The following is a 53,259-nucleotide window of genomic DNA, read 5'->3' as shown; positions in this document are numbered from 1 at the left end:
TGGTGATTAGGACTAAGTCGTAACAAGGTAGCCGTACCGGAAGGTGCGGCTGGATCACCTCCTTTCTAAGGAGCACTCGACAGCACTGCTGTCGCAGAATGACTCGACCAACGACAAACGTTCGTTGCGAGTCGCTCATGGGTGGAACATATAACAAGCAAGCTTGTTTGCTCGCCTGCGCTAGTACGCATGGTCTTCTTCGTGGAGATGATGTTGGAACGTGGGGGTGTGTGAGCGGGGTTGCGGCAGGTGCATACTATTGGGTCCTGGAAGACCAGCCGATTCGCCTCCTTTTGGGGGTGGGTGGACTGGGTTTCTTCTGGCCCGCGGTCATGGAACGTGTTGTCCATGATGGTGGGATCGGCCGTACGTTGAGAACTACACAGTGGACGCGAGCATCTAGCCAACGTCAAATCATGATTCTGTTTCCTTTGTGGGGCGGGTTGTGGGTTGGGGTTGGTTGATACTTTAATTTCATTGGTCGCACACCGGCCATGGGCTTTCGGGTTTGTGGTGGGTGTGTGTTTCGATAAATGCTTATGTGATTTCAAGTTTCTAAGAGCAAACGGTGGATGCCTTGGCATCTGGAGCCGAAGAAGGACGTAGTAATCTGCGATAAGCCTCGGGGAGCCGATAAACGGGCTGTGATTCGAGGATTTCCGAATGGGGAAACCCCGCCAGGGCGCGTGCGTACCTGGTGACTCCCGCCTGAATATATAGGGCGGGTAGAGGGAACGTGGGGAAGTGAAACATCTCAGTACCCACAGGAAGAGAAAACAACATGTGATTCCGGTAGTAGTGGCGAGCGAACCCGGATGAGGCTAAACCGGTCGTGTGTGATACCTGGCAGGGGTTGCACGATCGGGGTTGCGGGACATACCTCGAGACGCTGCTGAGTCTCGGACGTGAATGTGTAGCTATAGGAGAACCGCTTGGAACGGCGGGCCGGAGTGGGTGAGAGCCCCGTATCCGAAATGGTGGCACTGCGTGGTGTGTATCCCAAGTAGCACGGGGCCCGAGAAATCCCGTGTGAATCTGTCAGGACCACCTGATAAGCCTAAATACTCCCAGATGACCGATAGCGGACTAGTACCGTGAGGGAAAGGTGAAAAGTACCCCGGGAGGGGAGTGAAAAAGTACCTGAAACCGTTTGCTTACAATCCGTCGGAGCACCCTTGTAGGTGTGACGGCGTGCCTTTTGAAGAATGAGCCTGCGAGTTAGCGATATGTGGCGAGGTTAACCCGTGTGGGGTAGCCGTAGCGAAAGCGAGTCTGAATAGGGCGATTCAGTCGCGTGTCCTAGACCCGAAGCGAAGTGATCTATCCATGGCCAGGCTGAAGCGCGTGTAAGAGCGCGTGGAGGGCCGAACCCACTTAGGTTGAAAACTGAGGGGATGAGCTGTGGATAGGGGTGAAAGGCCAATCAAACTTCGTGATAGCTGGTTCTCTCCGAAATGCATTTAGGTGCAGCGTTGCGTGTTTCTTGCCGGAGGTAGAGCTACTGGATGGCCGATGGGCCCTACAAGGTTACTGACGTCAGCTAAACTCCGAATGCCGGTAAGTGAGAGCGCAGCAGTGAGACTGTGGGGGATAAGCTTCATAGTCGAGAGGGAAACAACCCAGATCGCCAACTAAGGTCCCAAAGCGTGTGCTAAGTGGAAAAGGATGTGGAGTTGCTGTGACAACCAGGAGGTTGGCTTAGAAGCAGCCACCCTTGAAAGAGTGCGTAATAGCTCACTGGTCAAGTGATTCCGCGCCGACAATGTAACGGGGCTCAAGCACACCACCGAAGTTGCGGCATTCAGCGTATAGACAAGCCTTCGTGGTTCAGTTCGTTGGATGGGTAGGAGAGCGTCGTGTGGCGAGTGAAGCGGCGGAGTGATCCAGTCGTGGATGCCACACGAGTGAGAATGCAGGCATGAGTAGCGAAAGACGGGTGAGAAACCCGTCCTCCGGAAGACCAAGGGTTCCAGGGTCAAGCTAATCTTCCCTGGGTAAGTCGGGACCTAAGGCGAGGCCGACAGGCGTAGTCGATGGACAACGGGTTGATATTCCCGTACCGGCGGTAAACCGTCAAAGACCTAACCAGTAGTGCTAAACAAACCAAAGCCTTGATGGATCCTTCGGGTGATGTCGGGGTGGCGGCTGTGAACCCGAACTGGGGTGGTGAGCGTGAGGTGTGACGCAGGAAGGTAGCCAGTGCCGGGCGATGGTTGTCCCGGTGTAAGCGTGTAGCCCGAATCGGTTTAAGAGATCGGTTCTTTGGGTGAGACGTGATGCGGACCCGTATGGGGAAGCTGGTGATCCTATGCTGCCAAGAAAAGCATCGACGCGAGGTTTGCTGTTGCCCGTACCCCAAACCGACTCAGGTGGTCAGGTAGAGAATACTCAGGAGATCGAGATAATCATGGTGAAGGAACTCGGCAAAATGCCCCCGTAACTTCGGGAGAAGGGGGGCCATCCACTTATACCAACTTGCTTGGGAAAGGGTGTGGTGGCCGCAGAGACCAGTGGGAAGCGACTGTTTACTAAAAACACAGGTCCGTGCCAACACGCAAGTGGACGTATACGGACTGACGCCTGCCCGGTGCTGGAAGGTTAAGAGGAGAGGTTAGGGTTCGCCCGAAGCTTTGAATTTAAGCCCCAGTAAACGGCGGTGGTAACTATAACCATCCTAAGGTAGCGAAATTCCTTGTCGGGTAAGTTCCGACCTGCACGAATGGCGTAACGACTTCCCAGCTGTCTCCACCGTGAACTCGGCGAAATTGCAGTACGAGTAAAGATGCTCGTTACGCGCAGAAGGACGGAAAGACCCCGTGACCTTTACTACAGCTTGGTATTGGTGTTCGGTGTGGCTTGTGTAGGATAGGTGGGAGACTGTGAAGCGGTGACGCTAGTTATCGTGGAGTCGTTGTTGAAATACCACTCTGGTCATATTGGATATCTAACTACGGACCCTGATCGGGTTCTGGGACAGTGCCTGGTGGGTAGTTTAACTGGGGCGGTTGCCTCCCAAAAAGTAACGGAGGCGCCCAAAGGTTCCCTCAACCTGGTTGGCAATCAGGTGGCGAGTGTAAGTGCACAAGGGAGCTTGACTGTGAGACTGACAGGTCGAGCAGGGACGAAAGTCGGGACTAGTGATCCGGCAGTGGCTTGTGGAAGCGCTGTCGCTCAACGGATAAAAGGTACCTCGGGGATAACAGGCTGATCTTGCCCAAGAGTCCATATCGACGGCATGGTTTGGCACCTCGATGTCGGCTCGTCGCATCCTGGGGCTGGAGTTGGTCCCAAGGGTTGGGCTGTTCGCCCATTAAAGCGGTACGCGAGCTGGGTTTAGAACGTCGTGAGACAGTTCGGTCCCTATCCTCTGCGCGCGTTGGAGATTTGAGAGGATCTGACCCTAGTACGAGAGGACCGGGTTGGACGGACCTCTGGTGTGCCAGTTGTTCTGCCAAGGGCATGGCTGGTTGGCTACGTTCGGGATGGATAACCGCTGAAAGCATCTAAGCGGGAAGCCGGCCTCAAGATGAGATCTCCATGAACTTCGGTTCGAGAGGCTCCCAGTAGATGACTGGGTTGATAGGCCAGATGTGGAAGCACGGCAACGTGTGGAGCTGACTGGTACTAATAAGCCGACGACTTGATAACACCCCACAACACCACCCCCTGGGTTGGTGTGGGTGGAAGTAAGCAATTAACGTAACGATGTATCGCGTCCACTTTGTGGTTCCCAACAGACGGCCCACAACCCACCCCCTTGCGGGATGGTTTGTGTCGACATGTTGATAGAGTTACGGCGGCCATAGCGTCAGGGAAACGCCCGGTCACATTCCGAACCCGGAAGCTAAGACTGACAGCGCCGATGGTACTGCGAGGGGGACCTCGTGGGAGAGTAGGACACCGCCGGACACCCTTTACAGAGGGTCGTACAGTGAACGCCAATGCTGGCGCTCACTGTGCGGCCCTCTTCTCATTTGTAGACTTGTAATTCGATAGCGCACTTTCGGGAGGCCTCCATGAACGAACGACCCCAGCGGGACGAATCCGCGGATCGCGGCCCCCGAAAGCGCAACGACGACCAGCGTCGCGACTACGGTCAGCGCCGCGACGGTGGTGCCCGCTCGGGCGACGACCGCGGCTCGCGGTACTCGAACGGTGACCGCCCGCGTCGCGATGATCGCGGCCAGCGCCGCGACTTCGGCGATCGTGATGACCGCCGACCTCGCCGGGATGGCGACTTCCGCGACGACCGCCGCCCGCAGCGCGACGGCGGCGGCTTCCGGGGCGACCGCCGCGACGATCGCGTCGGTGACCGTGGGGGCGAGCGTCGTCCGTACCGTGGTGGCGAAGGCGGTCAGGAGCGCCGGCCTCGTCGTGAGGGCGACTTCCGTGACGACCGGCGTCCGCGTCGTGATGGCGATGACCGTCGTGGTGGCGAGCGCGGCGGGTATCAGGGCGGCGGAGAGCGTCGCCCTTCCCGTGGTGGCGAGCGCGACTTCCGGGGCGACGACCGGCGTCCGCGTCGCGACGGCGACGATCGCGCGCCCCGCCGCGACGGCGACTTCCGCCGTGACGGCGATTCCCGTGGCGACCGCGGCGATCGCCGAGACGGCGGCTTCCGCGGCGACCGCACGCAGGGCGGTCGCCAGGAGAGCTACGGTCGAGGCGGCACCCGCGGGGGCGGGCGCAGCGATCGCGGCGGCCGAGAGCGCGAATACACGGAGGCCGAGCGCCTGCAGCACGAGCTTCGACCCGTGCGCGCGGAGCACCAGGATCCGGTGATCCCGGACGACATCCGACCCAACGATTTGCACCCGGCGGCTCGCAACGAGCTGAAGACGCTGCAGGTCGACGTGCAGGAGCGAGTCGCCCGCCATCTCGCGATGGTGGCGCTGCTCATCGACGACGATCCCGCGCTCGCGCACCAGCACGCCCTCTCGGCGAGCCGGCGCGCGGGTCGCATCCCCGTGGCGCGCGAAACTCTCGCGATCACCGCATACCGCACCGGCGACTTCGCCCTGGCGCTGCGCGAGCTGCGCACCTACCGCCGCCTGAGCGGGCTCGACGGCCATCTCGCGCTGATGGTCGACAGCGAGCGCGGCCTCGGCCGCCCCGAGAAGGCGCTCGAGACCGGCCTCGAAGCCGACACCTCGAAGCTCGACACCGAGCAGCGCGTTCACCTCGCCATCGCGATGTCCGGTGCCCGTCTCGACCTCGGTCAGACGCAGCAGGCGCTCTTCGAGCTCGAGATCCCCGAGCTCAACCCCCAGCGCGCCTTCTCCTGGAGCCCGGAGCTCTTCGGCGCCTACGCCGCCGTCCTCGAGGACCTCGGCCGCGACGACGAGGCGCGCGAGTGGTACGGTCACGCCGATCGCGCCGCCGGCGCCCTGCAGGACCACCTGGGCTCGCTCGACGAGCTCGAGGTCTTCGAGATCCACGAGTCCCACGAGGAGATCGACGCCGCGGAGGATGCCGACGCTGCGGACGATATCGACAACGCAGATGACGCGAGCGATGACGCTGCGGCAGCTCAGCCCGCCTCAGCGGGCTCCGCTCCCGAGCAGCAGGATACCGAGCACACCGATGCGGACGCTGAGCGCAGCGGTGTCGAGTCTGGCGCCGATGCCGAGTCGGTCGCCGATGCCGTGTCGCCCGCCGAGGGCCGCGAGCAGAGCGCTTCGGCCGCCGAGGACGAGATCGCGGCTGAGGTCGCCGAACTGCTCGCAGAGGCGGGCATCGGCGAAGTCAGTCAGCCGGAGAACACCGAGGACCGGTCGTAGTGGCGCTGTTCGGGAAGAAGCGCACCCCCATGGGGGCCGCGCCGATCGAGGGGCGAGAGCTGCTGCTCTCCGACCTCGACGGCGTCGTGTACCGCGGACCCGGGGCGATCCCGGGCGCCGTGGAGCAGCTGAATCTCGCCGCGGAGCGCACGCGCCTCGCCTACATCACGAACAACGCCGCCCGCACCGACGTCTCGGTGGCCGAGCATTTGCAGAGCCTCGGCCTGCGGGCTCGCCCCGAAGACGTGGTGACGTCGCCCCAGGCCGCGACCGCGCTGCTCGCCGAGACGGTGCCCGCCGGCTCGCGCGTGCTGGTGGTAGGCGGCGAGGGCCTCGTCGACGAGCTGCGCAAGGCCGGCTTCGAAGTGACGCGCAGCGCCGACGACGAACCCGCCGCAGTGGTGCAGGGCTTCGCCCCCGATGTGGGGTGGACGCACCTCGCAGAAGCGGCGTTCGCCCTCGCGGATCAGCCGGGTCGCGATCCGCTGCCCTGGATCGCGACGAACACCGACTGGACCATCCCCGTCGCCCGCGGGCTCGCACCGGGCAACGGCACCCTGGTCTCGGCGGTGCACACGGCCGTGCAGCGGCTGCCGGTGTTCGCGGGCAAGCCCGAAACCCCGATCTTCGAGGCTGCGTTCGACCGCTTCGGCACGCGCAACGCCCTCATGCTGGGCGACCGGCTCGACACCGACATCAAGGGCGCGCGTGCGGCCGGGATTCCGTCGCTGCAGGTGCTCACCGGCGTCGACCGGCCGAAGCAGCTCATCGCCGCGTCGCGCGACATGCAGCCCGACTACATCGTGGCCACCCTCGCCGAGCTGCACGAGCCGTACCCCACCGCCGAGCAGTTGAAGGACGGCACGATGCAGGTGGGTTCCGCGAAAGTGCGCATGGACGGGCACGTCGCGCGGGTCGTCGCGGAGGGCGATTCGGCGATCGATCTGCTGCGCGCCGGATGCGCCGCGGTGTGGGGATCCGGTCTCGCGATCTACGGCCTGCAGGTGCCCGAGATCCTGTACGAGGATCACTGGCGCTGAGCCGCTTCCGAGGCTGAGCTTCCCGAGGAGCTCGGCCGAGGCATGTCCCGTGCGTGAGCGTGTCGGCGGCCGCGGCTAGGCTGGACGCATGAACAGGGAGCCCCACAGCGAAGACGGACTGCTCGGGCGCATCGACGTGATCGAGGCGCAGCCGCTGGAGCAGCGCGCGTCGGGGTTCGAGCAGCTGCACGACGAGCTCCTCGCCGAGCTGCAGCGGGGCGACCATGGCGGTTCCTGACGAGAGCGCCGCGAGCGCCGCGAGTGCTGCGCACCCTGCGACGACCGAGGCGGCCTGGCGGGGAGACGCGCAACGGCTGGACCGGGCGCTGCCGCTGCTGGGCCTCGCCCGCTCCCGCAGCCAGGCGGCCGAGCTCATCGCTTCCGGCTGCGTGCTCGTCGACGGCGCCGCCGTCACGAAGGCCGGCACCCGAGTGGGCGAGGGAACACGGATCGCGGTCGCCGGCGCCGACCACTATGTCAGCCGCGCCGCCCACAAACTGCTGGCCGCCCTCGACGCATTCGGCGTCGACCCTGCCGACCGCGTCGCGCTCGACCTCGGTGCGTCCACCGGCGGCTTCACCCAGGTGATGCTCGAACGCGATGCACGGACGGTGCTGGCCATCGACGTGGGGCATGATCAGCTGGTGCCCGATCTGCGCGACGACCCCCGGGTGCGTCTCGTCGAGGGGCGCAATGCCCGCGAGCTCACCCCGGAGAACCTGGCTGCCGACACCGGCGTGGCCGAGGCCCCGACGCTCGTGGTCGCCGACCTCTCCTTCATCTCGCTCACCCTGATCCTGCCCGCCATCGCCCGCTGCGCGGCCCCCGGCGCCGACCTCGTGCTGCTCATCAAGCCCCAGTTCGAGGTGGGTCGCGTGCGCGACGGCGTGGTCGCCGATCCGGCGCTCTGGGCCGAAGCGATCCGCACGGTGCTGCGCACCGCGCACGAGCACGGTCTTGCGGCCCGCGGCCTGGCACCGTCGCCGATCTCCGGCGGCTCCGGCAACCGCGAGTTCCTGGTGCATTTCGCAGGCGCGGGCGACGCGCATCCGACAGAATGGGAGGGGCGGATCGCGGAGCTCTGCGACGGCGCTGGACGCGAAGCGCCGGCCCGATCCCGTCCCCGCAACCGAGCGAACGGAGAGCCATGAGCACTGCGCATGCAGCGGGTACGAGGCGCTTCCTCGTCGTCTCCCACACCCACCGCGACGAGGCCGTAGCGGCCACCGTGGCCGCCGTTTCGGCGCTGCGCGCCGCCGACGCCGAACCCGTGTTCGACGAGCACGACAGGCAGGAGTTCGCACCGCATCTCAACGTCGAGAGCATCCCCGAGCTCGGCCGCGACGTGAGCATCCACGAACTGGAGGCCGCCATCGTGCTCGGCGGCGACGGCACCATCCTGCGCGCAGCCGAGCTGCTGCGCGGATCCGAGTGCCCGATCGTGGGCGTCAACCTGGGGCACGTCGGCTTCCTCGCGGAGATGGAGAACTACGACCTCGCCGAGACGATCGACCGCGTGCTGCGCCGCGACTACGAGGTCGAGGAGCGCATGACCGTCGACGTGCAGGCCACCTGCGACGGCGAAGTGATCGCCGAGACGTGGGCGCTCAACGAGGCCTCGGTCGAGAAGCGGCGGCGGATGCTCGAAGTCGAGATCGGCGTCGACGGGTTGCCCGTGTCGAACTTCGCCTGCGACGGCGTGGTGCTGGCCACCCCGACCGGCTCGACGGCCTACGCGTTCTCGGCGGGCGGGCCCGTGGTCTGGCCCACCGTGCAGGCCATGCTGATGGTGCCGATCGCCGCGCACGCGCTCTTCGACCGCCCTCTCGTGACGGGCGTCGACTCCGAGCTGAGCGTGCGCATCCTGCCCGAGAACATCGGCCCCGGCGTCATGTGGTGCGACGGCCGCCGCCGCACCGAGCTGCCGGCGGGCTCCGTCGTGCGCGTGCGCCGATCCACGCACTCGGTGCGGCTGGCCCGGCTCAACGAGGCCGTGTTCTCGGACCGCCTGGTGCGCAAGTTCCACCTCCCCGTCTCGGGCTGGCGCGGCTCGCGCCGCGAGAACGGAGGCGCCGCGTGATCGAAGAGCTGCACATCCGGGATCTCGGAGTGATCGCCGACGCGACACTGCCGCTCGGGCCCGGATTCACCGCGATCACGGGCGAGACGGGTGCTGGCAAGACCATGGTCGTGAGCGCCCTCGGGCTGCTGATGGGCGAACGCAGCGATGCCGGGGCGGTGCGCTGCGGTGCATCGCAGGCCCGCGTGGGCGGCATCGTGCGCACCTCCGACACCGCGGTGGCCGAGATCGTCGACGACCTGGGCGGCGATCTCGAAGACGGAGAGCTCGTGCTCAGCCGCACCGTGAACGCCGAGGGTCGCAGCCGTGCGAGCGTGGGCGGCACGAGCGCCCCGGTCGGCAGCCTGTCGCGGCTGGCCGAGCGCCTGTTCGCGGTGCACGGGCAGTCCGAGCAACTGCGCCTGCGGTCGGCGTCGGCGCAGCGCGACACCCTCGATCGCTTCGGAGGCGACTCGCTCGCCGAGACGCTGCGCGAGTACCGCTCGGCGCACCGCGAGCGCCAGGCGCTGAGCGCCCGCGTCTCCGAACTCACAGCGGCCAGAGACGAACGCGCCGCCGAGGCCGTGCGCTTGCGCGCGGAGCTGGAGGAGATCGCCGCGGTCGACCCGCAGGCCGGCGAGGAGCAGGAGCTGGTGCAGCGCATCGACCTGCTGAGCAACGTCGAAGCGCTGCGAGCGGCCACATCGACCGCGCACGAGGCGCTCGCGACCGACTCCGACGACCCGATGAGCCGAGACGCGAGCACGCTCGTCGACGAGGCCGTGCGGGAGGTCGAGCGCGTCGCCGGTCACGACCATCGCCTCGAAGCGGTGCTCGAGACGCTGCGCAGTGCGAGCTTCCAACTGGCCGACGCCGCCCGCGAGCTCGCCGCCTACGCCGCCGATCTCGACCAGGAAGGGCCGGGGGAGCTGGCGCAGGCGAACGACAGGCTCGCCGCCCTGAACGGGCTGTTCCGCGCGTACGGCGCCGACTCGGCCGCGGTCGTGGCGTACGCGGCCGACGCCGCGAGCCGCCTCACCGAACTCGACGGCGACGACGAGCGCATCGACGAGCTCTCCGCGCGCCTCGCGCAGCTCGACGAGCAGGAGCGCTCGCTTGCCGCCCGGCTCACCGAGCTGCGCACCGACGCCGCTGGGAGGCTCGCCGAACTCGTCACCGTCGAGCTGCGGCAGCTGGCGCTGCCCGACGCCGAGTTCGTGGTGCGCGTCGCCCCACTCGACGCGCTCGGGAGCGCCGGCGGCGACGAGGTGCAGCTGCTGCTCGCGCCGCACCCGGGCGCACAGCCGCGACCCATCGCGAAGTCGGCTTCCGGGGGCGAGCTCTCGCGCGTGATGCTCGCGCTCGAAGTGGTCGTCGCGGGCGTCGACCCGGTGCCCACCTTCGTGTTCGACGAGGTCGACGCCGGCGTGGGCGGTGCCGCCGCCATCGAGATCGGCCGCCGCCTCGCCCGCCTCGCCCGATCCTCGCAGGTGATCGTGGTCACGCACCTCGCCCAGGTCGCCGCCTTCGCGGGCAACCACCTCCAGGTCGTGAAGGACTCCTCCGGCGGCTTCACCGAGAGCAGCTGCCGCCGCCTCGACGGCGAAGCGCGCCTCGCCGAGATGGCCCGGCTGCTGTCCGGACTCAGCGATTCCGAGAGCGCTCTCGAGCACGCCGCAGAACTGCTCGCGCTGCGCGAGCCGTGACGGCGGCAGGTGCTACGCTCCAGGCATGGTGAAGTTCTTCGGCCGCCGCTCGTCGGACGGCGCTACGAAACCGACGCTCAACGACGACGAAGCGGCGAAGGCCGAGTACCTCGACACGCACCCGGATGTCGTGCACGCCGACCTCGAGCAGCTCGACGCCGAGACCCGCGAGATGTACCGCGACGCGCGCGAAGCCGCGGTCGACGCCCGGGAGGAGCGCGCGAAGGCGCACACGCGCGCCTTCGTGGTGCGCAGCCCGTTCCAGCTCGGCTTCACCGTGACGCTCGGCGTGCTCGTCGCGCTGCTGTTCGGGTCGATGGTGGGGCAGCTCAGCACCATCATCATGTACGTGGCCGCCGCGCTCTTCATCGCCCTCGGCCTCGACCCCGTGGTGCGCCGTCTGGAGCGCCGCGGCATCAAACGACCGCTCGGCATCGGCATCGTGTTCGGCAGCTTCGTGCTGGTGATCGGCGTGCTGCTGGGCATCATCATCCCGATGATCGCGAACCAGGTCACCCTGCTCGTGCGCAGCGCCCCGGCCCTGGTGCGAGACCTGAACAACCAGCCCTGGTTCATCGATATCAACAGCCGATTCGGCGAGTTCATCGACTTCGATGGACTGCTGAAGATGGGCCAGAACTTCATCGGCGACCCCGAGAACCTGGCGCAGATGGCGGGCGGCGTGTGGCAGGCCGGCATCGGCATCGCCAACGGCCTCACCGCGGGGCTGATCGTGCTGATCCTCACCCTCTACCTGCTCGCCTCGCTGCGCAGCGTGAAGCGCGCGTTCTACTCGCTCGTGCCCCGCTCGGGCCGCGCGAAGGTCATCGACATCACCGAGCAGGTGACCAAGTCCGTGGGCGGATACGTCAGCGGCATGGTGGTGCTCGCGTTCACGAACGCGGTGCTCGGCTTCGTCATGATGACCATCGTGGGCGTGCCCTTCGCGGGCCTCGTCGCCGTCGGGGTGTTCTTCCTCGCGCTCATCCCGCTCATCGGCTCGGTGCTGGCCACCGTGCTCGTGTCGGCCGTGGCGCTCTTCGACTCGCCCATGACCGCGATCATCGCCGCCGCCTACTACCTCATCTACATGCAGATCGAGTCGTACCTGCTGACGCCGCGCATCATGAACCGCGTGGTGTCGGTGCCGGGCTCGCTCGTGGTGATCGGCGCGCTCGCCGGCGGCACGCTGCTCGGCCTGCTGGGCGCCCTCATCTCGATCCCCGTCACCGCCATGGTGCTCATGATCATCAAACAGGTGTGGATGCCCCGGCAGGAGCTGCGCTAGCCGTCTTCAACGTGCCCGTTCGCATGACCGCATTCAACTGATAGGATCGAAGCCCGTGGGAACAGAGCAGCGCGCGGACCAGACCGGCATCACCAAGCACATCTTCGTGACCGGGGGTGTCGTCTCCTCGCTCGGCAAGGGGCTGACCGCCGCCAGTCTCGGCAATCTCCTCACCGCGCGCGGGCTGCACGTGGTCATGCAGAAGCTGGATCCGTACCTCAACGTCGATCCCGGCACCATGAACCCGTTCCAGCACGGCGAGGTGTTCGTCACCGACGACGGCGCCGAGACCGACCTCGACATCGGGCACTACGAGCGCTTCCTCGGCATCAACCTGTCGCAGGCCGCGAACGTCACCACCGGCCAGATCTACTCGACCGTGATCGCCAAGGAGCGCCGCGGCGAGTACCTCGGCGACACCGTGCAGGTGATCCCGCACATCACCAACGAGATCAAGCGCCGCATGCGGCTGCAGGCCGAAGAGGATCCCCGCCCCGACGTGATCATCACCGAGGTCGGCGGCACGGTCGGCGACATCGAGTCGCAGCCGTTCCTCGAGTCGGCGCGCCAGGTGCGCCACGAGCTCGGCCGCAACAACGTGTTCTTCGTGCACGTCTCCCTCGTGCCGTTCATGGGCGCCTCGGGCGAGCAGAAGACGAAGCCCACCCAGCACTCCGTCGCGGCGCTGCGCTCCATCGGCATCCAGCCCGACGCGCTCGTGCTGCGCAGCGACCGCCCCGTCACCGACGACAACCTGCGCAAGATCGCCCTCATGTGCGACGTCGACGAGGACGCGGTGGTCAACGCCATCGACGTGCCCAGCATCTACGACCTGCCCCGCCTGCTCAACGAGCAGGGCCTCGACCAGACCATCGTCGAGCATCTCGGCCTCACCGACCGCGCCGGCGACGTCGACTGGACCGGGTGGCAGCCCGTGCTGGATGCCGTGCACCACCCGAAGGGCGAGGTCACGCTCGCCCTCGTGGGCAAGTACATCGACCTGCCCGACGCCTACCTCTCGGTGACCGAGGCGCTGCGGGCCGGCGGCTTCGCGCACTCCACGAAGGTCAAGCTGAAGTGGGTGCCCTCCGACGACTGCGAGACCCCCGAGGGTGCGCGCGAGGCGCTCGGCGACGTCGACGGCATCTGCGTGCCCGGCGGCTTCGGCATCCGCGGCATCGAGGGCAAGCTCGGCGCGCTGCGTTTCGCCCGCGAGAACGGCATCCCCACGCTCGGCCTGTGCCTCGGCCTGCAGTGCATGGTGATCGAGTACGCCCGCAACGTGACCGGCCTCGAGGGCGCCTCCTCGACCGAGTTCGACCCCGAGACCTCCGTGCCCGTCATCGCGACGATGGCCGAGCAGGTCGACATCATCGACGGCGGAGACCTCGGCGGCACGATGCGCCTCGGCCTCTACGAAGCCGCGCTCGCCGACGGCTCGCTCGCGGCCGAGCTCTACGGTGCGCCGAGTGCGAGCGAGCGCCACCGCCACCGCTACGAGGTGAGCAACCGCTACCGCGACCAGATCGCTCAGTCTGGTCTCTCGTTCTCGGGCACCAGCCCCGACGGCGCGCTCGTCGAGTACGTCGAGCTGCCCCGCGAGGTGCACCCGTTCTACATCGCGACGCAGGCGCACCCCGAGCTGAAGTCGCGCCCCGGCACCCCGCACCCGCTGTTCGCGGGCCTGGTGGGCGCCGCGATCGAGCGCCGCGACGCCGCGCAGCTGTTCGAGGTCGAAGAGACCGAGTAGTCATCGTGGCCGGCGAGGAGGTCGCGGCGGCGCGGGCCGCCCGGTACGAGGGCGGATCCGCACCCCTCGCCGACGAACCCGCAGCGGTGCCCGTGCTCGATAGCGAACTGCTCGTGCGCGGGCGGGTGTGGGACGTGCGCCGCGACCGCTTCGAGTTCGGCGGCGAGGTGCTCACCCGCGACTACCTGGACCACACCGGCGCCGTCGCGGTCGTCGCGCTCGACGCCGACGACCGGATGCTGCTGATCCAGCAGTACCGGCACGCGATCGCGCACCGCGACTGGGAGATCCCCGCCGGCCTCATGGACGCCCCTGGTGAACCCGGGCTGCGCGCCGCGCAGCGCGAACTCGCCGAAGAAGCCGACCTGCAGGCCGCCCGCTGGGACCTGCTGCTCGACGAGTACCTCTCTCCCGGCGGCACGAGCGAGGCCATGCGCATCTTCCTCGCCCGAGACCTCGCACCCGTCGAGCACGACTACGTGCGCGGCGAAGAAGAAGCCGAACTCGTGCCCCGCTGGGCGCCGCTCGATGAGGTCGTCGAGGCCGCACTCGCGGGACGGGTGCAGAACGCCGTCACGGTGAGCGCCGCGCTCGCCGCCTGGGCCTCCCGGGCGCGCGGCTGGGCGACGCTGCGCGACCCCGACCTGCCGTGGACCGCCCGCGAGGCCGCGCGAGGCGCGCGCTCCAGCTGATGGGCGTCACCGCGCAGCAGGGCGCCGAACGGTTCCTGCGCCACGTCACCCTCGAACGCGGGCTCTCGGCGAACAGCCTCGCCGCGTATCGGCGCGACCTCGCCGCCTACGCCGCCTGGCTCGAGAAGCACGGCATCGACGACCTGGCGCAGGTCACCCCGGACACGCTGTCGGCCTACGTGACCGAACTCAACGGGGGCGCCGCGGCCGGGCCTGGCGGGGCAGGCGCGGCCGGGCCGGTGGGCGCTGCCGGCGGTGCGGCTGCGGCGGGTACGGGATCCGGATCCGGATCCGCCATCGAAGCCGCGGCCGCGACCCGCGCGCCGGCCCCCCTCGCCCCGGCCTCGATCACCCGGCGGCTCTCCACGGTGCGCGGCATGCACCGCTTCCTGTTCGAAGAAGGGCTGCTCGAGAGCCACGCCGGCAGCGGTGTGCGCACCCCGAAACGCACCCTGCGCCTGCCCAAAGCGCTGCCCGTGGCCGACGTCGAAGCCCTGCTCGCCGCGGCCGGCGGCGGGGATGGCACCGCCGCGGACCAGCCCGTCGCGCTACGGGATCGCGCGCTGCTCGAACTGCTCTACGCGAGCGGTGCGCGGGTGAGCGAGATCACCGCGCTCGACATCGACGACCTGCTCGCCGCCCCCGGCGCCGGCGACGCGTGGGGCGATCCCGAGCGCGCGCTCGGCGAAGGCGGGTTCCTGCGCGTCACGGGCAAAGGATCGAAGCAGCGCATCGTGCCCTACGGCAGCTATGCCGGCTGGGCGCTCGCCGCCTACCTCGTGCGCGCCCGACCCGCGATGGCCGCGCGCGGCGACGGCACCCCCGCGCTCTTCGTCGGACCGCGCGGCGGGCGGCTCTCACGGCAGAGCGCCTGGCTCGTGATCCGCGCCGCCGCCGAACGCGCCGGCATCACCGCCGAGGTCTCGCCGCACACCCTGCGGCACTCCTTCGCGACGCACCTGCTCGCGGGCGGCGCCGACGTGCGCACGGTGCAGGAACTGCTCGGGCACGCCTCGGTGAGCACCACGCAGATCTACACGCAGGTGACGGCGGACACGCTGCGCGAGCACTACCTGATGTCGCACCCGCGGGCGCGGTGAGTCGCTGAGCGCGCACGGCGAGCCGCCTCCGCAGCGTTGCACCCGCGGGCACGGCGAGCCGCATCCGATCGCGCGATAGGATGGAGCGTTAGCGAGCATGAGAGAGGGGCCGGGCATGGCGAACACGCTGTTTGAGCTGGGACCGACCGGCCGCCCCGAGCGCGTCATCCCCCCGCCCCCGAAGCTCGACAGGCACGGCCCCGCGCGCATCATCGCGATGTGCAACCAGAAGGGCGGCGTCGGCAAGACCACCAGCACGATCAACCTCGCCGCCGCGCTCGCGCGCTACGGCCGCCGCGTGCTCGCCGTCGACTTCGACCCCCAGGGGGCCCTGTCGGCCGGCCTCGGCGTGCCCGCGCACGACGTGCCCACGATCTACGACCTGATGCTCGGCAAGGAGAAGGATCCGCGGCAGGCCATCCAGCGCACCGACACCGCCGGCCTCGACGTGATCCCCGCCAACATCGATCTCTCGGCCGCCGAGGTGCACCTCGTCACCGAGGTGGCCCGCGAGCAGATCCTCGCCGGCGTGCTGCGCAAGGTCGCCGACGACTACGACGTCATCCTCATCGACTGCCAGCCCTCGCTGGGCCTGCTCACCGTCAACGCGCTCACCGCCAGCCACGGCGTGCTGATCCCGCTCGCCTGCGAGTACTTCGCGCTGCGCGGCGTCGCGCTGCTCGTCGAGACCGTCGACAAGGTGAAGGACCGCCTCAACCCGGCGCTCGAACTCGACGGCATCCTCGCGACCATGTACGACGCCCGCACGCTGCACGCGCGCGAGGTGCTGGAGCGCGTGGTCGACACCTTCGGCGACAAGGTCTTCGACACCGTCATCGGACGCACCGTGAAGCTGCCCGATGCGCAGATCGCGGCGAAGCCCATCCTTGATTACGCGCCCGCCAACTCCGCCTCCGAGGCCTACCTCAAACTCGCCCGCGAGCTCGTGCAGCGGGGCGTCGTCGCCTGAGCGCCGCCATGACCGCGTCTGCAGGCGAGCACCGGGAACGCGAAGCCATGGGCGGTTCGGCCGCCGCCGCCCCGGCATCGCCGGCGAGCCCGTCGGATGCCGCGAGCCCGTCGGATGCCGCGAGCCCTGCCGCCACCGGTGAAGACGGGGGCGGCTTCCGGGTCAGTCTCGAAGTGTTCGACGGCCCCTTCGATCTGCTGCTCAACCTGATCGGCAAGCACGAGCTCGACATCACCGAGGTGTCGCTCAGCCTCGTCACCGACGAGTTCATCGCCTACCTGGCATCGCTCGAAGGGCAGGGGATCGTCGAACTCGACCGCGCCTCGGAGTTCCTCGTGGTCGCAGCGACACTGCTCGACCTGAAGATCGCGAGCCTGCTGCCCCAGGGCGAAGCCGTCGACGCCGAGGACATCGCGCTGCTCGAAGCGCGCGACCTGCTCTTCGCCCGCCTGCTGCAGTATCGGGCCTTCAAGCAGGCGAGCGCCTGGTTCCAGGCGCGCCTCGACGCCGAGAGCGCGCGGCATCCGCGCCTCGTGCCGCTCGACGCCAAATACCGCGAGCGCACGCCCGAACTCGCGTGGGCGCTCTCGGCCGCCGACTTCGCCGCGATCGCGACGCTCGCCTTCGCGCCGCGCGAGATCCCGACCGTCGGGCTCGACCACCTGCACGCCCCGCTCGTGTCGATCCGCGAGCAGGCCGCCGTGGTGGTCGCGATGCTGCGACCCGCGGCGGGGAGGGGCGGAGCGAGATCGTTCCGCGAACTCGTCGCCGGAGTCGACGCGGTGGGGGAGCGCGGCGTGATCGTGGCCCGATTCCTCGCGATCCTCGAACTGTACCGGCGGGCCGCCGTGACCTTCGAGCAGGCCGAGCCGCTGGGCGAGCTGTACGTGCAGTGGACCGGTGAGCACTGGTCGGACGACGAACTGGCTACCCTGGGGAGCGACTATGACTGAGCAGGTGGAGACGATGCACGGGCCGGCGGCGACCCCGGAGCCGGGCGACGGGAGCGGAGCGGGACCCGGCGCGGACGCGGCCGAGACCGAGCTCGCGCGCGCCCGCGAGGCCCATACCCTCGCGCAGCAGCTCGAAGCTCTGCTGATCGTGGCCGACGAACCGCTGAGCGTCGTCGCGCTCGCGACGGCGACCGACCGGCCGCTGCGCGAGGTGAAGGCCGCGCTCGCGGGCCTCATCGCCGACTACGACGGCGCGCTCGTTCGCCCGGGCGCTTCCGGCGGTGCTTCCGGTGACGCGGGCGCTTCCGGCGACGCCGCTGCCGGAGCGGGGTCGCCCCGCGGTTTCGAACTGCGCGAGGTCGCCGGCGGCTACCGCTTCTACGTGCGCGAGAGCCTCGACCCGGTGGTCGCCGACTTCGTGCAGCAGCAGACGCCCGCGAAGCTGTCGCAGGCCGCGCTCGAAACGCTCGCCGTGGTGGCCTACCGCCAGCCGATCTCGCGCGGCGCCATCGCCTCGATCCGCGCCGTCAACGTCGACTCGGTCGTGCGCACGCTGCTCGCGCGCGGGCTCATCACCGAGGTGGGGCAGGACCCCGAGACCACCGCCACGCTCTACGGCACATCCGAGGCGCTGCTGCGGCACCTCGGCATCGACGACATCTCCGAGCTGCCGCCCATCGCGCCGCTGCTCGACGACCCCGCGGAAGGATTCGAGCATGAGTCGCTCTGACAAGGAGCCCGGCGGGCCCGGTGGACAGTTCGAGGTCGACGGCCAGTCCGTCGAGATCGACATGGCCGAGTGGGGGTGGGACCGGCCGGTCTCGGATTCGCCCGCCGAGCCGCAGCCCGAGGACGACGGCCGGGTGCGCCTGCAGAAGGCGCTCGCGCACGCGGGCGTCGCATCGCGGCGAGCCTGCGAGACGCTCATCACGAGCGGTCGCGTGACGGTGAACGGCGAGGTGCAGCGCGAGCTGGGCAGCCGCATCGACCCCGACGCCGACGACGTGCGCGTCGACGGCGTGGTGGTGCAGCTCGACGTCTCGAAGCGCTACTTCGTGCTCAACAAGCCGCGTGGGGTGGTCTCCACGATGCGCGACGAGAGCGGCCGGCCGGATCTGCGCGAGTTCGCCGAGCAGATCGACGACCGCCTCTACAACGTGGGCCGCCTCGACACCGACACGAGCGGACTGCTGATCCTCACGAACGACGGCGAGCTCGCGCATCGCCTCGCACACCCGAGCTTCGGCGTGCAGAAGACCTACATCGCCAAGGTGCGCGGGCGGGTGACGGCGGCCGTGATCCAGCGTCTGAAGGACGGTGTGCAGCTCGCCGACGGTCCCATCCACGCTGACCGAGCGAAGCTGCTGCCCGACGGCTCGACCCGCTCGCACTCGCTCGTCGAGGTGACGCTGCACTCGGGCCGCAACCGCATCGTGCGCCGCATGCTCGCCGAGGTGGGCCACCCCGTCGAGGAGCTCGTGCGGCGGCAGTTCGGCCCGCTGCACCTCGGCACGCTGCGCGCGGGCGAGATGCGGGAACTCTCGGCGGCCGAGCGCGGGGCGCTGCTGTCGGCGGTCGAGGACGGCGGAACCGGCGGTGAAGCAGACCGCGGGGACGATGGCGGATCGCGCAGCGGCGGATCGCGGAGCGGCGACCGCCGTGCGCGAGGCGCGGCGACGGCCGGTCGGCCGGGCGACGGCGCCGGCGCGCGGGGTATGCGCGGCGTCGCGGCCAAGGGCAACCCGCACAATCGCCGCGGCGCGCAGAGCGTGAGCGGGCGCGGCGCGAAGGCCGGTGGCGCTGGGAAGGCCGGCGGCGCTGGAGTCGACGGCGCTGGAGTCGACGGCCGCGGCCAGCGCGGAGGATCCGGAGCCGGCTCGGACAGAAATGTCGGTGGTCGTCCGCAGACTGGGAAACCGCAGCGGGGCGGATCGAGCAAGCCGGGCCGTGGCGGCCCGCGGCAGCAGGGGCCGCGCGGCGGCGGAAAGGGAGGCACGCGGTGAACGAGTTGCAGGCGCGCACGCGAGGAACCGTGCACATCATCGGGGCCGGGCTGCTCGGGGCGAGCGTCGGTCTCGGCCTGCGCGAGCACGGCGTCGACGTGACCCTCGAAGACCTGTCGCCCACCACGGTCGCGCTCGCCGCCGACTACGGGGCCGGGCGCGTGCGCACCGCCGATGATCCGGCACCCGCGCTCGTCGTCGTGGCGACACCGCCCGACGTCACCGCCGACGTGGTCGAGCGCGCGCTCGCCCAGTACCCCGACGCCGTCGTCACCGATGTGGCGAGCGTCAAGCTGGCGCCCTTCCTCGAACTCACCCGTCGCGGCATCGACCTCACCAACTACGTCGGCTCGCACCCCATGGCCGGGCGTGAGCGCGGCGGCGCGATCATGGCGCGCGCCGACCTCTTCACCGCCCGCCCCTGGGTCGTCTGCCGAGACCACGAGACCCCGGCCGAAGCGCTCGCGCTCGTCGAAGCGGTCGCGCTCGACCTCGGGGCCGTGCTCATCGAGATGACCCCCGAGGAGCACGACCGCTCGGTGGGGCTCGTCTCGCATCTGCCGCAGGTGATGTCGAGCCTGCTGGCCGCGCGCCTCGTACCGGCGACCGAGCAGGCGATCGGGCTGGCCGGCGCCGGGCTGCGAGACACCACCCGCATCGCGTCGAGCGACCCCGAGCTGTGGGTGCAGATCCTCGGCGCGAACCGCGAGCCGGTGGTCGAACTGCTCGACGCGCTCGCCGCAGACATCTCCGCTTTCACCGAGGCGCTGCGCGATCCCTCGCAGGCGGGCGCGAAGCGGCGCATCGCCGACTTGCTCTCAGCGGGCAATCGCGGCGTCGAGCGCATCCCCGGCAAGCACGGATCCTCCGAGCGCTTCACCACGCTCACCGTGCTCGTCGACGACCGGCCGGGGCAGATCGCGCGCCTGCTCACCGAACTCGGAGAACTGGGCATTAACATGGAAGACTTGCGCCTTGAGCACTCGCCGGGCGCGCAGATCGGGTTCGCGGAGATCGCGGTGCTGCCGGAGGTGGCCGAGCGCGCGGTCGAGGGGCTCGCCGAACGCGGATGGAGGACGCTGTGAACAACGCTGCGAAGCACGCTGCCGGTGCGCCTGCCGACGCCGTCGCGCCGCTGCTGGTCGCGATCGACGGACCCGCCGGCAGCGGCAAGTCCAGCGTGTCGCGCGCGGCGGCCGACCGCCTCGCATTCGGCATCCTCGACACCGGTGCCGCCTACCGCTCGCTCGCTTGGGCGGCACTGCGCTCCGGCATCGACCTCGACGACGAGCGAGCGGTGCTCGCGGTGCTCGCCGGCTGGGGCTTCACCATCACCCTGCGGGGCGAGCAGTGGGTCACCGTGGCACTGCCGGCGGCCGAGGGCGGCGCAGCCGGCGAGCCCGTCGACGTCACCGCCGAGATCCGCGACCCCGCAGTGAGCGGGCAGGTGAGCCGCGTCTCGAAGCACCCCGCCGTGCGCGAGCGGCTGAACGAGATGTTCCGGCGCATCGTCGCCGAGTCGGGGCTGCCCGGCGTGGTGATCGAGGGGCGCGACATCACCACCGTCGTCGCACCGGAGGCGCCCGTGCGCATCCTGATGACCGCCTCGCCCGAGGTGCGCGCTCAGCGCCGGGCCGGCGAGCTCCCCGGCATGTCGCACGAGCAGGTGCTCGCCGACATCGTCGCCCGCGACGCGAAGGACGCGCTCGTGGTCGACTTCTTCGCCCCCGCACCGGGGGTGACGCTCGTGGATACGAGCGACCTCAACTTCGAGCAGTCGGTGCAGGCTGTGGTCGATATCGTACGAGCGACGCCGAGCGTCGCAGAAGAGAGCAAGTGATGAACGAGCAGATTCCCGGCGCGGCAGGCGAACCCGGCGAGACCGAGGTGTTCGACGCCTCGGCCGTGGCCGAAGACGAGATCATCGTCGGCGACGACTTCGACGGCGACGTCACCGACGAGGAGCGCCTGCGCGCCATGCGCTCGAACCTCGACGGCTTCGACCTCGAAGACGACGACCTCGCGATCATCGGCGAAGACGGCGAGTTCCTCGGCTTCTCCGAGCCGCTGGCCGAAGCGCTGCCCGTCGTCGCGATCGTGGGCCGCCCGAACGTGGGCAAGTCGGCGCTGGTCAACCGCATCCTCGGCCGCCGCGAGGCCGTGGTCGAAGATGTGCCCGGTGTGACCCGCGACCGCGTCAGCTACGCGGCCGAGTGGCTCGACACCCGATTCACGCTCGTCGACACCGGCGGCTGGGAGCCCGACGCGCGGGGAATCGACGCGTCTGTGGCGCTGCAGGCCGAGGTCGCCATCGAGCTCTGCGACGTCGTCATGTTCGTGGTCGACTCGCGTGTGGGACCCACCGCGACCGACGAGCGTGTGGTGCAGCTGCTGCGCCGCACCAACAAGCCCGTCTTCCTCGTCGCCAACAAGGTCGACGACGCGGTGCTGGAGCCCGAGGTCGCCCAGCTGTGGTCGCTCGGCCTCGGCGAGCCGCACCCCGTCTCCGCCCTGCACGGGCGCGGCGTGGCCGATCTGCTCGACCTCGTGGTCGATGCGCTGCCCGATGAGTCGGCGGTGGCGCAGCCCAAGCTCGCCGGCCCCCGTCGCGTCGCGCTGCTCGGCCGCCCCAACGTGGGCAAGTCGAGCCTGCTGAACAAGGCCGCCGGCGAAGAGCGCGTGGTCGTCAACGAGCTCTCGGGCACCACCCGCGATCCCGTCGACGAGCAGGTGGAGATCGCGGGCCGCGTTTGGACCTTCGTCGACACGGCGGGTATCCGCCGTCGCGTGCACCTGCAGAAGGGCGCCGACTTCTACGCCTCGCTGCGCACCGCGGCCGCGCTCGAGAAGGCCGAGGTCGCGGTCGTGCTCATCGACGTGACGCAGGAGATCAGCGACCAGGATCTGCGCATCATCGACCTCGTGCTCGAGTCGGGCCGCGCGCTCGTGCTCGCGTTCAACAAGTGGGATCTGCTCGACGACGATCGTCGGCGCTATCTGGAGCGTGAGATCGAGCAGGATCTCGCGCACGTCGACTGGGCGCCCCGCGTGAACATCTCGGCGCGCACCGGCCGGCACCTCGAGAAGCTGGTGCCCGCGCTCGAAGCGGCGCTGGAGTCGTGGGACACCCGCATCCCGACCGCCAAGTTCAACGCCTTCGTGGCCGAGCTCGTGCAGGAGCACCCGCACCCGCTGCGCGGCGGTAAGCAGCCGCGCATCCTCTTCGGCACGCAGGTGCAGAACCGTCCGCCCACCTTCGTGCTCTTCACCTCGGGCTTCCTGGATCCCGGCTACCGCCGCTTCATCCAGCGCCGCCTGCGCGAACGCTACGGCTTCGAGGGCACCCCGATCGTGCTCAACATGCGGATCCGCGAGCGCCGACAGCGCCGATAGGGGCATGCAGACGTCGTCCCGAGGGTGCGGCCCGGCCCGCAGTTCAGGTCGTGGATCGCAGCTCAGGCGGAGCGTTTGGCTGAATTCCTCCGACTGAACTGCGATCCACTGCGTGAACTGCGGTGCGCTGCAATCCCAGCAGACGCCGGATCGCTCCCGCTAGCCTCGGATCATGACCGCAGGCCCCAGAGAGTTCACGCCCCTCGAGCTGAAGATCGACCGGGCCGCCCACCGGTGGCTGGCGCGAAAACCGGAAAGCGGGGCGCGCGCCGTCGCAATCGAGTGCGCGGTGTTCCTGCTCAAGCAGGCGTGGGCGTGCGTGTTCGGTGCGCTGCTGCTCGTCGCGATCGTGGCGGCTCGCTTGTGGTATCCCGACGACGCGACGCTGGCGCGCAACGATGCGCTCACGATCGCCGCGGTGCTGATCCAGATCGGCATGCTCGGCTTCAAACTGGAGAGCGGGCGCGAGCTGTGGGTGATCGTGCTGTTCCACGTGGCCGGGACGCTGATGGAGCTCTTCAAGACCGACGTCGGATCCTGGGCCTACGAGGCCGATGGGGTGCTGCGTATCGGCGCTGTGCCCCTCTTCAGCGGTTTCATGTACGCGGCGGTCGGCTCGTACATGGTGCGCGTCACTCGGCTGCACGAGCTGCGTTTCGCGCGGTACCCGCGCGTTTGGCTGACGACCATCGTCGCAGCCGCCATCTACATCAACTTCTTCTCGCACCACTTCGTCACCGATCTGCGGTGGGTGCTGCTCGCCGTCGTGGTGCTGCTCTGGGGGCGCACCGTCATGCACTTCCGGGTGTGGCGGACCACGATGCGCGTGCCGCTGCTGCTGGTGTTCGCCGGAGTGGCGCTCTTCATCTGGATTGCCGAGAATGTCGCGACCTGGGGCGGGGCGTGGCTCTACCCCCATCAGCAGGGCGGCTGGGAGCTTGTGTCGCCGCAGAAGCTCATCGCCTGGTTCTTGCTGATGATCATCTCTGTGGTGATGGTGACGTGGGTGTACCCGCCCCGAACGCCCGATCCGTCGGCCGAAGAGCGGGTGGGGCGGCTGGGGCCGGGGCGCCGGGTGACGCTCTGAACACGACTGCGCGCCCGGTGCGATCTCGAGTGGAGATCGCACCGGGCGCGCAGTCGTCCCAGGCATTGCGGCCGATCGGGCCGCTCACGCGGCTCAGGCGGCCATGAAGGGGATGGTGAGCAGCCCGAAGCCGAGCAGCGTGACGACCACCAGCACGGCGAGCGCGGTGAGCGCCAGCATCGCGGCGTTGAGCCACACGCCCCAGAGCGCCAGGGTGCGCTCGCTCGTGTTGCGGCGCAGCGCGAGCACGCCGAGGATCAGACCGGTGATCGGGGCGATGAAGGTCCAACCGCTCACCACGGAGGCGATGCCGAGCACGAAGCTCGTGATCGCGAAGGCGCGGGAGTTGTCGCCGACCGCCGGCTGGGGCTGCTGAACCTGCTCGGCCTGCTGGGGCTGGGCGGTGAACTCGGTGGTGGTGTCGGGGTGGATGGCGGTGGTGCTCATGGTGCGGATCCTTTCGGGAGAAGCCGGTGTTTCGATGATGCTTCCACGCTACGTCCGCAGCCCCGACCCGCGCGTCCTGCCTAGGTATCGACCCGCTCGTACCCGGGTACCACCCTCGGGGTGGCACCCGGGGTCCGCGCCCGAGCGCGGAACCGCTCAGTGGGACGCGGCCGAGACGTCGGTGCCCTTGGGCGTCATCACGAACACGGCCGCGGCGACCGCGAGCATGATGATCCCGCCGGTGATCCCCGTCGCCTGCAGCGAGTGGGTGAACGCCACACCGGCCTCGTGGGCGAGCGCCGGGATCCCGGCCTCATCGGCGATCGCCACCGCGGCGCCGAGCGATGCCTCGGCCTGCGCGCTCAGCTTCGCGTCGAGCCCCGCGAGGGCGCCGCTCGCGACGAGTTCGGCCCGGTACATGAGCGCGGAGATGCTGCCCAGGATCGCGACGCCGAGCACGGCGCCGAGCTCGTACGAGGTCTCCTCGAGCGCGCCGGCGTTGCCCGCCTTCTCCTCGGGGGAGCCGTGCATGATCATGGCCGATCCGATCGCGAGCGAGCCCGTGCCGGCGCCCACCAGCGTCAGCGCGATCAGCACCGTGAGGGTCGACAGCGTGCCCGGCTGCAGCGCGATGACGAGCATGCCCACGCCGGCCAGGGCGACCCCGCCTGCGAGCACCGCGCGGGCGCCGAAGACGCGGGCGAGCGGGGGAGCCGCGAGTGATGCGATGGCACCGGCGATCGCGATGGGGAACAGGCGCACCCCCGCTTCGACCGGTGTCGCACCGTCGACGAGCTGGATCCATTGCGCGATGAGCAGCAGAGCAGCCGCCATCGCGAACATCGACCCGAGTGCGGCGACGATGCCCGCGGAGAACTCGCGGTTGCGGAAGAGACGCAGTTCGAGCAGCGGCGAGTCGCTGCGCACGCAGCGCACGATGAACCAGGCCAGCAGCGCGGCGCCGGCGGCGAACGCCACGAGCGCCTCGGGCACGAGGAAGCTCGCCTCCTTGCCGAAGGTCTTCACCGCCCACACCACGAGGGTCATGCCCGCGAGCGAGAGCGCGGCCGCGAGAGCGTCCCAGCGGCCGGGGTGCGGCACCCGCGACTCCGGCAGGATCAGGATGCCGGCGATCACGCCCGCGATCATGAGCGGCACGTTGATGAGGAACGCCGCGTGCCACGAGAAGTGCTCGAGCAGCAGTCCGCCCACGAGCGGGCCTACCGCCGCGCCGAGACCCGACACGGCCGCCCAGATGCTGAGCGCTGTCGCTCGCTCCTTCGGATCGGTGAAGATGACGCGGATCAGCGACAGCGTGATCGGCATGATCATGGCGCCGCCGACGCCGAGCAGTGCGCGGATCGCGATGACCGACTCGGCGCTGTTCGCGAGCAGCACGAGCAGCGAGGCGCCGCCGAAGATCGCGTAGCCCGTGAGCAGCATGCGCTTGCGGCCCCAGCGGTCGGCGATCGCCGCGAAGGAGACGAGCAGGCCCGCGAGCACAAGGGAGTAGACGTCGATGATCCACAACTGCTGATCGGAGGTGGGGTGCAGCTCGGCGGCCATCTCGGGCAGTGCGATGTTGAGGATCGTCATGTCCATCGTGATGACGAGCAGGCTCGCGGTGAGCACGGCGACGGCGGCCCAGCGGCGCGAGCGGCTGAGCGGCGACGGTGCGGACGTGACGGGGGCGGGGGTGGACATGGGTTCGCTTTCGTGTTCGTCGGTCGGGTGGTCGGTTCGTGGGGAGGGTGCTCCGAGGCTGCGGCCGGGTGGCGGATCGCGGGCCGCTGCCGATGGTTCGGTGCGTGGGCCGGGCGAAGCGGGGCGGGCCTGGGGCCGGGTGCCGGATCGGGCCGCTAGACGTGCGGCGTGGCGGGTTCCGCCGGATCCGGCATCGCGCACAGCGCGAGGATGATCCGTTCGAGGTGGTCTCGATCGAGCGGCGCGTCGTGGAGAGCGGCGTGGATCGTGGCCCCGTCGAGATAGACGGCGATGGCGGTGGCGCGCTCGCGGCCGATGTGCACCGCGAGCATGTCGATCACCCGGTCGGTCCAGCGCTGCGCGAGGGCGCGCATGCGTGGGTCGGTGGTGCCCGTGCTCATGAGGGCGACGTCGGCGTGCACCGCGCGCGGGTCGCGGAGGAAATCGTGGATCTCCGAGATGGCCGGTGCGGGGTTCTGCGCGAAGCCCGCGAGCAGCGGCTCGAGCTGGGTGAGCGAGGTGTCGATCTCGTCGGCGAGCTGCTGCAGCGCCGTCTCGCGCAGCTCGTCGATGGAGGCGAAGTACTGCGTGGTGGAGCCGAGGGAGACGCCGGCGCGCGTCGCGATGGCGCGGTGGGTGAGTGCGGCCGGGCCCTGTTCGACGACGATCTCGGTGGCCGCAGTGAGAATCGCTCGGCGGCGGCCCGCGGGGTCGCGGCGTCCGGGCACGGGAGACTCCGTGACGGTGTCGCTCATCGGATCCTCCCCTCGCTCATGGACATCTGTACATGTACTTTTGTACAGGAGTTTCGTTCTGTTGCGCAACTTTGCGGAGTTGCGCGCAGCCTCGCCCAAATGTCCGAGGCTGCCGGTAGCGTGGAACGTACGAAGCGACCGCTGGGTCGCGCATCGAAGGGGAGGAGCCGGCATGGCTCAGATCAGCACCGCAGACCTGTACGACGAACGGGGCGACGAACTGCGATCGGTGTCGTTGCAGTTCCAGAACATTGGCGGGCTCAGCGGCTTCACGGGTCCGGTGCGCACCGTGCGCTGCTTCCAGGACAACGCCCGCCTCAAGGCGCTGCTCTCCTCGCCCGGCGACGGCGCAGTGCTCGTGATCGACGGCGGCGGTTCGCTCGAGACCGCGCTCGTGGGCGACGTGATCGGCAGCCTCGCGGTCGACAACGGCTGGGCCGGTCTCATCGTGCACGGTGCGATCCGCGACCGCGTCGCCCTCGGCACCCTGCCGCTCGGTGTGAAGGCCCTCGGCTCGAACCCCGCCAAGTCCACCAAGACCGGTGAGGGCGAGACCGACGTGCCCGTCGAGATCGGCGGGGTCGTGTTCCAGCCCGGTGCGACGGTGTGGTGCGACGAAGACGGGATCCTGGTCGAGGGCTGAGGCCCCGGCCGGGCGCGAGAGGCGCACATGGGATCGCGGATCCGCTTCCTCATTCCATTCCTGCCGTACGCGGCGATCTCCGTCGTGCACGTCGTCGCGCTCTTCGCGGGCAGCTCGTTCGCCCCGCCCAGCAAGCTCGCCCTGATGCCGGCGCTGGCGCTCGCCGTGCTCTGGGCGGCGGCGGTGCCCGCGGGCGCCGGGGCCGCGGCTTCCGCGCCCGGCGGGTCGGGTTCCGGCTCGGGCGCTCCGAGTGCGCCGCGCGGCGCTCCCGGGGCGATCGCGTTGCTGGTGGCCGCGATCCTGTTCTCGTGGCTCGGCGACGGCGCCGCCACTTTCTTCCCGATGTTCGACGACGAGCTGCCCATGATGCTGCTCTGCTTCGGGCTCGCCCACGTGGGCTACCTGCTGCTGATGTGGCGGGCGCGGGGCGTCGCCCGGCACCGTCTGCCCGCGTGGGCTGCGGTGTACGCGCTGGCGTACGCGGTGCTCATCGTGGTGCTCATCCCGCGCACCGGCGCCCTCACCGTGCCCGTGATGGGGTACGGGCTGCTGCTCGCCGGTACGGCGGCGATGGCATCGCGCTTCGGACCGATCGTGGCCTGGGGCGGGGCCTGGTTCCTCGTGTCGGATGCGATCCTCTCGTTCCGCATCTTCATACCCGAGATGATGCCTGACTGGACGAGCGGCGCGGTGATGCTCACCTACACGCTCGGGCAGGGTCTCATCGCGTACGGGATCGTGCGTGCGCTGCGCGTCAGGTCGCCGAAGCGCTCGGATCCGCGGGAAACAGCCTGAGCAGCTTCTTCGCACCGCGCGTCGCCGCGCCCACCGCGTGCGCCCGGGCCTTGAGCTCGGCGTCGCTCGTGACCACCGTCACCGCGTGATCGGAGGCCGCGAGTGCGGCGGCCTCCGCGACGATCGTGTCGTCACCGAGCCCGGGAGCGTCGACCACCCGCACACGAGGGCTGCTCTCGATGCCCTTCGCGACACCCTCGACCACCATCGTCCACTCCGGATAGGCGCGGTCGAGCCCGGGCACGCGGGTGTCGGGGAGATCGAGGAAGCCGCCGCGGATCCCGGCGGCGTCGAGCGCCAGATCCTCGAGCCGGTCGCGCAGGCGCTCCGCGGCGCCCCGACGATCCCGCCACCAGCCATCGGGCACCGACCCGACGACGTTCGCGGCGTCGACCACCACGGCGGGACGCGCCACGAGCAGCGGCCGCAGCAGCTGCCAGCTCGCCGCGAATGCGGGATGCAGCGGCAGCCGTTCGACCTCGCCCACCGGCACCCAGGCGAGCGCGTGGCTCTCGGGGTCGGTGATGCGGGGCGCGAACGGGGTCGCCACGTCGGCGATGAGGGTGGTGTAGGTCCAGCCGCCGCGGTCGAGCACGTGCGTGTAACGGGGCGTCACCGAGTCGTCGGGCACGCCAGCCTCTTCCTGGGACTCGCGGATCGCGCCGTCGATCGCGGACTCGCCTTCGTGGCGCGCGCCCCCTGGGATGCCCCAGGTGTCTCCGTGATCGCTCCACGTGACGCGGTGCTGCAGCAGGATCGCGTCGAGCGAGCGGTCGTGGGCGAGGAGGCCGGCGGCGCCGAAGCGGCCCCAGTAGCGTTCGCCGTCGGTCGCCGTGACCCACGCGTCGCCGGCATTTCGGAGATCGCTCATGGTGTCAGCGTAGCGGGCGGTCCTGGGCGCGTTCGTGGCGGCTCTTCCGTGGCGGCCGCGTCGGGGAGAGAATGAGGTATGAGCGAGAACCGGAGTGCCGTGACCGTGCTGACGGAGGACGAGTGCTGGGAGCGGTTGGCATCGCAGCGCGTGGGCCGGCTCGTCACGAGCGTGGGCGACGTGGTCGACCTCGTGCCGATCAACTTCGTGGTCGACGACGGCACCGTGGTCTTCCGCACTGCACCCGGCAACAAACTCGCCGAACTGACGATCAACCACGCCGTGCTGTTCGAAGTCGACCAGATCGGCGAGGACTCCGGGTGGAGCGTCGTGCTGCGGGGGAACGCGCGGGTGCTGGAGACCGAGGCTGAGACCGCCGAAGCCGAGACGCTGCCGCTGAAGCCCTTCGTGCCGACGCCGAAGCCCACCTTCGTGCGTATCGAGGTGCAGTCGATCGGCGGCCGCGATTACCGCTTCGGGGAGGAGCCGCGCCGCGAGGACCAGCAGGAGGGGTAGCGTCTGGTGCATTTGCGGCCGTGGTCATTTGCGATCCCAAAGTATGGGTAAGATAGAGGGGTTGCTTCGCGAAGGCGCAGTAGCAACGGGCTGTGGCGCAGCTTGGTAGCGCACTTGACTGGGGGTCAAGGGGTTCACCCCCTCCGGTCGGCCCGAACAACTGAAAATTGAAGCCACGGGATGTGGCGCAGCTTGGTAGCGCACCTGACTGGGGGTCAGGGGGTCGCAGGTTCAAATCCTGTCATCCCGACAGAAAAGCCCTGATGAGAAGCCATTTTCATCAGGGCTTTGTCATGTCCGTCGACGGGTTTTTGTTGGTCCCCCTCTGGTCCCCTCGCCACCGCATCGTTGCCGTCCCGCAGACGTCGGAGACCGTATCTGGCTCTCTGGAGGTCGTTGTCTGTGGATAAGGGGACCAAAAGGGGACCAGAGCCTCCGATCGCGGCTCCCGGCTACCTGTCACAGTGACCTCGAGGCCTCGCGCCGGCTCGGTCTGCCGGCCTTGGCGGATCGGGCAAGGAAGGCGTTCGCCTGTTCGGCAGCGGAGGCCAGATGGCGGTCGTCGGGGTGCAGGTATCCGCGTGTGGTCTCGACGGAGGCGTGGCCGAGGATGTCCTGGAGGACGTGCAGCGGGATGCCTGCGTCCGCCATCCATGTCGCCCCGGTGTGCCGGAGGCCGTGCCGGGTAAGGTCGGGCAGGCCGAGATCGCTGACGATCTGGTCCCAGTTCGTCGCGTCCCGCACGGTCGCGGTCGTGAGAGCACCGCCCTTCGGGCCGACCAGCAGCCGATCCTCGGGCTCCTTGCGTTCCGCGAGGCGTTCCAGGATCGGGCGGAGCGGGTCGAGGATCGGGACGCGGCGTTCTCTGCGGCCTTTGGTCTGCTTCGTGATGAGCCCGCCTTTGCCGGGGTAGGTCTGCCGCGCGATCACCACGATGTTCTTGTCGAACCGGACGTCACCGGCCTGAAGGCCCGAGACCTCGGAGGAGCGCGCTGCGAGGAGGGCGGCGAGCATGACGAAGTCGGAGTACGACTGGTGGACCTTCCCGCAGGCTTCAGCGAGCGTCGTCAGCGTTCCCATGTCCGGGATCGCATGGGCGCGTGGGGAAGCATCCTCCGCAGGCTGGAGACGGAAGGCATTGCGGTTCAGGCTGCGCTTGGCACGGTTCTTCGCGGGGTTGATCGGGATGAGCCCGTCGCGCACTGCTTCGTCGAGGACCCGCACGAGAGGTGCGATCGAGTTCTTGATCGTTGACGCCCCATGCCGTTTCTCCCAGGCATCGATGGTGCGGTCGATGATCCCGGCGGTGATCTGCGTGACGGGTAGGTGCCCGAGGGCAGGTAGCACGCGGAGCTTGAGCCCGTACCCGTAGGTCTCCCCGGTGGAGGTGGGGTCGAGGCCGCGCGCCCATCGGTCGCCGATCGTGGTGACGAACTCGGTGAGCGTCATGGACACGTCCATGCCCTTGGCCGATGACTGCCGCAGCGAGTCGAAGAACTCGTGCGCTGCAGCCTCGTCAGCGACGATCTCGGAGCGGATGATGCGGCGTTTGCTGATCGGGTCCGTCCAGCGGGCACGGGCGCGGATGCCGTAGGAGCGACGTTCCAGGTCGGTGGAGATCCTCACGCCGACCGGAGGCACCGGCTTCGGTTGCGCGTGCGGGAGCGGCTCAGCCTTCCGGGGCATGGCTGTGCTCCAGCCCCGCCAGCCAGGCGTCGACCGCGTCGATGCGGTACCGGGCGATCCCGCCCAGCCGCAGGAACGGCGGCCCCTGACCAGCCGAACGCCACCTCGACAAAGTCGACTCGGACACCTTGAGATAGGCGGCGATCTCGCGACTGTCCATGAGAGGGGAGACCACGATCGTGCCGCCGGTATCGCTCATGCGACTTCTCCGGTGTTCGGGTTGAGCCCGGCATAGAAGTCGTCCTCGGCCTGGCGGCGGGCGGCGACATCGTCGAGGACGAACTGCACGAAGTCCTGATCCCGGTGAGCGATGATCGTGTCCTCGACCGGGCCTGCCGGGTCCTCGCCGGGCCAGGTGGTTTGCCGGGTCGGGCGGTCTCGGTCGAGACGGGTTCCGGAAGCGGCGACCCAGTCGCGGAGCCGCTGGCGGGCGTCGGCGAAGTCGCGATGCCAGCCCAGCGGGGCGGAGCCGTTCTGCTCCGGGTCGTAGGCGGACAGCCAATGCAGGTGCAGAGCGCTCAGCTCCCACAACAGCTCCGGGTGGCGGTGCCAGAACGGCGGAACCACCGAAGCAGGCAGCCCGTAGGTGCGGCGCAGCCAGTCGACCCAGCGGTTCAGTTCCAGCCACTCGGCCTCCGCTTCCTCGCTGGTCAGGAGGTTCCAGTTGATCGGGTGCGGAGGCTCCGGGATCAGCGGCCCGTTGAACTCCTCGGACTCCTCGTCCAGGTCCGGCTCGTCGGTCTCGGGGGCGGTGTCGTTCTGGTTCATCGCGGTCACCGCCGTTCAGAGCCCGAGCGCCGGGGCGGTGCCCGAGCTCTCTCGATGAGCTGCGCCGGCCGCCTGTCCCACAGGCTCCTGCGTCGTGGCGGGCTGGCGGCGGGTGCGGTCGACCTCGTAGCTCGTGCGGGCGAGGTCGTGGCCGAGCTTCTTCGCGACGAACTCCTCGGACTTGACCACCTCGCCGTCCGGAGCGGTCCGGTCGTACTCGCGGGTGTAGCCCTCGGCGACGAACTTGTCTCCCTTGGCGAGCCGGTCGTGGGCGCGCTCGGCGGTCTTCTTGAACGCCACGAGGTCGTGGAAGGTCGTCTCGGTCTGCGTGAAAGACCCGTCCGGCTCCTTGCGATAGTGCTCCTGCCCGATCTTGGCGTAGAACCGGGCATCGCCCCGCTCCGTGTAGGTGAGCTGCGGGTCGGAGGCGATGAACCCCGAGACGGATTCCTGCGTGTGGAGAGCCATTGGACTGCCCCTCTTTCTGACATCGGCGGCGACCCCACGATGGGGCCGCTCTGTCAGGCAGGTGCGCCCGGCGGCTCCTCCGAGCGGTGCTGCAGCGTCGCCTCGATGTCGGCCCGGTCGTCGCGCAGCTGTTTCGCGTCGGGCCGGTCGGTCCAGGTCCGCATCCGGGTGACGATGGGTGGTGCGGAGCGCAGCAGCACCAGTGCAGTCCCGAACGGGAGGGTGCGGATCGTGTCGGGCGGCATGATCGGCACGCGGCGGATGGAGCGTTGCGCGGAGCGGGAGCCGTGGTCTCCGACCGTGGTGGAGTCGGTCACCTCGTCGCGCTCGCCGATGAGCGTGGTGAGGTCGTGCAGGTCCTTGGAGTTCGACGCTCCGCCCAGGACGATCTTGACGATGGAGGCGTCCCAGATCGCGCCGGCCGCGTTTTCCGACCACTTCTCCCGCGCCTGCGCGAGGCTTTGGAGGACGGGCATCGTCGTGATCCCGGTTCCGCCGCCCTCAGCCATGAGCGTCGGTAGCGACGGCAGCGGGGCGAGGTTGCCGACCTCATCGAGCGCGAGCAGCAGTGGCGGGTCGAGGCGGGCGCCGGGGCTGGTGGCGGCGAGGCGGCGGGCAGCTTCCACGACGTCTTCCACGAACGCAGCCACCAACGCAGCGGAGTTGTTGGCGCCGGCTCCGGTGGCGAGCAGGTAAAGGGTTCCTCGGTCGCGGAGGAACGCTTCGGGGTCGAAGTCCTCGTCTTCGCGCGGCGATACGGCGTCGAGCACGCGCGGGTCTGCCAGCGCGGCCAGGGCAAGCGAGACGCCTTGCCAGATGGAGTCGCGGGTTCTGGGGTCGGAGTCGATCATCGCCTGCAACGAGTCCGCCCACCCAGTCGCGGCTCGCGGGTTCGCGGTAAGGATCGCGACCGCGTCCGCGGCGGCGGAGGGGTCGAGGGTCCAGCGGAACAGTTCCGAGGGTGGCCGGTGGTCGAGGGCGGCGGCGTGGAGTAGCGCTTGGAGCGCGGTTCTCGTCTTGCCCTCCCAGAACCCGCCGCCCTCGACCCCGCCGGCCGAGAGACCGGTGCCGGCGGCGAGGCCGGTCGCCCGGATCATCGCCGTCAGCGGGTCCTCACACCCGCGGATGGGTGACCACCTGAGCCCGGCGGGCAGGCCTTCGGCGAGGTGCTGCGGGTCGAACACCGCGACCGGGCCGATCTTCTGCCGGGCGCGGAGGGTCGCGGTGAGGTTGTCCGGGCGGGTGCTCGTCGTGACGACTGCGCCAGGGCCGTCCAAGATGGCGTTGATGACGATGTGGGCACCCTTGCCGGAGCGGGGCGGGCCGATCAGCAGGATGCTGTCCTCGACGGACGCCCAGACGCTCGTGCCATGTGAGGCGCCGATCCGGTAGCCGACATCCTCCGGCCGCGGCTGGTGGAGCGAGGGCCGCAGGTGACCGGCCCGGCGCAGCAGCGCCGCCTCTGAGGCGGCCTTGGCGACTTCGCTGCGGGTGGCGATCCCGGCGATGCGGTAAGGGTCCGTCTTCACGCGGCGGCCGTGCTCGCGGAAGAACCGCCACGCCCACCAGCCGGCCACCCCGGCGCCGAGGACCAGCAGACCGGCGGTGATCCAGTACGCGACGACGTTCAGGCCAGGAGCGTCGAGCGCGGCAGCGGGGTCGCCGGAGTGTAGCAGCACACCCAGGCCCGCCTCGATCCCGCCGGTGGGCTGGCCGGTCCCGGTGATCCAGGCGGCGACAGACCCGGCGCCGCGGAGGATGGCGGCGAGGACCGCGGCACCGATGAGGATGCCGATGCCGAGGTTGCTCAGCTCGTCCCCGAGCGCCCCCGCGGGCCGGGGCGTGCTCATTCGGGGTGCCCGATCGTGAAGGTGCCGGAGACCCGGCCGAGCAGGATGACCTCGCGGGTCGGGCTCCCGGCGAGCTGTGCCGCCTCGATGATGCCGCGCATGGTGCCATCCGGGGCGGCGTCGCCGTGGGCGATGACGACGGCGATCGCGACGTCCTCACCCGGCACGAACCCCTCCCCGTGCAGCACGACGAGATCCGTCGCCGGTCGGCGGGCCGGTTCCTCCGATGCCGGCTCTGGATCGGATTCGGTGCGGCGGCGCCTGCTCGGGGTGATGATGTCGGTGAACACGGTTCCTTCCGCTTCGCGCACCTCGACCCGCACCGGGGAGCGGCGCAGGTCGGTGAGCTGGTCGAGGACGCGGGCGAAGTCCTCCCGCCGCCACGGCGGCGCGAACGGCTCTGGCTCGAACGGCGCCCCGTCGACAGTGACGGTCATGCGGCCGTCCTCGGCGATGGCGATGGCGACGAGCGGGAGCACGACCGGCACGGGCTCGACACTCCCGTCTCGAGATGCGGGTTCGCCCCAGGATCGCTTGTAGCGGGGCCGGGGCATCAGGAATCCTGCCGATCGTTCGGGATTCCTGAAGGCACGTCGAGATTCCTGAACTCATGGGAATCGCTCGTCATACGGCCGGTGGTGTCGAACGCGGCGAGCTCGGCGGGGTGGAGCTGATGCTGGACGACGAAGCTGCGGTCCTTGATCCGCCAGAGCCCCTGCCCGGTTCCGAGCCCTGGGAGCAGCTTCTGCTCGGTGCCGGTGAGCCCGAGCGCGAGGGCGGTGGAGCCGAGCTGGTCCGGCTCCTGCCGGTACACGATCCGCGTCTCCGCATTCGCCAGCAACGACGAGGCGAGGGCGCGCATCGCGGTCCCGGCATCGCCGACGTTGTCGAGGTCGGAGAGCTTGTGGAAGATGAGCATGTTCGCGATCCCGAAGTGCCGCGCCAGCCTCCACTGGGCGTCCATGCGGCGAAGCAGCGCCGGGTACTGCATGAGCCGCCACGCCTCGTCGTAGATCACCCATCGCTGTCCGCCTGCCGGGTCGGACAGGGCGGACTCCATCCATGCGGACGAGCAGGTCATCAGCACCGAGATCAGCGTGCTGTTCTCCGCGACCCGCGACAGGTCGAGCGACACCATCGGCAGCGACGGGTCGAACCGCACAGTGCTGGGCCCGTCGAACAGGCCTTGGAGGTCTCCAGCGACGAGCCGACGGAGCGCGTGGCCGACGAGCCGGCCATCTTCCGCGAGCCGGCCGTCCTCGTCGTCGACGCGGCTGGGGCTGAGGATGCGGTCGACGACCATCGGCAGGATCGGGACCTCGGCGCTCCTCACAGCGTCTTGAAGGGCGAGGTCGATCGCGGTGTGCTCCAACGGCGACAGCGCCCGATCCAGCACGGTCTCTGCGAGGGCGCCGATGAGGTCGCGGCGGCGAGAGGCGACCTGCATCGCCCACTCCGCATCCGACACCGCAGACGGCCGGTGGCCCTCATCGAGCGGGTTGAGCCTGTTGCGCAGGCCGTGGCCAAGGATGATCGCCCGCCCGCCGACCGCCTCCGCAACACTCGTATGCTCCCCTTTCGGGTCGCCGGGAACGTAGACCCTGCGTCCGAACGGCAGGCTGCGCGTGTACAGCGACTTCGCCAGGGACGACTTGCCGCTCCCCACGATGCCGGCGAGCACGACGTTCGGCGCCGTGATGAGCCCCCGCTGATAGAGCACCCAGGGGTCGAACACGAACGATCCGCCGCTGTAGAGGTCCTGGCCGACGAAGACGCCCTGGCTGCCGAGGCCGGCTTCGGCCAGGAAGGGGTACTGGCCGGCGAGCGTCGCGGAGGTGTCCTGGTGCTTGGGGAGCCGGAACCGGCCCGGCGTCCGCAACGCCGCAGGTCCCGCCTCGCCGGCGGCGGGCAGGTAGCTCGTGCTGCGGCGTTCAGCCTGCTCCGCCTCCCACTTCGCCCGAGCTTCTAGCTTGCGATGCTGGCGGGCATCGGTCTCGACCTTCGCCGCCGCCTGCCGGCGGGCCTTGCGTGCCCGGCGCCGCTCGCCTTCGGGCCCGACGAGCACAGCGGTGTGCAGGCGGCTGTCGTCCTGCCCGGTCACAGCGCCAGCCCCCGGCCGTGTGCGGAGGCGGTGCCGGGGCGGCGGGTGAACCAGTCGGCCCCGTCTCGCCCCCGACTGACCGCGGCGCCGACTGCACGCGTGGACTTGTGCGCGGCGCGTTCCGCTTCCCGCCCCGACTCCGATGCGGATGCGGAGGCCGGGGCGTCGACGCCGAGGAGTGCCGGATCGCGCATAGTGTCGTGCTCGCGCAGCAGCGAGACGTGCCCGAGGAAGGGGTTGTAGGTGAGCGTGTAGACGTCTCTGGTCGCCACCTTGTCGAGCGCACCTGCCGGGGGCTCGTCGTAGACGTATCCGTTCTCGAGCGCGGCCTGGGTGGTCTCCGCTCCGTAGTCGTGCCCGGCCAGGTGCTCGATCGCTGCATCCGTCCCGTCGCGGTCGATCAGCTCCAGCACCTCGTCGGCCTCGGAGCCTTCCAGGAACACGACGCTGACCCACCGCCTCGCCGGGCCGTCCTCGACGGCAGGTGCTGGGTGCCAGGCGATGCGGCCGGAGTGCTGGGAGGCGGCGTCCAGCCGCCACTCCACGGTGTCCAGCAGGGTGCCGGCCTGGTGCAGCTCGTCGGCAGCCGCGAGAGCCGAGGTTGCGCCAGCGGCTTGATTCCCGGCGTCGTCGTGCGCCCTGGCGCGGGCGTTGATATGGGCGGAGGCGAGCTGGTCGAGCACTTGCCGCAGCGACCTGACGCCGGCGAGCAGCTCTCCGATCACCGGGTAGGTGTCGGCGGGGCTCGCGAACGTCCGGGTCGCGTGGGCCAGGCCCCGCAGCGCGGCGGACGCCTCAGCGGCGTCCGCGAGCGGGTCATCGAAGATCGGCATGATCAAGGCTCCTCACAAGAAGGCGTGACGGTTGGTGAGCAGGTGCGCCGAGTCAGACCGGCCGGCACAACGGCAGCGCGGCAGCGGTGAACGCCTGCGCCTGCTGACCGACGAGCCGCCTGGTCTCGCAGGACGCTTGGATCGCCGCCTGCTCGACCGCCGCCACCGCCGCGTCGAGCTCGTCCACGGTCGGCGCGGACACGGAGACGAGGCCGGAGACGCGCAGGACGCCGTGCCCGGCAGTCAGGTCCGCCTCCTGCTGGAGCACGTCGTCCAGCTCGGCGCTGCTGGCCGCGTCGTCGATCTGCCCTATCTTGCGCCGCTGGGCGGCATCGGAGATGAGCTCGGTCTTCTTCTTCCGCAGGTCCCGCGCTGCTTGGTCGGCGCGAACCGGGGTGTAGTGCAGGGCGAGGGTGCGCAGGATGCCGTTGGACAGCACGAGCGGGGCAAGGAAGCCGGGATACACCTGCGAGCGAGGCCACTCGGTGATCCACAGCACCGCATGGTGCGCGGAGTCCGACCGCAGCCGGTCCCAGGTCTCCGTGACCGCGACCGGGCCGGCCGTCGCCAGGTCACGGCCGAGGTCCCCGTGCCGCTCCAGCGCGGGCGCGGCGGCGGGGTCGTAGGCCGAGCGCAGGACGACGGCGACCTCGCCGGGCGCCAGCCATCCGGTCGACGTGAGCTCCGCCGCGCGCAACGCCGTCGTCAGCGTGCTCATCTCCTGCCGCAGCACCGCGGCCGCACCCCGTATCCCGCCACCGCTGGTCCTGATCTGCCGGGCGGCGGCCTTCATGTCGAGCGCGAGCGAGATGGTCGTCGCGTGGCGTTCTCCGGCGGGGCCGGCGCGGTCGATGAGCTCGGCGTAGGTGGTCGCGGCCCAGGAGCCGTCGTCGGTGCCGTGCGTGCGCCACCACTCCGCCAGGCCCGTCCCGGAATCCGGCAGGGTCCGCTCGGACACCTGGATGCGGGCGATCCGTCCGGAACGGCACGCGGCGGCCAGCACGCGGCCCCAGCCGGAGACCCGGCGCTGCTGCTCACCCGGATCGAGCAAGACGAACGCGGGGTGGGAGACGCCTAGGATCGCGGTGAGGGTCTGTGCGTGCGGGTCGTGGATCATCGCAGCCCCGGTCTCGGGGTCCTCCCACTCCCGCAGCGGCGCCGCATCGCCCGGTAGGGAGAGCGTCCCGGCGGGGCGGGGCTTGATGACGCGGCGCCGGTAGACGAGCTGCCCGAGATAGGTCCGGGCGGCCCAGCGGGCGAGGACCGGCACCCACTCGATCACCTTCCGGCCCCCGGCAGGGATCACCGCGAGCAGGGCGCAGGTGCCCCAGACGGGTGCGGTCCAAGCGAAGCCCATCCCGCCGGCGGCGTAGAGGGAGAAGACGACCGTGAGCACCGCGACGCCCAGGACGATGAGCTGCGGCAGGGACAGGCCGAGCATGATGCCGCGCCTGGCGAGCCGGGAGAACTGCACCGGTGCCAGCGGGTAGTCGCTAGTCGAGTTCGTGACCATCAGGTGTTACTCCTTCCCGGCCGGTGCGGACGATGGCGGAGGCGGCGGGTCCTGCCGGCGCCGAGGCGCGGGCGAGGACTCTGCAGGCCCGGGAGAGGGCGGCGTTGACGGTGCGGGACGCGGCGGGGTGCCCTGCGACGGCGGCGGGGATGCCTGCTCGGCCGCCGCGCCGGCCTGGCTGTCCGCCGCGCCGCCCACGGCTTTGCCTGCCTTCGGGCCGGCGGCCGCTGCGGCCTTGACCACGGCGGCTCCGATGACCACCGCGGCACCGACGGGCCCCGCGGCCGCACCGGGACCAGCCGCGCCAGCGCCGGCAGCTCCAGCCCCTGCTCCGGCACCGGATGTAGCGGCGCCGGTACCCGCCGTGCCCGCTCCCGCGCTGGCAGGGGCCGCAGCCGACGCACCGGGAGGAGGCGGGGGCGGTGTCGAGCCTCCGCCTGCGCCGCCTCCACCGCTTGGCGGGTTGCTGCCCGTGTCGGTGCCGCCGTCGAGGACCTTCTTGGCTGTGTCGGCCTGCGGGGCAGATGGCACCGGCACGGGCCGGTTCAGCGCGGACTTCGCCTCTTGCTCGGACGACATCGCGTGGTACATGTCGAAGCCGACGAACGACAGGAACTTGTAGGTGATGTAGGGCGCGAACGCGGCGATGAACATCAGCACGACGCCGGCGATGGGGTCGGAGATGGAGGCCAGGTCGGCCTCGATCGGGGCCGAGACCTGCCCGATCGCGACGAGGAAGATCACGACGAGGACGAGCTTGGAGAAGATCAGGGCGATCACGAAGGCCGCCCACTTGGCGAACCAGCCCTTGGTCGCGTCCCACGTGGCCCCGGCCAGGGCGACCGGGCCGAATACGATCGCCACGAGCAGCAGCGCCTTGCGGATCAGCAGGGAGAACCACACGATCGCCGCCGCCGATATGGCCAGGCCGGCGAGGAAGATCGTGAGGATCGCCCCGACGCCAGGGCCGCCGATGTTGATGGCGCCGAGGGCGACGGCGAGGAGCCCGATCTGGGTCCCCATCCCTTCCATCGTGTTGCCGGTAGCCTGCACGATCCCGACCGCGAGCTGATCGGTCACCTCCAACAGCAGCGCCGTCAGCGTGATCACCAAGAAGCTGCCGAGGACGGACTTCGCCAGGCCGAGCGCCGCACGGCTGAGCGCGGTGGGGTCGCGGTGGACCAGGCCGGTGATGAGCTGGAGGCAGAAGAAGATCAGCATCACGAACACGGCGACACCGAAAAGGACGTTGTAGACGCCGACGTACTCGGCGCTCGTGACGTCGACGAGGGTCGTGGTGTCGAACACCCACCAGACGGCCTCGAACAGCCATGCGGCGGCCCCGGCCATCGCTTGCGCGAGCCAGTCGAACGGAGCCGCGATCAGGGAGGCGGTGCCTTCGCCGACGGCGTCGCAGACGGAGGAGATGACCGGGACGTCGCAGACGCTCACCGCGCCCACCCCCGCCGTCGGAGGTCATGTCGGGTCGTCATTAGACGGCCTGCCCGACGCCCCAGAAGAAGTTCACCAGCGTGACCGCGGCGCCGCAGATGATCGCCGCCCCGCAGGAGACGAGGACGCCGACCTTGCCGCGGCTGGCGAGGTGGGGGTTGCTGCTGTTCGATCCGAGACCCCAGACGATCGCGGAGACGATGAGCGCGAGGACGGAGAGGATCAGGCCCACCGTCATGACGGCGCCGACGATGATGCGCAGCTGCTCGATGCCCGGAAGGCCCGAGCTGTTGGGGTCGATGTCGATCACAGTTGTGCTCCCTTGACTGGTCGAGACGGGGTTCTCGACGGTCAGGTGCACACCCGCTCCCAGCGCAGGCGGGGGCGGTCAGAGCCGGGTGCCGACGTCCAGGAGGAAGTTGAGCCAGGCAACGCCGGCGCCGGATAGCGCGGCGGCGCCGACCGCGACGAGCAGGCCGGTGCGCGCCTTGGTGGCGGCCTGGTAGTTGCCGCTGGCGGACGCGATCGCCCAGATGATGGCGCAGACGATGAGCATGAGCACCGCGGTGACGAGCACGAACATCAGCAGCGCGCCGACGATGGACCGAAGGTCTGCGGCGCCGCCCACGCCGCCGAAGTCGGGGAACACGTCCATCACGCACCCCCGGCGGTGCAGAGGGCGGGGGCGGCTTCGCCGCCCGCAATCCCTTCGGCACCGTGTTCGGTGAGCCAGGCGTCGGAGTCCACCGGGTCCGCTCCTGCGCCGCCGGGGTGGACTTGTAGGTGGAGGTGCGGGCCGGTCGAGTGCCCGGAGGAGCCGACGTCTCCGATGTGCTGCCCGGCGGTCACGGTGTCGCCTTCGGCGACGTGGATGCCGTGCTGCCACATGTGCACATACATCGACGCGACCCGCTCACCGCCGACGGTGTGCTCGATGACGATGACCCCGCCACCTGCGTCGGTGTAGTTCGCGCGCACCACGACGCCGTCGGCGACGGCATAGATCGGGGTTCCATCGGGGGCAGCGAAGTCCGAGCCGGCGTGGAAGCGACGTTCCCCGGTGATCGGGTCATTGCGCCACCCGAACGGACTCGTCCGCACCCAGGTTCCCTCGGGAAGCGGGAGCACGATCCTGGTCGTCTCGGGCACGACCGGTGTCTCATCCCCGCCGCCGTTGCCGGAGGGCGCGGGTCGGGTGAGGGCGTCGAGGATCGCCTGCGCCACCGGCTGGTAGTTCTGATACCTGTCCGGGTAGGCGCTGACCTCGACGGCCTGCGCGGCCTCTCCGGGGTCGAGCTGCTGCCAGCCCGGGATGTCGAGCAGCCCCCGCGGGGATGGGTAGTTCGGGCCGGACTCGCCGCCGTAGAACGCCCTGGCCTGGTAGGTCGAGTCCATGAGCTCGGCGACGGTGCCCCAGCCGCTGGCGGGCCGCATCTGGAACAGGCCGAGCGAGTCATGATCCGACCCGTTGCCGTCGTGCGGGTAGTCCGCGGACTCGGGGTAGGCGCTGGTGTTGGCAAGCATCCGCAGGGTGGATTCGGTGAGGGCGGCCATGAGTGCGATGAGCACCCCGTCGCGTCCGACGCCGGTGGTCTGCCTGCCGACCGTGATGATCGTCGCCGCGTGCGTGAGCTGTTGCCGGTCCAGCGTGACCGTCTCCCCGTTGCGGGTGGTGGCGGTCAGCGAGTCCGGGATCGGGCCGACCGCGAGTGAGCCGGGCGTGCAGACGGCGGCGGTCGCGGAGGTGCCGCCGAGGGCGGCGACGCCCAGCAGGGCCGTGGAGGGCCCGATGAGCAGCAGGGTGAGGGCGAGGACGGCGAGCTTCTTCATCGCGACGCTCCCGGCTCAGTGCAGCGGGGTGTCGAGCTCGGACAGCCGCAGCACCTCGCACGAACCTGATGCCGCGCCGTGGCCGGGCGTGGGCGGGGTGCAGACGAGGAACACGGTGAACGCGACCGGGCGGGACGCCTCTACCGGCGTCGTGCCCCAGGTGCCGTCGCGGTGCCGGGTGCCCTCGAAGGTGTAGGCGATTGCCCCGGCCGGGATCTGGCCGGGGGCGGCTTGATCGACGGCGGTCTCCCACGCCTCCGGGATGAACACCTCGTCGATGGTGAGCCACTGGCGCGTCGCGTACTGGCGCAGCTGCGCCCACGCCTCCGTCGTCGGGAGGTAGGCGCGTACGTCGCCCACGAACGCATCCGCCTCGGAACCGTGGGCGGCATCCGCGAGCACCTGCGCATAGTCCGAAGGCGTGTGCCCGGTCGTGGTGTCCCAGGTGAACAGCGCGGTCGCGACCGCGCGGGCGAACGCTTCCGGGCCGAGCCTTTGCGGCAGCGGCTCCAGCTCACCGCCCGGCATCGGGCCGGGCGTCACTGGCATCGTGGTGGAGGGTCGTTCGCTCGGTGCCGGGTCGGCCGGGGCGGCGGGGCCGCGGACGAGTCCGTAGATGCCGATGCCGACGAGGATCAGCAGGGCGAGGCCTGCGGCAGTGGCGGCGATCAGCAGGCGACGACGGCGACGGTCATCGGGGGCGGCGGGGTCCATGAACAGGGGTCCTTCCCGGACGGCAACAAGGGGATGCGTGGCTGCCAGGAAGGTGCGCGCCACCGCCCTGTTCAGGCGGTCTGCTCGGGTCGGCCCTCCCGGGCGACGCGCGCGGCATCGGCGAACGCGACGGTGCCGGCGATCGTCTCCTCGAACCGTGCCCATTGCTCGGTGGTGAGTGCCGGGCCGACCTCGGTGGGGTCGTAGTGCTTCCACCACGAGGCCATGTCGTCCCACGTCGCGGTGAACACGGTCAGAGGGAACGGCACCGGGAGGCCCGGCTCCACCGCCGTCAGTGCGGGCCGCTTCGCCTTCCTGCCGGTCTTGGCTGCCTTGACGCGGGCGAGCGCGGACTGCGCCAACTGCTCCAGCTCTGCGGCCTTCGCCTCCCGCTCCGCGGCCCGCACCGCATCCGCTTCGGTATGGGCCCGCTCGCGCAGCCCGGCGGGCTGTGCCAGGTCGGCGGCGAGCTGGTCGAGCTCCGCCAGCGACAGCTCCGCGTTCACGCGCAGATGCGACGGATAGACGCTGCCGCCGGTCTTGATCCGCTCGATCTCCTGCGCGGCGCGCGCCCGCACCGCCTCGGGCTGGGACTCGTCCGCGGCGAGGTCTTCCAGCCGGCCGATGCGCTCCAACGTCGTGTATGAGGCGCGGCCAGTGACCATCCGAGCGGCCTGCGCGCGGGTCTTGCCCTGCTCGATCTGCGGTGGTGCCAAATTGGCACCACCGTCTTCTGCATCTTCGGCGGACGTTTGGAACCTGGTGGCCTCCTGTCGGCGGGCGGCGTCCTCGGCCAGCAGGGCCTTCAGCTCGCGGTAGAGGGCGGCAGCTTCGAGCTGGGTGAGGGGCTTGTGGAGCTGGTTGTCGTCCTGCTCCGCCAGGAGCTGCCCGAGCCGGTCGGAGACCCCGGACCGCACCCACACGTTGACGGTCTTGATGCCGAGCAGCTTGATCGCCGCGAGCCGGCGGGCTCCGCAGATCAGGTGCCCGTCGAGGGTGACCGTGATCGGCTGCAGCAGCCCGTGGCGACGGATCGACTCGACCAATGGGGTCAGGTCGCCGTGGTCGTGCCGGTGCCGCGCGCCGACGATGATCGAATCGACCGCGCGCTCCAGCTCGATGCGTCCTTCCAGTGGCGTGCTCATGACCCGCCGCTCCCGGCACCGAATCTGGGTGCGGCGAGTCCGGCGGTGATCACGAGGTTGTCGTCTGTGAGGAGTGCTCGCAGCGGCTGGCCGATTAGCAGGCGGCGGAGCATTCCGCGGCCGGCGTTCGTGTGCGTGAGGGCCGGGTCGGGAACGCCGAGCACGACCCGCAGCAGCGCCGTCCAGGAGGCGCTGGGGAGGTCGAGGAGGGCGCGGGCCTGCCGGTCACGGCGCAGCACCTCGAACGCCGACGCCCGCGACACCGACTCCGCGAGCCGCGTAGTGATGTACTCGACCGCAGCCCGCGCCGTCGCAGGCTCCCACCCGACCCAGCTCAGGAACGCGATGGTGTCCTCGATCGCGGCGGTCACATTCACTGCCCGCTCCGGCACCGCATCGCCATCGGCATCCGGCTCCCCGTCGGTGAAGGGATCGAACCGGAACGCGGGGTGGTAGTCGGGCAGCGGGTTCTCCCGATCGCTGAACCGCTCCGCGTCATGGAACACCGAGTAGCGGGGCCGGCGGGCCTGGTGGACGGAGCACAGCAGCCCGTTGCCGCGCTCCTCCGCGGTGCATGTCACCTGCACCGCCCGCGTGATCACCGCCCACGGGTCCTCCGCCCGGCGGGTCGCGGCACCGCGCATCGCCTCGAATGCCGCAGACGCCGCCTCCCACGGGTCCAGCCCGTGCTTGCGGGCCAGCGCCGCGTACTTTCTCGCCGCATGTTCCATGAGCGCAGCGGCCTCCGGGTCATGGCGCCACGCTCCGCGCCCCGCCTCGTGGAGGCGGGTGAGCAGGGCGCGCAGCGCCTCCGAGTCCTCGAATCGTGCCCGCCGGTCGCGGGCCGTGGCAGTCTCCATGACGGCACCTCCTGACAGGCAGGTGCGCACACGGCCCCCAGTGGCCTGGCTTCGCGCCGTCGCGCCGGGGGCGAACATGGTTACCCGAGCCCGATCCCGGAGCGCGACACCCAGGAGTAGTGCTCCCCGGACCTGCGGCCGAACGCCGTCACGGGCGGCAGCCTCCGGGCACGCTCGCTCACGAACCGGACACCCGTGCGCGCCCCGGTGTGCGTCGCGCGGAACGCCTGGCCGGGAACCCGGCGGGAGCGGCGGGCGAGCTCAGCCTGGAAGTTGATACCCCGTCCCGCGATCCGGGCAGAGCGGGACGCCATCAGGTCGGTCGGACGCACCCACTCCACGCCCGGCCGTCGCTTATTCGCCGCCTCCGTGGCGCCTTGGGTCAGCGACGGGTCGCGGTGCCGGGCGAGTGCCGAGGTACCCCCTTCCCGCGGCGTCTCGTCGCGCTCCCGCCGGTCCGGCTCGCGCTCGACCTGCTCGTGGAGAGCGGTCGTGTGCTGGTCGTCGTTCATGGCGTCTCCTTCTCCTCAGCCGTCGTCAGTGCGGGCGGGCCGAACCAGCGGCCCACGGTGGATGGGTGCACGCCCAGATGGCGGGCGATGGCCTTGTTCGACCAGCCCTGCTCCCGCAGGCGCGCCGCGAGCTCCCGGCCTACCTGGCGCACAGGCATGACTGCCGGCGGCGCCGGTGCAGCATCAGGCATGTCCTCATCAGGCGCAGACTCCTCGGCGGGCTCGATACTCACGGGAAGGGGGCGAGTGAGGATCACGGTGAGGTGCGTGATCGCCAGCAGCACCAGCGGCGGCACCGCCGCCACACACGCGGCGAGCACGCCCGGCACGTCGGCGTCGGCCGCGACGACGGCGTGGATGGCGTTCGCCGTCACCGACACCAGTGCACCGGCCGCGAGCAGCAGCCACGGGTACCAAGCCGACCGCTGGCCCGCGAGGGCGACGACAGCGACCGTCGCGACGACGATGATCCCGTCGACGATGAGCGGCCAGGCCCACGCCTGCCCGGCATCCACGCCCGAGCGGCGAGCGAGGTCTGCGAGGGCGGTGAACGAGAGCCAGAACGCGCCGGCCGCGATGAACACCGTCCCGGCCACGGCCGTCACGACCGCGACCCGCCCGCCCCGCGGCCGTACGGTCGTTGGCGGATTCATGAGAGCACCTGCCCGGTGAGCTTCGTCGGCTGGCGCGGGGCATCGCCCTGTCCGACGACGGATGCGGGCTGGACGTGCGTGGCGCGGTATGCAGAGCGGATCGTGGTCTCGATCTCCCGTTGCGGGAGGCCGACCTGTTCACCGGCCGGGGCGAGTGCGTCGACCATCTCGGGCAGTGACAGGCCCGCCTCCGCGAGACGGCACGATGCCCAGAACAGGCCGCGGTTGCGCTCGCCTTCGGCGCGCATTCCGACCCATGCGGCCAGCCGCGCCGCATCCTCCGAGCGGATCGGGCCGCGCACCTGGTGCGGGGCAGGCTCCGGGCGCGGGTCGAGGAAGTCCCGCAGCCGAGCCGCACCGACCGGGGCGGGCACACGGTCGGCACCGGCGACGAACTCGTAGGAACCGGAGCCTGTCACGGCCGAGGGCGGGACGATGATGTAGCCGCCGTCGCCGCGGAAGTCCACATGCGCCTTCGCCGCCTGCCACGACCGCTGCGGCCGGTCCGGGTCGGCCGGGAAATAGAAGTGCGCCCCGCCCGACGCCGACCTGACCACGGCCAGCCAGCCCGGCACCAGTCCGGCACGGCGGGAGCGCTCGAACGCGGCGAACCCGTCGCCGCCGGGCTTGCGGTCCACATCGACGACCTCGACCCCGGAGGCGGCGCCGGTCGGGATGCCGATGTTCGCGGACGGCCAGCGCCGCCACCACGCCGCCACCTGGCGGGTCTCGGTGGTTGCCGTGTGGAACCCGCCGGGCTGCGCCTGCGGGTTCTCCTCGTCGGGCTTCAACAGCGGGTTCTTCGCGCCCGGGACGCACGGGAACACCGGCACCCCAGCAGCCGCGAGCCGTGCGGCGGCCTGCGGCAATGGAAGGCCTGACACCGAGGCGAGGACGCTGGCGACGCTCATGACAGGCTCCTCACCGCCACGTCCGCAGGACGTGACGAACGCGCCGACTCGACCGGCACCGACTGGGGTGCGATCCGCTCTGAGCCAGCCACACGCGAAGTCGCTGCCGGCTCACGGGACAGGCCGGGCGGGTCGCCGGTGCCGACCTGGACGGTGGGCAGCGCGTCGAGAATCGTCACCGCGACCTTGCGGACGCGCTCGCCGGTGGCCTGCACGACCTCGACCGGGTCCTTGTCCTTCACCGTGCCCGCCCAGCCTGAGACATACGGGATCGTGTAGGCGGTGGTGTCCATGCCATGCGCGGCGCCGATCATGAGCGCCACGGACTCGGCCTCGACCTCGCCGATGCCGCGATGCCCGGTCGCATCGGGATTGTCGGGGCCGTGCAGCATCACATGCGCGAGCTCGTGCGCGAGGGTCTTCACCTGCGCGGCCTCGTCCATGTTCGTCCGCACCGCGACCGTGCGCGCCTGGAAGTCGGTCAGGCCGTTCGCGCCGTGGATCATCCCCTCGTGCTCGACCCGCAGCACCGAGAAGCCCTCAGCCACCGCCAGCGCCGAAAGCCCGTTCCACAAGCCGTCCGGCGCCTGGCCTTCCAGTAGCGCCGGCGCCGGGCGTTCAGGGATCGGCGGGCCGTCGGTCATCGAGACATCCCAGACACGCACCGGGATCGCTCGGACCATCTTCGACCGGACCGTTTCGCCGGGTCTCGGCTTCTCATACTTGTCCAGCCGGCGCCATGATTCGGGGTTCTGCGGTGTCGAGGACGCGAACCGCGCCATCAGCGGGGCGAAGATCTGCATCGACCCGCCTGCGAGCGGCGAGCGACCCAGCGCCTTCCATTGTTTGTAACCGGCCACGAAGGTCGGCTCTGGCGCGCTTGTGCGACCTGCCTCGTAGAGATCGAGATGTTGAGCCCAGATCAGCAGCGTGTTGTTGAACGACTTCGCCCGGAACCGGGCCGCGAACTCCAGCGCATGCTTCCAGTCCTCACCCGAGACGAGCTGATCGACTGCAGCCGTTAGCCGCTCATGGAGCTGTTGGAGCCGCGCATCCTGCGCCGCTCGCGCCTCCTCGTCCGTCGCCATCAATGACCTCCTCCCGGCGAGGCCAACGGCACAAGCCGTTGACCCTTGCGACCATGAGGTGCGCCGGGCGGATCAGGAAGAAGAGACGGACAACGGACTGGGCCTGTGGCCGTCAGGCTCCGCGATGAACCCGACGTATTTGACGTGTTCTACACGGCAGTCCAAGACCTGTCGACGTCGCCGGTGAAACGTGGGACACGCGTCGAGTGGAGCGGTTCATACGACGAGTCCGCAGAGGTTACCGGCTGGTGTCGTTGGCAGCGATAGCGTGGCTTTGTCGATCTTCAGGAACCGTGTGTGGTGTGCGTCGGTACTGTGTCGGCGTGATGCCGTAGCGACGATGAAACCAGTGGGATGCTACGCGCGGGTCACTCCACCCGACTTCGCTCGCGGCACGCATCACGGAAATATCGGTTTCTTCAATGAGCCGCGCGAATTCAGTGAGCCGGAGTTCAGTGAGTAGACGCATCGGGGCGGCGCCGGCGTGCTGTACGCACATGCGGGTGAGGTGGGTCCGTGAGAGGGAGAGCTCTCGTGAGAGCGCTCCAACGGTCCACGGCTCTGCGATGCGCCCGCGAAGCAACCGGATTGCCTGACCGACGTAGCCAATAGATCCGGAGTCGGTCAGTCGTCCATTGATAGGTGTCCACGGCGCCGTGGTGGTCTCCGACGCTTCATCCAGAAAGTACGGCAGTATCAACCTCATCCATCGCGCGAGAAGCTCGAGAGTGTGAGTCGCGACGACTTCGGGCGAGTGGGTCCCGCTGCGCAGGATGCTCATCTGTCGCCATATCGGCTCGACCTGCCGCAGCACAGCGATACCTGGTGCAAGGACGATCGCGCGGCCGTCCCACTCGAGGGGATGTAGTCCTGCGATTACTCGTTCTGCGTCGGGGAGGAACCATGCCATCTGGGTGCGCCAGAACTGCTCGTCGGCATAGATGGCCCAGATTCGCACAGAGGGGGATGGCCGCACCCGGCACCATTTGCCGGTGCCAAGGGCAAGAGACATGCCAGGACGCAGGACATGCCTGCTCTCAGCAGTATCGAGGGCGCAAGAGCCCTCGACGACGTTGAGTATCTTCGCGTGCCGGAATACGGTACGGCTTGACGGGACCGTACGCACCATCTCTATGGCCGCGATATCGCCTGGCGCTTGAACCGCTGCGTAGGGGCGCGTGAACCTTATCGGTTGACTGGGCGGCAAGTCGTGCGCGGCCTCGAACGCGTCCTCTGGCGTAGCGGCCACGCTGCGCACGGCGCACCGTCAGCTCAGCTTGCCTTCCGAGTCGCGTGGTCGCACGCGGTGTTCGCTGAGGATCGAGATCCGATTGAACATGTTGATAGCCGCAGCGACCCACTCCGCGGCCGCGAACTCCGCCTCGGAGAGAGTGCTTCGGGCCTGCGCGAGCTCGACATTCACGGCGGCGTCGAGCGGGAGCCGGGTGGCTGCTTCAGCGATCGCGAGCAAGGCGCGCTCTCGATCGCTGAACAGGGGCGACTCGCGCCAGGCGGGCAAGATGTCGAGTAGTTGCTGATTGAGGCCTGCGCGCCTTGCCTGCCGCGAATGCAGATCGAGACAGAAGACGCATCCGTTCAACTGCGACGCCCGAACCTTGATCAACTCGCTCTCGGCGGGAGTGAGTCCGCGTTGCGATGCGGCCTCAGACGCAGCGGTCGCGAACGCAGACGCGGCTTCCCATGCTTCTGGGACGGCCTTGTCCATGTAGGGGCGTGGTCCATGCAAGGTGGACATCAGCGATCATCCTTGGCCGAGCCGCCATCGGAGTCGAGGCCCTTCCCGACCTCGTCCATGTCGAGTCCTCTGACGTTCTCTACCACTTCGGCCAGGGCAGTGGGCGGTAGGGCACCGGCCTGGCTGAAGACGAGCAACCCCTGGCGGAAGGCGAGCAGAGTGGGAATCGCGGTGATTTGGGCCGCCGCGGTGATGCGCTGCTCCGACTCCGTGTCGAGCTTCGCGTGGACGATGTCCGGATTGTCTTGCGACGACTTCTCGAAGACCGGCGCAAACTGATGGCATGGTGCGCACCAGTCCGCCCAGAAGTCGACGAGGACAATGTCGTTCTGATTGATCGTGACCTCGAAGTTGTCCTCGGTCAGTTCGACGGTTGCCATGTGGATTCTCCTCTTGTGCGTATGACGATCAGTGGTGGTGTCCGTGGGGGTTGCCAGGGAATCGCGTGTCGACGACGTCCGCATACTCCGGATGAGCGCGGATGTACGCGGCGGCGAAGAGGCACGAGACCGTCGCGGTCTTCTTGTCCTCGCGGAGACTGTCGAGGACGCCTCCAAGGAGTCGCGCCGCGACTCCCTTTCCGCGGAACTCGGGGAACACGGACGTCGCGAGCAGAAGCACCCGGTCGCCGGTTCTGCTGTAGAGCAGGCCGGCGGCGAGCTTGCCGTTCACGGTCGCTTCGTACAGCTCGGACTCGACGTTCTCAGTGATGACGAAGTCTTCGGCTGCGTCCGAGGATGCAGCCGGGAGGTCAGTGTCGGCGTCGGTCGCGGTCAAGCCGATCATTCCGTCGGGATGTTTCATGTCTCTCCTATCGCGAGATCTCGGTCAGCGGCCCGGTAGTACCCAGTCGGGTCGGATGAAATGGCACGAGTAGCCATTGGGATGCTTCTGCAGGTAGTCCTGGTGTTCGGGTTCGGCCTCCCAGAACGGGCCGGCTTCGCCCACCTCTGTCACGACTTTTCCTGGCCAGCGGCCGGAAGCGTTGATCGCTTCGATCACGTGGAAGGCGACCTTCCTCTGTCCCTCGGTCGTCGTGAAGATCGCTGATCGGTAACTGCGCCCGATGTCGTTTCCCTGACGGTTCCGAGTGGTGGGATCGTGAATCTGAAAGAAGAACTCCAGCAGTGTCTGGAATCGGATGATCGAGGGGTCATAGATCACTTCGAGGGCTTCTGCGTGATCCCCGTGATCCCGGTAGGTCGCGTTGGGGGTGTCGTCGTCGCCGGAGTATCCGACGCGGGTGCTCACGACGCCCGGGAGTGAGCGGAAGAGCTCCTGGGCTCCCCAGAAGCAGCCGCTGGCGAGGATCACTCTCGAGGTCGGCATCGTCTTCTCTCTCTTCACGGCGGGCAGGACGCCCCTTCGGGTCACGATACGGAGCCGGGTGCTGTCCAGGTGGCCTGGCTGTGCAGCGTAATGTCCGCGACCTGCCGCGTTCGAAAGCGGGGCGGGCGGTTGCAGGGAGAAGACAGCTCTCTGCAGGGGCAGGCCACACGGGGCAGAGAAGCGGATCTACCGTCGGGAGGAGGCGTCGGAACTCCGGCAAGCCAGCGAACCGTGCCCTACGGTGAGGAGAGATCGTGATATCAGAGCAGATCGATTTCGAGAATGTGCGCTTTGATCCGGATCTCTCTGACTTCCATGAGCTTGCGAAGCAGATGGCTGCGGGGTTCGGGTACACGGCAAAGTTGTCGATCGGTGATCGCCTCGCTGCCCTTCTCCGATTGCGGGTTGCTCAGATCAATCCGTGCTCGTACTGCCTGATCCTGCACACGCGTATCGCCGTGGAGGTAGGCATCGGCGCGGCGATGGTCGCGCACCTGGCGAGCTGGCGGCAGAGCACGATGTTCTCCGGTTCCGAAGCACTCGCACTGGCGTACTGCGAAGCGCTGACACGTTACGAGCACGAGCACTTCGATGAGATGCATCAAGGACTGACGGTGGTCTTCGATGAGCGTGAGATCGCGGAGATCGCAGCCGTCGTCATCAACATGAACGTGTGGACGAGGCTGAAGCTCGCGCAGGGCGCCGTACCGGTGATGTCACCCGGTGACGAAGAGCCTGCACGTGACGCCGATAGACCAGGCGCCCGGGGAAAGAAAGGGAACCCATCATGACTGATGGATCGATCAGCGGGCAGGACATCGAGTTCGATCTGCTTCCGCCGGATGAGAGCCTCGACTCGGATCTTCTCGGCGAAGACTCCGATGACGACGGCCCGGGATACTCTCCACCGGAGCGGCGGTCATCCGAACTGTCGTGGGGATTCACCGCACGCGAAGCACGTACTCGAGAACCGCTGGCGGCTCGCTTGGCGCGTGAGGTGCCGGAGCACGAACCCGAAGAGCCGATGGGCGACGGGATCGGCGACATCATCGGCACGGACGGCGAGATCCTTGACGACCAGGTCGGATCGGTACGCGCTGGACGGCTGATCTGGACCGAACCCGGCAACCCAGACCCATCCTCCGACTTCTGGGCCTCCGACATCGGCATCGACAACGGCGCCGCCTCCGCCGAGGAGGCAGCTATCCATGTCGTCATCGACGAGGGCGACTATGACCGGCAATAGTCTGGAATCAGACCGGGGAAGCCCGGGAGAACGGCGGAGGCTGTAATGATGCAGCAGACATGGGACTCGCGCAGCGTCGATCAACGTGACCGCGTGGAGACGATCCGTACGATGCTCTGCGAGAACCTCGTTCAGACAGACCTGACTCTCGACCCGCAGGGCCGCGAGGCGCATGTGAACGTGTCCTACCAAGACATCGGGCAGCTGAGAGCGTTGTCCGTCAAGACGGTGCCCTCGCTGGCTGCCCTCGCTATGCGTCCCCAGCGGATGATCATGTCGGACGACGACGAGTCATTGTTCGTGGTCTTCCAGCGCGGCAACCGGTCGATGCTGCGCCGTGGCGATGACCAGACCGTGATGACCCCGGGCAGCATCGTCGTTTACCCGAGCACGAGCCCCTACGTCCACGCCTTCGACGAAGGAGTCATCGGGGACTTCTTCCGACTGCCGTTGGGTGTGGTGGGGTTGACGGCGGATCAGGTCGCTGAGGTCTCGGGTGTCGACCTGCAGGAGCGGACCTCGCTGGCGGCGCTGCTGCGGTCCGTGCTCGGGGGCGTGATGGACTCCGAACTCAGCCTTCGCGACGAGGTCGACGTGTTCGCGCCCGTCGCCGACCTGCTGAAAGTCACCCTGCTCAGCGCCCTCACTCCCGACCGCGCCACGACCCGGTATCCGCTGGCCGAGCAGATCGTCACCTACGTGCTCGACAACCTCACCGACCCCGGCCTCGGAGCCGCCAGGATCGCGAAGGACCTGCACGTGTCCGAGCGTCTGCTCTACGCAGAGATGTCCCGCGCGGACATCAGGCTCGCGCAGCTGATCCAGTCCCAGCGCCTGCGTCGCGTCCGCGACGCCCTGACCGCACCGGCCACCATCGACGTCCCCATCGGCGTCCTCGCCCAACAGCACGGGTTCGTCTCCGCCAGCCACTTCAGCCGCATCTTCCGCGAAGAATTCGGCACCACACCCCGCCAATGGCGCAACAACACCAC

At 69.4% G+C, this 53,259-nt stretch carries 53 protein-coding genes, 2 tRNA genes, 3 rRNA genes and 1 pseudogene; 29 read left to right on the top strand and 30 right to left on the bottom strand.

Translation table 11 applies throughout. The annotated features are described in order from the left end of the window. The 3 genes from H629_RS0112810 to rrf form a co-directional block, all read left to right on the top strand. Positions 1 to 65: ribosomal RNA gene (locus H629_RS0112810) — 16S ribosomal RNA — on the top strand; the annotation flags it as partial. A gap of 480 nt (positions 66 to 545) precedes the next feature. Next, positions 546 to 3,648, top strand: a 23S ribosomal RNA gene (locus H629_RS0112805). A 144-nt stretch (positions 3,649 to 3,792) separates the two neighbouring features. Further along, positions 3,793 to 3,909: ribosomal RNA gene (rrf, locus tag H629_RS0112800) — 5S ribosomal RNA — on the top strand. Between the two features lie 5 nt (positions 3,910 to 3,914). Here rrf and H629_RS14645 read toward each other — a convergent pair. Beyond that, positions 3,915 to 4,742, bottom strand: coding sequence for a hypothetical protein (locus H629_RS14645; protein ID WP_152485722.1), 828 nt, complete (start codon positions 4,740 to 4,742; stop codon positions 3,915 to 3,917). 12 nt (positions 4,743 to 4,754) lie between these two features. Here H629_RS14645 and H629_RS0112790 point away from each other — a divergent pair, with 12 nt between their 5' ends. The 18 genes and pseudogenes from H629_RS0112790 to H629_RS0112705 all read left to right on the top strand — a co-directional run bounded on the left by H629_RS0112790 (position 4,755) and on the right by H629_RS0112705 (position 23,821). Then, positions 4,755 to 5,780, top strand: a complete 1,026-nt coding sequence (locus H629_RS0112790) for a tetratricopeptide repeat protein (protein WP_029746981.1) — start codon at positions 4,755 to 4,757, stop codon at positions 5,778 to 5,780. Further along, a complete protein-coding gene (locus H629_RS0112785) occupies positions 5,780 to 6,820 on the top strand; it encodes an HAD-IIA family hydrolase (protein WP_024357636.1) in 1,041 nt (346 codons plus the stop codon). The genes H629_RS0112790 and H629_RS0112785 overlap by 1 nt, the downstream gene beginning before the upstream one ends. Before the next feature lie 88 nt (positions 6,821 to 6,908). Beyond that, the gene (locus H629_RS15505; RefSeq protein WP_169447480.1) at positions 6,909 to 7,058 is read left to right on the top strand and encodes a hypothetical protein; all 150 of its coding nucleotides are present in this window, start codon (positions 6,909 to 6,911) and stop codon (positions 7,056 to 7,058) included. Then, on the top strand, positions 7,045 to 7,971 hold the full coding sequence (locus tag H629_RS0112775; protein WP_024357635.1) for a TlyA family RNA methyltransferase: 927 nt from the start codon (positions 7,045 to 7,047) through the stop codon (positions 7,969 to 7,971). The genes H629_RS15505 and H629_RS0112775 overlap by 14 nt, the downstream gene beginning before the upstream one ends. Then, complete coding sequence (locus tag H629_RS0112770; protein WP_024357634.1) at positions 7,968 to 8,900, top strand: NAD kinase; 933 nt, start codon at positions 7,968 to 7,970, stop codon at positions 8,898 to 8,900. Before H629_RS0112775 ends, H629_RS0112770 begins: the two co-directional genes overlap by 4 nt. Further along, a complete protein-coding gene (gene recN / locus H629_RS0112765) occupies positions 8,897 to 10,585 on the top strand; it encodes a DNA repair protein RecN (protein ID WP_024357633.1) in 1,689 nt (562 codons plus the stop codon). Before H629_RS0112770 ends, recN begins: the two co-directional genes overlap by 4 nt. Positions 10,586 to 10,610: 25 nt before the next feature. Further along, on the top strand, positions 10,611 to 11,873 hold the full coding sequence (locus H629_RS0112760; protein WP_024357632.1) for an AI-2E family transporter: 1,263 nt from the start codon (positions 10,611 to 10,613) through the stop codon (positions 11,871 to 11,873). Positions 11,874 to 11,928: 55 nt separating this feature from the next. Continuing rightward, positions 11,929 to 13,623, top strand: coding sequence for a CTP synthase (locus H629_RS0112755; protein WP_024357631.1), 1,695 nt, complete (start codon positions 11,929 to 11,931; stop codon positions 13,621 to 13,623). A gap of 5 nt (positions 13,624 to 13,628) precedes the next feature. Continuing rightward, positions 13,629 to 14,315, top strand: a complete 687-nt coding sequence (locus tag H629_RS0112750; RefSeq protein WP_024357630.1) for an NUDIX domain-containing protein — start codon at positions 13,629 to 13,631, stop codon at positions 14,313 to 14,315. Next, positions 14,315 to 15,415 carry a site-specific tyrosine recombinase XerD gene (locus tag H629_RS0112745; RefSeq protein WP_024357629.1) on the top strand — a complete coding sequence of 367 codons (1,101 nt, stop codon included), beginning with the start codon at positions 14,315 to 14,317 and terminating at the stop codon, positions 15,413 to 15,415. The genes H629_RS0112750 and H629_RS0112745 overlap by 1 nt, the downstream gene beginning before the upstream one ends. A gap of 115 nt (positions 15,416 to 15,530) precedes the next feature. After that, entirely contained in the window at positions 15,531 to 16,385 is an 855-nt protein-coding gene (locus H629_RS0112740; RefSeq protein ID WP_024357628.1) for a ParA family protein, read from the top strand. A gap of 47 nt (positions 16,386 to 16,432) precedes the next feature. Continuing rightward, complete coding sequence (locus tag H629_RS0112735) at positions 16,433 to 17,338, top strand: segregation and condensation protein A (RefSeq protein WP_029746979.1); 906 nt, start codon at positions 16,433 to 16,435, stop codon at positions 17,336 to 17,338. Continuing rightward, positions 17,331 to 18,068: an SMC-Scp complex subunit ScpB gene (gene scpB / locus H629_RS0112730; RefSeq protein WP_024357626.1), complete on the top strand. Its 738-nt coding sequence runs from the start codon at positions 17,331 to 17,333 to the stop codon at positions 18,066 to 18,068. Before H629_RS0112735 ends, scpB begins: the two co-directional genes overlap by 8 nt. Positions 18,069 to 18,129: 61 nt before the next feature. Beyond that, positions 18,130 to 18,909: pseudogene (locus tag H629_RS15700) on the top strand (pseudouridine synthase); the annotation flags it as partial. Positions 18,910 to 19,337: 428 nt separating this feature from the next. Then, the gene (locus tag H629_RS0112720; protein ID WP_024357624.1) at positions 19,338 to 20,426 is read left to right on the top strand and encodes a prephenate dehydrogenase; all 1,089 of its coding nucleotides are present in this window, start codon (positions 19,338 to 19,340) and stop codon (positions 20,424 to 20,426) included. After that, positions 20,411 to 21,181, top strand: coding sequence for a (d)CMP kinase (gene cmk, locus H629_RS0112715; protein ID WP_024357623.1), 771 nt, complete (start codon positions 20,411 to 20,413; stop codon positions 21,179 to 21,181). Before H629_RS0112720 ends, cmk begins: the two co-directional genes overlap by 16 nt. After that, the gene (der, locus tag H629_RS0112710) at positions 21,181 to 22,734 is read left to right on the top strand and encodes a ribosome biogenesis GTPase Der (RefSeq protein ID WP_024357622.1); all 1,554 of its coding nucleotides are present in this window, start codon (positions 21,181 to 21,183) and stop codon (positions 22,732 to 22,734) included. Before cmk ends, der begins: the two co-directional genes overlap by 1 nt. Positions 22,735 to 22,906: 172 nt before the next feature. Beyond that, the gene (locus H629_RS0112705; RefSeq protein ID WP_024357621.1) at positions 22,907 to 23,821 is read left to right on the top strand and encodes a DUF817 domain-containing protein; all 915 of its coding nucleotides are present in this window, start codon (positions 22,907 to 22,909) and stop codon (positions 23,819 to 23,821) included. A 93-nt stretch (positions 23,822 to 23,914) separates the two neighbouring features. Here H629_RS0112705 and H629_RS0112700 read toward each other — a convergent pair whose 3' ends face one another. From H629_RS0112700 to H629_RS0112690, 3 genes are all read right to left on the bottom strand, one after another. Then, positions 23,915 to 24,268: a hypothetical protein gene (locus H629_RS0112700; RefSeq protein WP_024357620.1), complete on the bottom strand. Its 354-nt coding sequence runs from the start codon at positions 24,266 to 24,268 to the stop codon at positions 23,915 to 23,917. A 156-nt stretch (positions 24,269 to 24,424) separates the two neighbouring features. Beyond that, positions 24,425 to 25,972: an MFS transporter gene (locus H629_RS0112695; protein WP_024357619.1), complete on the bottom strand. Its 1,548-nt coding sequence runs from the start codon at positions 25,970 to 25,972 to the stop codon at positions 24,425 to 24,427. 155 nt (positions 25,973 to 26,127) lie between these two features. Next, positions 26,128 to 26,727: a TetR/AcrR family transcriptional regulator gene (locus H629_RS0112690; protein WP_024357618.1), complete on the bottom strand. Its 600-nt coding sequence runs from the start codon at positions 26,725 to 26,727 to the stop codon at positions 26,128 to 26,130. A gap of 172 nt (positions 26,728 to 26,899) precedes the next feature. Here H629_RS0112690 and rraA point away from each other — a divergent pair, with 172 nt between their 5' ends. After that, positions 26,900 to 27,370 (top strand): ribonuclease E activity regulator RraA, encoded by a 471-nt coding sequence (rraA, locus tag H629_RS0112685; protein ID WP_024357617.1) that lies wholly within the window; start codon positions 26,900 to 26,902, stop codon positions 27,368 to 27,370. Positions 27,371 to 27,397: 27 nt separating this feature from the next. Beyond that, positions 27,398 to 28,165 carry a lysoplasmalogenase family protein gene (locus H629_RS0112680; protein ID WP_024357616.1) on the top strand — a complete coding sequence of 256 codons (768 nt, stop codon included), beginning with the start codon at positions 27,398 to 27,400 and terminating at the stop codon, positions 28,163 to 28,165. On the opposite strand, the gene H629_RS0112675 is transcribed toward H629_RS0112680, so the two are convergent. Next, positions 28,125 to 29,036 carry an NUDIX domain-containing protein gene (locus H629_RS0112675; RefSeq protein ID WP_024357615.1) on the bottom strand — a complete coding sequence of 304 codons (912 nt, stop codon included), beginning with the start codon at positions 29,034 to 29,036 and terminating at the stop codon, positions 28,125 to 28,127. The genes H629_RS0112680 and H629_RS0112675 overlap by 41 nt on opposite strands. 78 nt (positions 29,037 to 29,114) lie before the next feature. On the opposite strand from H629_RS0112675, the gene H629_RS0112670 reads away from it, so the two are divergent. The 3 genes from H629_RS0112670 (at position 29,115) to H629_RS0112660 (ending at position 29,802) form a co-directional block, all read left to right on the top strand. Further along, positions 29,115 to 29,552 carry a pyridoxamine 5'-phosphate oxidase family protein gene (locus H629_RS0112670; protein ID WP_024357614.1) on the top strand — a complete coding sequence of 146 codons (438 nt, stop codon included), beginning with the start codon at positions 29,115 to 29,117 and terminating at the stop codon, positions 29,550 to 29,552. Between the two features lie 86 nt (positions 29,553 to 29,638). Next, positions 29,639 to 29,708 (top strand) — tRNA-Pro (locus H629_RS0112665). 20 nt (positions 29,709 to 29,728) lie between these two features. After that, a tRNA-Pro gene (locus tag H629_RS0112660) sits at positions 29,729 to 29,802 on the top strand. Between the two features lie 209 nt (positions 29,803 to 30,011). Here H629_RS0112660 and H629_RS0112650 read toward each other — a convergent pair. The 25 genes from H629_RS0112650 to msrA all read right to left on the bottom strand — a co-directional run bounded on the left by H629_RS0112650 (position 30,012) and on the right by msrA (position 51,021). After that, positions 30,012 to 31,001: a tyrosine-type recombinase/integrase gene (locus H629_RS0112650; protein WP_338034119.1), complete on the bottom strand. Its 990-nt coding sequence runs from the start codon at positions 30,999 to 31,001 to the stop codon at positions 30,012 to 30,014. Between the two features lie 220 nt (positions 31,002 to 31,221). Next, on the bottom strand, positions 31,222 to 31,437 hold the full coding sequence (locus tag H629_RS0112645; RefSeq protein ID WP_024357612.1) for a helix-turn-helix transcriptional regulator: 216 nt from the start codon (positions 31,435 to 31,437) through the stop codon (positions 31,222 to 31,224). Then, entirely contained in the window at positions 31,434 to 32,006 is a 573-nt protein-coding gene (locus H629_RS0112640) for a hypothetical protein (protein ID WP_024357611.1), read from the bottom strand. The genes H629_RS0112645 and H629_RS0112640 overlap by 4 nt, the downstream gene beginning before the upstream one ends. Before the next feature lie 15 nt (positions 32,007 to 32,021). Next, a complete protein-coding gene (locus H629_RS0112635) occupies positions 32,022 to 32,474 on the bottom strand; it encodes a single-stranded DNA-binding protein (protein ID WP_024357610.1) in 453 nt (150 codons plus the stop codon). Between the two features lie 53 nt (positions 32,475 to 32,527). After that, a complete protein-coding gene (locus tag H629_RS0112630; RefSeq protein ID WP_024357609.1) occupies positions 32,528 to 34,324 on the bottom strand; it encodes a type IV secretory system conjugative DNA transfer family protein in 1,797 nt (598 codons plus the stop codon). Beyond that, positions 34,321 to 34,812: a hypothetical protein gene (locus H629_RS0112625; protein ID WP_036085151.1), complete on the bottom strand. Its 492-nt coding sequence runs from the start codon at positions 34,810 to 34,812 to the stop codon at positions 34,321 to 34,323. Before H629_RS0112625 ends, H629_RS0112630 begins: the two co-directional genes overlap by 4 nt. A gap of 65 nt (positions 34,813 to 34,877) precedes the next feature. Continuing rightward, positions 34,878 to 36,425, bottom strand: a complete 1,548-nt coding sequence (locus H629_RS0112620; RefSeq protein ID WP_024357607.1) for an ATP-binding protein — start codon at positions 36,423 to 36,425, stop codon at positions 34,878 to 34,880. Beyond that, the gene (locus tag H629_RS0112615) at positions 36,422 to 37,258 is read right to left on the bottom strand and encodes a hypothetical protein (protein ID WP_024357606.1); all 837 of its coding nucleotides are present in this window, start codon (positions 37,256 to 37,258) and stop codon (positions 36,422 to 36,424) included. The genes H629_RS0112620 and H629_RS0112615 overlap by 4 nt, the downstream gene beginning before the upstream one ends. Before the next feature lie 52 nt (positions 37,259 to 37,310). Beyond that, on the bottom strand, positions 37,311 to 38,771 hold the full coding sequence (locus H629_RS0112610) for an SCO6880 family protein (RefSeq protein WP_024357605.1): 1,461 nt from the start codon (positions 38,769 to 38,771) through the stop codon (positions 37,311 to 37,313). Positions 38,772 to 38,777: 6 nt separating this feature from the next. Beyond that, positions 38,778 to 40,223, bottom strand: coding sequence for a TrbL/VirB6 family protein (locus H629_RS0112605; protein WP_024357604.1), 1,446 nt, complete (start codon positions 40,221 to 40,223; stop codon positions 38,778 to 38,780). Positions 40,224 to 40,263: 40 nt separating this feature from the next. Further along, complete coding sequence (locus H629_RS0112600; RefSeq protein WP_020627604.1) at positions 40,264 to 40,533, bottom strand: DUF6112 family protein; 270 nt, start codon at positions 40,531 to 40,533, stop codon at positions 40,264 to 40,266. Between the two features lie 78 nt (positions 40,534 to 40,611). Then, entirely contained in the window at positions 40,612 to 40,878 is a 267-nt protein-coding gene (locus H629_RS0112595) for a DUF6112 family protein (RefSeq protein ID WP_024357603.1), read from the bottom strand. Continuing rightward, entirely contained in the window at positions 40,878 to 42,053 is a 1,176-nt protein-coding gene (locus tag H629_RS0112590) for a M23 family metallopeptidase (protein ID WP_024357602.1), read from the bottom strand. Before H629_RS0112590 ends, H629_RS0112595 begins: the two co-directional genes overlap by 1 nt. Before the next feature lie 15 nt (positions 42,054 to 42,068). Further along, positions 42,069 to 42,767 (bottom strand): hypothetical protein, encoded by a 699-nt coding sequence (locus H629_RS0112585; protein ID WP_024357601.1) that lies wholly within the window; start codon positions 42,765 to 42,767, stop codon positions 42,069 to 42,071. A gap of 71 nt (positions 42,768 to 42,838) precedes the next feature. After that, positions 42,839 to 43,912 (bottom strand): ParB N-terminal domain-containing protein, encoded by a 1,074-nt coding sequence (locus H629_RS0112580; RefSeq protein ID WP_024357600.1) that lies wholly within the window; start codon positions 43,910 to 43,912, stop codon positions 42,839 to 42,841. After that, positions 43,909 to 44,772, bottom strand: a complete 864-nt coding sequence (locus tag H629_RS0112575; RefSeq protein WP_024357599.1) for a serine/threonine-protein kinase — start codon at positions 44,770 to 44,772, stop codon at positions 43,909 to 43,911. The genes H629_RS0112580 and H629_RS0112575 overlap by 4 nt, the downstream gene beginning before the upstream one ends. 80 nt (positions 44,773 to 44,852) lie before the next feature. Further along, positions 44,853 to 45,284 (bottom strand): hypothetical protein, encoded by a 432-nt coding sequence (locus H629_RS0112570; protein WP_024357598.1) that lies wholly within the window; start codon positions 45,282 to 45,284, stop codon positions 44,853 to 44,855. Beyond that, the gene (locus tag H629_RS0112565) at positions 45,281 to 45,937 is read right to left on the bottom strand and encodes a DUF2637 domain-containing protein (protein WP_024357597.1); all 657 of its coding nucleotides are present in this window, start codon (positions 45,935 to 45,937) and stop codon (positions 45,281 to 45,283) included. The genes H629_RS0112570 and H629_RS0112565 overlap by 4 nt, the downstream gene beginning before the upstream one ends. Then, positions 45,934 to 46,848 (bottom strand): bifunctional DNA primase/polymerase, encoded by a 915-nt coding sequence (locus tag H629_RS0112560; RefSeq protein WP_024357596.1) that lies wholly within the window; start codon positions 46,846 to 46,848, stop codon positions 45,934 to 45,936. The genes H629_RS0112565 and H629_RS0112560 overlap by 4 nt, the downstream gene beginning before the upstream one ends. Next, positions 46,845 to 47,936 carry an ImmA/IrrE family metallo-endopeptidase gene (locus tag H629_RS0112555; RefSeq protein ID WP_024357595.1) on the bottom strand — a complete coding sequence of 364 codons (1,092 nt, stop codon included), beginning with the start codon at positions 47,934 to 47,936 and terminating at the stop codon, positions 46,845 to 46,847. Before H629_RS0112555 ends, H629_RS0112560 begins: the two co-directional genes overlap by 4 nt. 238 nt (positions 47,937 to 48,174) lie before the next feature. Beyond that, positions 48,175 to 48,948, bottom strand: coding sequence for an AraC family transcriptional regulator (locus H629_RS15005; RefSeq protein WP_205618715.1), 774 nt, complete (start codon positions 48,946 to 48,948; stop codon positions 48,175 to 48,177). Between the two features lie 255 nt (positions 48,949 to 49,203). Continuing rightward, positions 49,204 to 49,692 carry a carboxymuconolactone decarboxylase family protein gene (locus tag H629_RS0112550; protein ID WP_024357594.1) on the bottom strand — a complete coding sequence of 163 codons (489 nt, stop codon included), beginning with the start codon at positions 49,690 to 49,692 and terminating at the stop codon, positions 49,204 to 49,206. Further along, entirely contained in the window at positions 49,692 to 50,072 is a 381-nt protein-coding gene (trxA, locus tag H629_RS0112545; protein ID WP_024357593.1) for a thioredoxin, read from the bottom strand. Before trxA ends, H629_RS0112550 begins: the two co-directional genes overlap by 1 nt. Positions 50,073 to 50,100: 28 nt before the next feature. Beyond that, positions 50,101 to 50,496, bottom strand: a complete 396-nt coding sequence (locus H629_RS0112540) for a GNAT family N-acetyltransferase (protein WP_084705419.1) — start codon at positions 50,494 to 50,496, stop codon at positions 50,101 to 50,103. A gap of 24 nt (positions 50,497 to 50,520) precedes the next feature. Next, the gene (msrA, locus tag H629_RS0112535; protein WP_024357591.1) at positions 50,521 to 51,021 is read right to left on the bottom strand and encodes a peptide-methionine (S)-S-oxide reductase MsrA; all 501 of its coding nucleotides are present in this window, start codon (positions 51,019 to 51,021) and stop codon (positions 50,521 to 50,523) included. Positions 51,022 to 51,275: 254 nt separating this feature from the next. On the opposite strand from msrA, the gene H629_RS0112530 reads away from it, so the two are divergent. The 3 genes from H629_RS0112530 to H629_RS0112520 form a co-directional block, all read left to right on the top strand. Beyond that, entirely contained in the window at positions 51,276 to 51,812 is a 537-nt protein-coding gene (locus H629_RS0112530) for a carboxymuconolactone decarboxylase family protein (protein WP_240471108.1), read from the top strand. Continuing rightward, positions 51,809 to 52,267, top strand: coding sequence for a DUF5709 domain-containing protein (locus tag H629_RS0112525; RefSeq protein ID WP_029746966.1), 459 nt, complete (start codon positions 51,809 to 51,811; stop codon positions 52,265 to 52,267). Before H629_RS0112530 ends, H629_RS0112525 begins: the two co-directional genes overlap by 4 nt. Positions 52,268 to 52,312: 45 nt before the next feature. Next, a partial coding sequence (locus tag H629_RS0112520; protein ID WP_024357588.1) for a helix-turn-helix domain-containing protein occupies positions 52,313 to 53,259 on the top strand: 947 nt, incomplete at its 3' end.

The organism is Leucobacter chironomi DSM 19883 (assembly GCF_000421845.1).
Lineage (GTDB): Bacteria > Actinomycetota > Actinomycetes > Actinomycetales > Microbacteriaceae > Leucobacter > Leucobacter chironomi.
The sequence above is the reverse complement of the archived record's forward strand: the minus strand, read 5'-3'. Positions and strand labels throughout refer to the sequence as shown.

Excerpts from the sequence above, each read along its gene's own strand:
- H629_RS15505 (WP_169447480.1), top strand. The coding sequence starts at position 6,909 with ATGAACAGGGAGCCCCACAGCGAAGACGGACTGCTCGGGCGCATCGAC.
- H629_RS0112775 (WP_024357635.1), top strand. The coding sequence starts at position 7,045 with ATGGCGGTTCCTGACGAGAGCGCCGCGAGCGCCGCGAGTGCTGCGCAC.
- H629_RS0112770 (WP_024357634.1), top strand. The coding sequence starts at position 7,968 with ATGAGCACTGCGCATGCAGCGGGTACGAGGCGCTTCCTCGTCGTCTCC.
- H629_RS0112760 (WP_024357632.1), top strand. The coding sequence starts at position 10,611 with ATGGTGAAGTTCTTCGGCCGCCGCTCGTCGGACGGCGCTACGAAACCG.
- H629_RS0112745 (WP_024357629.1), top strand. The coding sequence starts at position 14,315 with ATGGGCGTCACCGCGCAGCAGGGCGCCGAACGGTTCCTGCGCCACGTC.
- H629_RS0112740 (WP_024357628.1), top strand. The coding sequence starts at position 15,531 with ATGGCGAACACGCTGTTTGAGCTGGGACCGACCGGCCGCCCCGAGCGC.
- H629_RS0112735 (WP_029746979.1), top strand. The coding sequence starts at position 16,433 with ATGGGCGGTTCGGCCGCCGCCGCCCCGGCATCGCCGGCGAGCCCGTCG.
- scpB (WP_024357626.1), top strand. The coding sequence starts at position 17,331 with ATGACTGAGCAGGTGGAGACGATGCACGGGCCGGCGGCGACCCCGGAG.
- cmk (WP_024357623.1), top strand. The coding sequence starts at position 20,411 with ATGGAGGACGCTGTGAACAACGCTGCGAAGCACGCTGCCGGTGCGCCT.
- der (WP_024357622.1), top strand. The coding sequence starts at position 21,181 with ATGAACGAGCAGATTCCCGGCGCGGCAGGCGAACCCGGCGAGACCGAG.
- H629_RS0112705 (WP_024357621.1), top strand. The coding sequence starts at position 22,907 with ATGACCGCAGGCCCCAGAGAGTTCACGCCCCTCGAGCTGAAGATCGAC.
- H629_RS0112700 (WP_024357620.1), bottom strand. The coding sequence starts at position 24,268 with ATGAGCACCACCGCCATCCACCCCGACACCACCACCGAGTTCACCGCC.
- H629_RS0112695 (WP_024357619.1), bottom strand. The coding sequence starts at position 25,972 with ATGTCCACCCCCGCCCCCGTCACGTCCGCACCGTCGCCGCTCAGCCGC.
- H629_RS0112690 (WP_024357618.1), bottom strand. The coding sequence starts at position 26,727 with ATGAGCGACACCGTCACGGAGTCTCCCGTGCCCGGACGCCGCGACCCC.
- rraA (WP_024357617.1), top strand. The coding sequence starts at position 26,900 with ATGGCTCAGATCAGCACCGCAGACCTGTACGACGAACGGGGCGACGAA.
- H629_RS0112680 (WP_024357616.1), top strand. The coding sequence starts at position 27,398 with ATGGGATCGCGGATCCGCTTCCTCATTCCATTCCTGCCGTACGCGGCG.
- H629_RS0112675 (WP_024357615.1), bottom strand. The coding sequence starts at position 29,036 with ATGAGCGATCTCCGAAATGCCGGCGACGCGTGGGTCACGGCGACCGAC.
- H629_RS0112670 (WP_024357614.1), top strand. The coding sequence starts at position 29,115 with ATGAGCGAGAACCGGAGTGCCGTGACCGTGCTGACGGAGGACGAGTGC.
- H629_RS0112650 (WP_338034119.1), bottom strand. The coding sequence starts at position 31,001 with ATGACGCTCACCGAGTTCGTCACCACGATCGGCGACCGATGGGCGCGC.
- H629_RS0112645 (WP_024357612.1), bottom strand. The coding sequence starts at position 31,437 with ATGAGCGATACCGGCGGCACGATCGTGGTCTCCCCTCTCATGGACAGT.
- H629_RS0112640 (WP_024357611.1), bottom strand. The coding sequence starts at position 32,006 with ATGAACCAGAACGACACCGCCCCCGAGACCGACGAGCCGGACCTGGAC.
- H629_RS0112635 (WP_024357610.1), bottom strand. The coding sequence starts at position 32,474 with ATGGCTCTCCACACGCAGGAATCCGTCTCGGGGTTCATCGCCTCCGAC.
- H629_RS0112630 (WP_024357609.1), bottom strand. The coding sequence starts at position 34,324 with ATGAGCACGCCCCGGCCCGCGGGGGCGCTCGGGGACGAGCTGAGCAAC.
- H629_RS0112615 (WP_024357606.1), bottom strand. The coding sequence starts at position 37,258 with ATGCCGATCTTCGATGACCCGCTCGCGGACGCCGCTGAGGCGTCCGCC.
- H629_RS0112610 (WP_024357605.1), bottom strand. The coding sequence starts at position 38,771 with ATGGTCACGAACTCGACTAGCGACTACCCGCTGGCACCGGTGCAGTTC.
- H629_RS0112595 (WP_024357603.1), bottom strand. The coding sequence starts at position 40,878 with ATGGACGTGTTCCCCGACTTCGGCGGCGTGGGCGGCGCCGCAGACCTT.
- H629_RS0112590 (WP_024357602.1), bottom strand. The coding sequence starts at position 42,053 with ATGAAGAAGCTCGCCGTCCTCGCCCTCACCCTGCTGCTCATCGGGCCC.
- H629_RS0112585 (WP_024357601.1), bottom strand. The coding sequence starts at position 42,767 with ATGGACCCCGCCGCCCCCGATGACCGTCGCCGTCGTCGCCTGCTGATC.
- H629_RS0112580 (WP_024357600.1), bottom strand. The coding sequence starts at position 43,912 with ATGAGCACGCCACTGGAAGGACGCATCGAGCTGGAGCGCGCGGTCGAT.
- H629_RS0112575 (WP_024357599.1), bottom strand. The coding sequence starts at position 44,772 with ATGGAGACTGCCACGGCCCGCGACCGGCGGGCACGATTCGAGGACTCG.
- H629_RS0112570 (WP_024357598.1), bottom strand. The coding sequence starts at position 45,284 with ATGAACGACGACCAGCACACGACCGCTCTCCACGAGCAGGTCGAGCGC.
- H629_RS0112565 (WP_024357597.1), bottom strand. The coding sequence starts at position 45,937 with ATGAATCCGCCAACGACCGTACGGCCGCGGGGCGGGCGGGTCGCGGTC.
- H629_RS0112560 (WP_024357596.1), bottom strand. The coding sequence starts at position 46,848 with ATGAGCGTCGCCAGCGTCCTCGCCTCGGTGTCAGGCCTTCCATTGCCG.
- H629_RS0112555 (WP_024357595.1), bottom strand. The coding sequence starts at position 47,936 with ATGGCGACGGACGAGGAGGCGCGAGCGGCGCAGGATGCGCGGCTCCAA.
- H629_RS15005 (WP_205618715.1), bottom strand. The coding sequence starts at position 48,948 with ATGTCTCTTGCCCTTGGCACCGGCAAATGGTGCCGGGTGCGGCCATCC.
- H629_RS0112550 (WP_024357594.1), bottom strand. The coding sequence starts at position 49,692 with ATGTCCACCTTGCATGGACCACGCCCCTACATGGACAAGGCCGTCCCA.
- trxA (WP_024357593.1), bottom strand. The coding sequence starts at position 50,072 with ATGGCAACCGTCGAACTGACCGAGGACAACTTCGAGGTCACGATCAAT.
- H629_RS0112540 (WP_084705419.1), bottom strand. The coding sequence starts at position 50,496 with ATGAAACATCCCGACGGAATGATCGGCTTGACCGCGACCGACGCCGAC.
- msrA (WP_024357591.1), bottom strand. The coding sequence starts at position 51,021 with ATGCCGACCTCGAGAGTGATCCTCGCCAGCGGCTGCTTCTGGGGAGCC.
- H629_RS0112525 (WP_029746966.1), top strand. The coding sequence starts at position 51,809 with ATGACTGATGGATCGATCAGCGGGCAGGACATCGAGTTCGATCTGCTT.